The sequence below is a fragment of the Pedobacter sp. KBW01 genome (genome assembly GCF_003852395.1).
Taxonomy (GTDB): domain Bacteria; phylum Bacteroidota; class Bacteroidia; order Sphingobacteriales; family Sphingobacteriaceae; genus Pedobacter.
Map to the genome: position 1 here is coordinate 1 of NZ_QAJQ01000042.1, position 48,100 is coordinate 48,100.

At 38.5% G+C, this 48,100-nt stretch carries 39 protein-coding genes, 1 tRNA gene and 1 pseudogene; 27 read left to right on the top strand and 14 right to left on the bottom strand.

Annotated elements, in window-relative coordinates:
- Nucleotides 1-46 precede the first annotated feature (46 nt).
- The gene (locus DBR40_RS26100) at nucleotides 47-2,185 is read right to left on the bottom strand and encodes a S9 family peptidase (protein ID WP_124562675.1); all 2,139 of its coding nucleotides are present in this window, start codon (nucleotides 2,183-2,185) and stop codon (nucleotides 47-49) included.
- A gap of 225 nt (nucleotides 2,186-2,410) precedes the next feature.
- Between DBR40_RS26100 and DBR40_RS26105 the strand changes: the two genes are divergently transcribed.
- Nucleotides 2,411-2,917, top strand: a complete 507-nt coding sequence (locus tag DBR40_RS26105; protein WP_124562676.1) for a Crp/Fnr family transcriptional regulator — start codon at nucleotides 2,411-2,413, stop codon at nucleotides 2,915-2,917.
- Here DBR40_RS26105 and DBR40_RS27345 read toward each other — a convergent pair.
- The 7 genes and pseudogenes from DBR40_RS27345 to DBR40_RS26140 all read right to left on the bottom strand — a co-directional run.
- Nucleotides 2,909-2,956 (bottom strand): annotated as a pseudogene (locus DBR40_RS27345) (hypothetical protein); the annotation flags it as partial. The gene DBR40_RS26105 and the pseudogene DBR40_RS27345 overlap by 9 nt on opposite strands.
- Nucleotides 2,957-3,319: 363 nt before the next feature.
- Nucleotides 3,320-3,670 (bottom strand): hypothetical protein, encoded by a 351-nt coding sequence (locus tag DBR40_RS26115; RefSeq protein WP_124562677.1) that lies wholly within the window; start codon nucleotides 3,668-3,670, stop codon nucleotides 3,320-3,322.
- A gap of 3 nt (nucleotides 3,671-3,673) precedes the next feature.
- Nucleotides 3,674-7,258 (bottom strand): DUF6443 domain-containing protein, encoded by a 3,585-nt coding sequence (locus DBR40_RS26120; protein ID WP_158674145.1) that lies wholly within the window; start codon nucleotides 7,256-7,258, stop codon nucleotides 3,674-3,676.
- Nucleotides 7,259-7,283: 25 nt separating this feature from the next.
- Nucleotides 7,284-11,135, bottom strand: coding sequence for a PKD domain-containing protein (locus tag DBR40_RS26125; protein ID WP_124562679.1), 3,852 nt, complete (start codon nucleotides 11,133-11,135; stop codon nucleotides 7,284-7,286).
- A 1,055-nt stretch (nucleotides 11,136-12,190) separates the two neighbouring features.
- Nucleotides 12,191-12,275 (bottom strand) — tRNA-Ser (locus DBR40_RS26130).
- Nucleotides 12,276-12,360: 85 nt separating this feature from the next.
- Nucleotides 12,361-13,791 (bottom strand): pyruvate kinase, encoded by a 1,431-nt coding sequence (gene pyk, locus DBR40_RS26135; protein ID WP_124562680.1) that lies wholly within the window; start codon nucleotides 13,789-13,791, stop codon nucleotides 12,361-12,363.
- A 149-nt stretch (nucleotides 13,792-13,940) separates the two neighbouring features.
- Nucleotides 13,941-14,360, bottom strand: a complete 420-nt coding sequence (locus tag DBR40_RS26140) for an IPExxxVDY family protein (protein ID WP_090765092.1) — start codon at nucleotides 14,358-14,360, stop codon at nucleotides 13,941-13,943.
- Nucleotides 14,361-14,518: 158 nt separating this feature from the next.
- Here DBR40_RS26140 and DBR40_RS26145 point away from each other — a divergent pair, with 158 nt between their 5' ends.
- The 3 genes from DBR40_RS26145 (at nucleotide 14,519) to rnc (ending at nucleotide 16,853) form a co-directional block, all read left to right on the top strand.
- A complete protein-coding gene (locus DBR40_RS26145; RefSeq protein WP_008508386.1) occupies nucleotides 14,519-14,755 on the top strand; it encodes an acyl carrier protein in 237 nt (78 codons plus the stop codon).
- Nucleotides 14,756-14,776: 21 nt separating this feature from the next.
- Nucleotides 14,777-16,030, top strand: coding sequence for a beta-ketoacyl-ACP synthase II (fabF, locus tag DBR40_RS26150; RefSeq protein ID WP_124562681.1), 1,254 nt, complete (start codon nucleotides 14,777-14,779; stop codon nucleotides 16,028-16,030).
- A gap of 94 nt (nucleotides 16,031-16,124) precedes the next feature.
- Nucleotides 16,125-16,853 (top strand): ribonuclease III, encoded by a 729-nt coding sequence (gene rnc, locus DBR40_RS26155; RefSeq protein ID WP_124562682.1) that lies wholly within the window; start codon nucleotides 16,125-16,127, stop codon nucleotides 16,851-16,853.
- 204 nt (nucleotides 16,854-17,057) lie between these two features.
- Here rnc and DBR40_RS26160 read toward each other — a convergent pair whose 3' ends face one another.
- The 3 genes from DBR40_RS26160 to DBR40_RS26170 are packed head-to-tail and all read right to left on the bottom strand — an operon-like array spanning nucleotide 17,058 to nucleotide 19,213.
- Nucleotides 17,058-17,768: a hypothetical protein gene (locus tag DBR40_RS26160; RefSeq protein WP_124562683.1), complete on the bottom strand. Its 711-nt coding sequence runs from the start codon at nucleotides 17,766-17,768 to the stop codon at nucleotides 17,058-17,060.
- Nucleotides 17,769-17,775: 7 nt separating this feature from the next.
- On the bottom strand, nucleotides 17,776-18,492 hold the full coding sequence (locus tag DBR40_RS26165; RefSeq protein ID WP_124562684.1) for a hypothetical protein: 717 nt from the start codon (nucleotides 18,490-18,492) through the stop codon (nucleotides 17,776-17,778).
- 10 nt (nucleotides 18,493-18,502) lie between these two features.
- A complete protein-coding gene (locus tag DBR40_RS26170) occupies nucleotides 18,503-19,213 on the bottom strand; it encodes a hypothetical protein (protein ID WP_124562685.1) in 711 nt (236 codons plus the stop codon).
- Between the two features lie 70 nt (nucleotides 19,214-19,283).
- On the opposite strand from DBR40_RS26170, the gene DBR40_RS26175 reads away from it, so the two are divergent.
- The 6 genes from DBR40_RS26175 to DBR40_RS26200 all read left to right on the top strand — a co-directional run bounded on the left by DBR40_RS26175 (nucleotide 19,284) and on the right by DBR40_RS26200 (nucleotide 24,919).
- The gene (locus tag DBR40_RS26175; RefSeq protein ID WP_124562686.1) at nucleotides 19,284-20,012 is read left to right on the top strand and encodes a lysophospholipid acyltransferase family protein; all 729 of its coding nucleotides are present in this window, start codon (nucleotides 19,284-19,286) and stop codon (nucleotides 20,010-20,012) included.
- A 535-nt stretch (nucleotides 20,013-20,547) separates the two neighbouring features.
- Nucleotides 20,548-21,411 carry a YicC/YloC family endoribonuclease gene (locus DBR40_RS26180; RefSeq protein WP_124562687.1) on the top strand — a complete coding sequence of 288 codons (864 nt, stop codon included), beginning with the start codon at nucleotides 20,548-20,550 and terminating at the stop codon, nucleotides 21,409-21,411.
- 80 nt (nucleotides 21,412-21,491) lie between these two features.
- Complete coding sequence (gmk, locus tag DBR40_RS26185) at nucleotides 21,492-22,058, top strand: guanylate kinase (RefSeq protein WP_124562688.1); 567 nt, start codon at nucleotides 21,492-21,494, stop codon at nucleotides 22,056-22,058.
- Nucleotides 22,059-22,180: 122 nt separating this feature from the next.
- Nucleotides 22,181-22,756: a nicotinate (nicotinamide) nucleotide adenylyltransferase gene (nadD, locus tag DBR40_RS26190; RefSeq protein WP_124562689.1), complete on the top strand. Its 576-nt coding sequence runs from the start codon at nucleotides 22,181-22,183 to the stop codon at nucleotides 22,754-22,756.
- A gap of 189 nt (nucleotides 22,757-22,945) precedes the next feature.
- Nucleotides 22,946-24,565, top strand: coding sequence for a glycoside hydrolase family 3 protein (locus DBR40_RS26195; protein WP_410522648.1), 1,620 nt, complete (start codon nucleotides 22,946-22,948; stop codon nucleotides 24,563-24,565).
- A gap of 150 nt (nucleotides 24,566-24,715) precedes the next feature.
- Nucleotides 24,716-24,919 (top strand): hypothetical protein, encoded by a 204-nt coding sequence (locus DBR40_RS26200; protein ID WP_124562691.1) that lies wholly within the window; start codon nucleotides 24,716-24,718, stop codon nucleotides 24,917-24,919.
- A gap of 87 nt (nucleotides 24,920-25,006) precedes the next feature.
- On the opposite strand, the gene DBR40_RS26205 is transcribed toward DBR40_RS26200, so the two are convergent.
- Both DBR40_RS26205 and DBR40_RS26210 read right to left on the bottom strand, forming a co-directional pair.
- Entirely contained in the window at nucleotides 25,007-25,390 is a 384-nt protein-coding gene (locus DBR40_RS26205) for a hypothetical protein (RefSeq protein WP_124562692.1), read from the bottom strand.
- Nucleotides 25,391-25,433: 43 nt separating this feature from the next.
- Nucleotides 25,434-25,967, bottom strand: a complete 534-nt coding sequence (locus DBR40_RS26210; protein WP_124562693.1) for a thioredoxin family protein — start codon at nucleotides 25,965-25,967, stop codon at nucleotides 25,434-25,436.
- Between the two features lie 191 nt (nucleotides 25,968-26,158).
- On the opposite strand from DBR40_RS26210, the gene DBR40_RS26215 reads away from it, so the two are divergent.
- From DBR40_RS26215 to DBR40_RS26275, 13 genes are all read left to right on the top strand, one after another.
- Nucleotides 26,159-26,815: a TatD family hydrolase gene (locus DBR40_RS26215; protein ID WP_124562694.1), complete on the top strand. Its 657-nt coding sequence runs from the start codon at nucleotides 26,159-26,161 to the stop codon at nucleotides 26,813-26,815.
- A gap of 75 nt (nucleotides 26,816-26,890) precedes the next feature.
- Nucleotides 26,891-27,685, top strand: a complete 795-nt coding sequence (locus tag DBR40_RS26220; protein WP_124562695.1) for a ThiF family adenylyltransferase — start codon at nucleotides 26,891-26,893, stop codon at nucleotides 27,683-27,685.
- Between the two features lie 78 nt (nucleotides 27,686-27,763).
- Nucleotides 27,764-30,979, top strand: coding sequence for a UvrD-helicase domain-containing protein (locus DBR40_RS26225; RefSeq protein ID WP_124562696.1), 3,216 nt, complete (start codon nucleotides 27,764-27,766; stop codon nucleotides 30,977-30,979).
- Nucleotides 30,980-31,093: 114 nt separating this feature from the next.
- Nucleotides 31,094-33,898, top strand: coding sequence for an outer membrane beta-barrel protein (locus DBR40_RS26230; protein WP_124562697.1), 2,805 nt, complete (start codon nucleotides 31,094-31,096; stop codon nucleotides 33,896-33,898).
- A 24-nt stretch (nucleotides 33,899-33,922) separates the two neighbouring features.
- The gene (locus DBR40_RS26235; RefSeq protein WP_124562698.1) at nucleotides 33,923-36,778 is read left to right on the top strand and encodes a PD-(D/E)XK nuclease family protein; all 2,856 of its coding nucleotides are present in this window, start codon (nucleotides 33,923-33,925) and stop codon (nucleotides 36,776-36,778) included.
- Between the two features lie 102 nt (nucleotides 36,779-36,880).
- The gene (locus tag DBR40_RS26240; protein ID WP_124562699.1) at nucleotides 36,881-37,438 is read left to right on the top strand and encodes a GNAT family N-acetyltransferase; all 558 of its coding nucleotides are present in this window, start codon (nucleotides 36,881-36,883) and stop codon (nucleotides 37,436-37,438) included.
- Nucleotides 37,439-37,684: 246 nt separating this feature from the next.
- Entirely contained in the window at nucleotides 37,685-38,671 is a 987-nt protein-coding gene (locus tag DBR40_RS26245; RefSeq protein ID WP_124562700.1) for a pyruvate dehydrogenase complex E1 component subunit beta, read from the top strand.
- A gap of 156 nt (nucleotides 38,672-38,827) precedes the next feature.
- Nucleotides 38,828-39,304, top strand: coding sequence for a hypothetical protein (locus tag DBR40_RS26250; protein WP_124562701.1), 477 nt, complete (start codon nucleotides 38,828-38,830; stop codon nucleotides 39,302-39,304).
- 25 nt (nucleotides 39,305-39,329) lie between these two features.
- Nucleotides 39,330-39,902: a pentapeptide repeat-containing protein gene (locus DBR40_RS26255; RefSeq protein WP_233603995.1), complete on the top strand. Its 573-nt coding sequence runs from the start codon at nucleotides 39,330-39,332 to the stop codon at nucleotides 39,900-39,902.
- A gap of 42 nt (nucleotides 39,903-39,944) precedes the next feature.
- On the top strand, nucleotides 39,945-40,316 hold the full coding sequence (locus tag DBR40_RS26260) for an iron chaperone (protein WP_124562703.1): 372 nt from the start codon (nucleotides 39,945-39,947) through the stop codon (nucleotides 40,314-40,316).
- A 125-nt stretch (nucleotides 40,317-40,441) separates the two neighbouring features.
- Nucleotides 40,442-42,733, top strand: a complete 2,292-nt coding sequence (locus DBR40_RS26265) for a Tex family protein (protein ID WP_124562704.1) — start codon at nucleotides 40,442-40,444, stop codon at nucleotides 42,731-42,733.
- A 232-nt stretch (nucleotides 42,734-42,965) separates the two neighbouring features.
- Nucleotides 42,966-43,580 carry a nicotinamide riboside transporter PnuC gene (gene pnuC, locus DBR40_RS26270; RefSeq protein ID WP_233603996.1) on the top strand — a complete coding sequence of 205 codons (615 nt, stop codon included), beginning with the start codon at nucleotides 42,966-42,968 and terminating at the stop codon, nucleotides 43,578-43,580.
- Nucleotides 43,581-43,691: 111 nt separating this feature from the next.
- Complete coding sequence (locus DBR40_RS26275) at nucleotides 43,692-44,045, top strand: ORF6N domain-containing protein (protein ID WP_124562706.1); 354 nt, start codon at nucleotides 43,692-43,694, stop codon at nucleotides 44,043-44,045.
- 147 nt (nucleotides 44,046-44,192) lie between these two features.
- Here the strand turns inward: DBR40_RS26275 and DBR40_RS26280 are convergent, their stop codons facing one another.
- Complete coding sequence (locus DBR40_RS26280) at nucleotides 44,193-45,038, bottom strand: hypothetical protein (RefSeq protein ID WP_124562707.1); 846 nt, start codon at nucleotides 45,036-45,038, stop codon at nucleotides 44,193-44,195.
- Nucleotides 45,039-45,390: 352 nt separating this feature from the next.
- Here DBR40_RS26280 and rplM point away from each other — a divergent pair, with 352 nt between their 5' ends.
- From rplM to tsf, 4 genes are all read left to right on the top strand, one after another.
- Nucleotides 45,391-45,834 (top strand): 50S ribosomal protein L13, encoded by a 444-nt coding sequence (rplM, locus tag DBR40_RS26285; protein WP_039481184.1) that lies wholly within the window; start codon nucleotides 45,391-45,393, stop codon nucleotides 45,832-45,834.
- Nucleotides 45,835-45,837: 3 nt separating this feature from the next.
- The gene (gene rpsI, locus DBR40_RS26290; protein WP_124562708.1) at nucleotides 45,838-46,224 is read left to right on the top strand and encodes a 30S ribosomal protein S9; all 387 of its coding nucleotides are present in this window, start codon (nucleotides 45,838-45,840) and stop codon (nucleotides 46,222-46,224) included.
- Between the two features lie 18 nt (nucleotides 46,225-46,242).
- On the top strand, nucleotides 46,243-47,076 hold the full coding sequence (rpsB, locus tag DBR40_RS26295) for a 30S ribosomal protein S2 (protein WP_039481189.1): 834 nt from the start codon (nucleotides 46,243-46,245) through the stop codon (nucleotides 47,074-47,076).
- A gap of 129 nt (nucleotides 47,077-47,205) precedes the next feature.
- Nucleotides 47,206-48,051, top strand: a complete 846-nt coding sequence (tsf, locus tag DBR40_RS26300) for a translation elongation factor Ts (protein WP_124562709.1) — start codon at nucleotides 47,206-47,208, stop codon at nucleotides 48,049-48,051.
- Nucleotides 48,052-48,100 lie beyond the last annotated feature (49 nt).

Sequence of the window (48,100 nt, forward strand, 5' to 3'; positions counted from 1 at the left end):
CCTGGCACACAACAAAAAAGAGCAGCTAAATAGCTGCTCTTTAATATTATCTGCTTCCTGAACCTTGCATTTGGTAATCTTTTGGTGTTTCTGCACCTAAAAGATTTTGGACGAAGTAATCCCAGCGGCGGCGCATCATATAAGGCGAGTAAGCCCCGAAACCATGTGCACTGTTTGGAAAAATAACCAGATCGAAAGATTTATTGGCTTTTTCCAAAGCTTCTACTACCAATAGTGTATTGTAAGGTGGAACGTTATCATCCATCATACCATGTACCAGCATTAACTTACCTTTTAAGTTTTTTGCATAGTTTTGGTTGGCCTGTACTTCATAATCAGCGTTTTCTACCAAACCATTGTAACGTTCGCCCCAATCGTCCTCATAGTTTCTGTTATCGTGGTTTCCTGATTCGGCAATACCCACTTTAAAGAAATCGGGATAACGGAACATAGCCGCAGCAGTGGCAAAACCACCACCCGAGTGCCCCCAGATACCAACTTTAGTAGTATCCATAGGGTATTTCGCAGAAAGCTGACGGATTGCAGCAATCTGATCTGGTAAAGTATTTTCGGCCATGTTGCCATAGCTCATATCGTGAAAACTTTTAGAACGATCGGGATTGCTGGTACCTTCAATTACCACTACAATAAAGCCCAGTTCGGCCAAAGCCTGGTTGTCGCCACGTGAGGCTGAGAATGCCCAACTGCCCACGCTTCCACCCTGCGGACCTGGATAAATATAATCGATAACCGGATATTTTTTGGTCGCATCCATTTGCGTTGGCGTAAAAACTAATCCGTAAATATCTGTTTTACCATCTTTAGCCTTAACTGAAACCGGTGTTGGCGCTTTCCAGCCAGTAGCAGATAAACGCGAAACATCTGTTTTTTCTAAATTCTGAATCAGATTGCCTTTCATATTCCTCAATACGGTAACCGACGGAACATTTGGTTGCGAATAGCTATCTATAAAGTACTCGAATGACGGTGAAAAAGTAACCTGGTGGTTACCTTCTTCTGGTGTTAACGATACCAGGTTTTTACCATCAAAGCCAATTTTATATAAATGGCTGAAGTAAGGGTTGCCAGACTCACGGCCATTTGCAAAGAAATATAAGGTGCGGGTTTTCTCATCAACCTTAACTAAACGGCTAACCATCCAGTTTCCTTTGGTGATCTGGTTTTTCACTTTTCCGGTTGTTGCATCATACAAATACAAATGACCCCAGTTATCGCGTTCCGAATACCAGATAATTTCTTTAGATGCCGGAAGATAACGCCAGTTAATGGCTCCCTGACCTGATTCGTACTGTGTTTTTACAGTTTCTTCGAAAACTTCGCGAACGGCACCGGTTGTTGCATTGGCAATGCGGAATTTTTCCTGTTTGTGATCACGTGAGGTAGATACAAAAGCTACTTCCGAACCATCGGCTTTCCAGTCGATATCATCAAAAGTACCACTACTCGAAATGTCGTCGCTTAAAGTTGCACGGTGCGGATCGGCAGGGATACTCAAAGAAACTACTTTCGGGTTTTCTACATCAATCACCACACGTCTGATGGTTGCAATCTCTTTATCGCCAGGCAAAGGGTATTTCCAGGCTTTTAAAACCGGCGCACCAACATTGGTAGTTACCAGATACATATCTTTCGAATTTCTCTGATCTTGTTGAAAGGTTGCTATTTTTTTCGAATCAGGAGACCAGCGTAAAATCGGAGCATCGCTGTGTTTCCAGCCCGCATTATCGGTAGCATATCCATAATCTTTAATACCATCGGTAGTTAACTGGGTTAACTGGCCAGAGGCTACATCTTTCACAAAAAGATTATAGTCTTTTATCAGAATTGATTTTTTACCATCTGGCGATACCACTTCGTTGCGGCCGCCAAAACGACGTGATGGCGAAGATGGTGAGCCATTTTTATACTCAGTAGTTAAAGTTTTTGTTTTCTTTAGCGGATCCACCAAAAAAGTCTGTTCGGTATTTTCGCTTTTGGTGGTGTACCAAAATTTATCGCCTTCAAGCCAGTTCGGTTGTACACTTGCGTGATCGATGTACTTTGAGGTGTTATAGCTCATAAAGCTTTCTGCTCTTTCGTAATCTTTAACGGTTAAAGCTTTCTGCTGAGCATTTGCCGCAAAGGCTAAAGTACAAGCCGTTACGGTAAGCCAATTTTTATTCATAATATGTTGTTGGTTAATCTCGGCGATAAAAATAAGACTGTTTTGGCATATAAATGGTATTAAAGCTGATACAAATTTAGCCAGATCATTAGCTTGATTGATCGAACGGGCTCCTTCAAAAGTTTTGGCATTGCCATTTAACATTATCGCTTTAACAAAGATGACTTTGTTAAAGCAGCTTTATTTTTCTAATTTTATTGTCCGCATATTCCAAATTACAACCGCATGTCATCCAAAGAAATACTTCAAAATTACGTTGCCAAAACTATTTCTTTAACAGATGAGCAGTTCGACTATTTTTTTTCTCATTTCAAGCCGCAATCATTTAAAAAAGGTCAGGCCATTATTACTGCCGGCGATCGGGTAAATTGCGAGTACTTTGTAACTGCGGGCTGCTTAAAGGCTTTTTATATTAATGACGACCTGAAGATGTTTATTCTTCAGTTTGCGATGCCTACATGGTGGGCCTCTGATTTTGATGCCCTTTATAGTGGAAATATAGCAACCATCGGCTTGGATTGCATTACCGATGCTGAGGTATTATGCTTAACCAGTGCCGACCGCGAAAAGCTTTGCAAGGAAATACATGACATTGAACATTTCTTTAGGTGGCGAACCAATAAAGGTTATGTGGCTTCGCAAAAACGGTTACTTAGCTTCTGGTTTATTCCCCAATACAAAACCTGCCTTTTGGTCCCAATCTTTGGGCACACACTTTCTCTTTACCGATAAATCTTTCGAAAGTCCATTGACTGTAATTCTGAGATAGATGTATTTGGATCCTTCTACATCTTTTTTTTGAGCGCTTCAGATAAAAAAACAGCCCTAAACTCGTTTCTAGCATACTTTTGAATTTTTAATTTTAAAAATTCAAAATGCAATTACTTTCAACAGTTTACATAAGGTGTAACAATAAAATTCCTTTTAAGACTAATCATCTAAATGCTAGATGAGATAATGCATAATCTTAAATTTGACGGTGTTGTTTTTAGGAATTGGGAACGACTGGAAAAACCAGAAAGCATTGACTCCATCTCACTAAAAACAAACATTCAATAATGTGTCAGGGTACAATCAATTGCAGCATGTGTTAAAATTGGCTGAGCAGGGTCAATCAAATTGGTTTATGCCGTCCTAGTCTTTGCATCCAAAATAGATATTAAACGTCGATAATTTGCCATGACTATTAACAATTAAACTACTATCATTTTTAATTTTCCTGACAATATCACCTACATTAATTTTTTCGTAAAAATGAGATGTATCACTTACAAAATAGATATTTTTTCCATTATCCAGTATTACCGTTTCCGTTCTGTGATTTTTCTGATCAATAAATTTTTTTACGACTTCACCTGAATAGGACTCTCTTTTAAAATCATCAAACATAGCACAAGTCAGTGTACGATAAAATTTTTGACCATTTAAGTATAAAATTACTAAAATGACCATAGCAACCCCGATTAGTATTTTAATGTATTTCATATTCTATTTTCCTATAAATGTTGTATTTGTTCTGCTCCATGCTGCACCTATTTTGAAACCCTCTGCCACTGAATATCCAAATTGGCTATAATCACTACCGCCTAAATAAAGGTCTGTATTTCTATAAGTTTTATTTCTTCTGTTGCCAGAATATTCAGCGCCTAAAAAACCATATCCGAGTGTATATCCAGAACCAGGACCTTCATAGTCGTTAACACTAAATGTTTTTCCTTCTTCAGCTCGTATTTCTTTAACATTGACACTTGCGCTTATATTTAAGCCAAGGGCTGGGCCATGGCTAAAGAACCATCTCCTTCCCCCGTGTTTATCAGTTACGACACCTATTTCAACCGTCCAACCCCCACCAAGTACATAAGACAAATTTAGTGATTGAACTTCCCCATCAGGTCCTTTTGCAAAACCAGGGTGCCAACTTGATTTTTTTGCAGCACTAAAGGCTTCCTTTTGTCTCTCAATCAACCAATTTTGATTGCTGCTAGCCTCTCTAATGTCCACATCCCTCAATTGTTTCCAATCATCAAAAACTCTGCCACCTGTGCGACTATTATCATTGTTAAATTTAGCAGCAGCCTCATTATAACTTAATAAGCCATTTTTTCCAAAAGCATCGACCCCTAATATCCCTGCTGCGACATTAAAAGCGTCATCATCCGAAGTAAATCGAGTTGCAGTGCCAGAAGAGGCACTCCAGGTTCCGCCATATTTGGATTTCTTATCCCATAAATATTGAATGGCTTCTTGTACGTTCATCTGTTGCTTATCGCCTAGTGGGTCGTTATACCATAGTGGGTTGTTTAAGGCATATTGGTAAGGGCTTACCTCATGGCTTTCATCTGCGCGCGGGTCAGCATTTATAAAGCGACCCAAAGCTGCATCATACATACGGAAAAAGGTCTGGTAGAGATCGGGCATATCAGCGAAATCATTCTGCCATTCGCTGCCACCATTGTACAGGTTCTTGTTTGCATCAGTAGGGGTATAACTACCGCTCATTACCAGTCCAAAGGGGTAATAGCTGTTTTCCTGTCTTGCTACCAACTGTCCACTATTTTCTTCAAAACTTACCCGTGCATTGCCTTGTAAATCCGTAATCACGTACTCGGCTTTTAAACCGGTACCGGTATTACGTACCCGCCCTTCGGCCATAGCAAAATAGGACAGGCTACTGTTTTCATAAACAAAGCCATCAATATAGTCGGTAGTCTTAACCAGGGTGTTATTGTCAAAAGCCTGTTTACGCAGCAGGTTTCCTTCACCATCGTAACTATAAGTCAGATAGCGGCCAGTCGCTGTGGTTATGGTAATTTTATCGGTTTTACTAAACGCATTATAATCGAGTAACAACCCTTTTTTATCATCGCTTTTCATATTGCCATTATCATCGTAGCTATAACCGGTAGTGGAACCCGTTAGGTTCTTAACGCCCAAACCCGCATAGTTAGTACCGGTTGCATCGGTAACATTGGTCAGACGGTTTCCATCGTAGCTGTAATTCAGGTCATCTATAGCCGCAACACTACCACTCACGAGCGCATTCCTTTGTAGCGCAAGGATATTGCTGTTCTGGTCGTACAGTAGGTTCTTTTCATCAAAAGCCCCGCTGTTTACCCAACTGCCGCTACCAGACCGGTTGCTGTAAAGGGCATTTTTTAAGCGGTTCTGACTGTCGTAACTATACCTATAGGCCCGTTCATCTGTTGTAGTATTGGGTACTGCGGTTTTCCATTTGATGGCCGACACGAGGCCACCATAACCTGCAGTATTTCCCAGGGCATTATCGGTGTTGTTATATAAAACCTCCATCCCAAAAACGTCATTTGTATCCCCGTTTTTATCATCAACAGTAAGCGTGCTGTTATTGATACTGATCGCTGACCCCTTGATGTTGTACCTAAAGTCTACCGATTGCAGGTAACCTCCTCCAGAGAGTGCATTCAGGTTTTTTTTAACCAGTTGCCCAAGCTCATTGTATTCATAGTTGGCCACATGCACTGCAGCTGCACCATTATAACTTTCGTCAATGCTTTTAATCCGTTGTGAATGGTCGTAAGTATAACTGCTTAGAACGGTTGTGGTGCTACCCGTATTTTTTACGATCCTGATTTGTAGCGCCTTGCCCGTAAAATCAGTTACTAACGTCTTAACGTCGTTCACCGAACTGTTTAGCTGGTTATTGTTCCTGATTTGTATGGTGCGACCATTTTTGTCATAGAACATGTAGCTGGTTAGCCAGATATTGGACAGCCCCTGACCCACACTTCGTTTAGCCGTTGCCGTCAGCATGCCTCTTGTATATGCACTTGCTGGTTGTTCATTAGCCAACCCTTGCGTCTGGTAGCTATAATCAGCACTTCCATCCTGGTTAAGGTCATAATCATCGTAATAACTAAACGCCAAAGGACTGATATTGCTAACAGGAAAGACCTGGTTGGTATAATAGTTTGTTGCCGAATTAGAAGAGCGACCCTCAAAATATACAGTACCATAATTTTGGCTGTTTACAAAACCCTGCATAGCTGTCCTGGTGGTATAGGTATCGTCGGTGTAAATCCCCTGGCTTATGGCCCGTCCTTTGATATCGTATTTGATATAAGTCCACTGGTTAACATTCCGCATATTACCATCCTGAACCAGTACTGGTCTGTTAAGCGGATCATAAACCATATACAATACTGCAACACCGGGTATATTTTTTTCAATCAACCGGTTCCGCTCATCATACCTGTAGCTGAACATCAGTTTCTGCACTTCCGTCTGGCTAAGGTTCCAGTTACCCGCATTACGCATAAAAGAAACAGCTTTGGGTGGCAAGATGTATGCGAGGCTTCCAGCATCGTTGTAGATGTAGTAATTATCGAGGCTGGTTTCAGTAACGCCATTTATTACCTCGTCGATTAGTGATCGCTTCAGTCTCAGTTTTCCATTCTGATCGGTAAAGGTTAGGGTTTGATTGCCATGCTCGTCAGTAAAAACCGTACAGGATAGGGTATTCACTGCATACTGCCCCTGATTGGTACCATCTGGTCCCCAGCTGATAACTGCATCTCCACTCTGGTTCTGGCGATAGCTAACAGATTTATAATGCTCACCCGGCTGAAATCCGCTACCCACACCACCTGCCTGTAACAGGCGTTGTAGCGGGCTGTTTTCGAAGAGGCTTTTACTGAATGGGGCACTGTCATCAGCAACTTTATCAGTTAATCCATTACTGTAAAAAGAGGCTTGCGCGCTTAAACTGCCCGATTTAAAACTGCCAGTACCATCACCTGCAGTATAAGGCAAATATTGGTAGGCTTGTCTACCGCTATTATCGTAGCTGCTTATCTGGACCATATCATGCTGGCTAGGGCTGGCTTTGATTGAAACGGTCTGTATGGGTCTGCCCAAGCCATCAAAATAGAAGCGGGTGTCCTGTTTCTGGTCTATTGTTAAATTATACAATTGATCGTCGCTGGTAATACCGGCAACTTTAATGGTTTCCCGATGGAGATATTCGCCAATCTGGGCAAACAAGGTATTGGTGATGGCTAGTGATAAAAATACCATCAATGCAGTTCTACGGATCATGTTTTTAAAGCTTGGATGGTTCATATTACAATAGACAAACGGCGGTATCGACAATCAGGTTAAGGCTGGCACTTCCTTTCAGATCGGCATTAAAACTCAGCGGACTGGCGACTGTAGTGGAGAAGCAAAAGGCCTCGGCGAAGTCAGAAGGCTTAAATTTGATACTTTTAGTTGCAGGACCGCTTTTAGAATAATACACTTTCACGCTGTAATCGCCTTGCCAGATCGTCTGTCCGGCCATTAAATCACTTTCCGAGAAGTTGTATACCATAATCCCGCCCTGATAAAGCTGCAGGCTCGTAACGTGGCCTGTGGTTGTATTTTGGGTATAAATTATGGGCAGCGTAGCTTTCACCGTAACAGCTATAGTGGTATCCTTTGTACTGTAATAAGGAGAGGATGCAGTCAGTTTTACATTGTATGTTCCTGCCCTGGTAAAAGCATGATACTGGATGGCGTTAGTGGTAGTTACGGTAGTTGTTCCATCGCCAAAATCCCAGGTATATTTAATACCCTCAGTATTGATTTCAGACCTGTTCTGCGCCGTGAAATTAACGAAAGACGAACCATTAATATTGGATTGGTTGGCAGAGGTGAAGTTCGCTTTAAAAACAGAGCTGATTTTTACTGAATCAGCATTATAGGTCGCTGCGATATAGGTGTCTTTTAAAACGATCTGCTGATCCTGGTCTAAGACATATTTTATACGCCCCAAGCCATCGTAGGTATAATATTCAGAAACGCCATTGGTACTGGTTCGCGCGGTTTTCTGGAAGGTAACGGGGTCGTATGCAAAGGTGCTCACCTCCGCCTGTTCAGGATAGAACAGTACATCGTCTATAACCGCTGCAATGTTTGACTGGAACTTAGCCTGAAAGGTGGCCGACATATTGGTAACCGGTACCTTAAGTTCATAATATTTCCACTTTCCACTGCTATTGGTTATGCCTAAATTATATGAAGATACCTGACTGGCGGTATTGGTCAACTGCAAGGTAATATTTCCAGCAGAAGTGGTGTTTACCCAAATGGAGAAAATGTAGCTGCCGGCATTTGTATTTTTCTTCAGGTTCAATGACAGGCTTTCATTCGCAGGCAAAGTCAGGGCACTTTTTCCGGTGCGGCTATTGGTAGTATAGGTATAACTGCTATTGTCTTTTATAAACTTACAGTTTGCCGTCTCGCTGTTAAAGTCATTAAAGCCGATTTCACTTGTGCCGGAGTTGGCCATAGTTAAAACTGGCTGCATGCTAATATGGTCAGTTAACACGGTTGCCTGGTTCCTGTTATTGTCATCGTAATCCAGCAGAAATGCCGAGAAATCGTAGGCATTACTATTTCTGCTAGCAACGTACCGGGAATCTTTGGCCAAGCTACCCGAAGCTACCGACATGGGTGAAAAATCCGTTACGCCATCAATCGAAGTAAACTGGAGGGTCTGGGAAGGAAGAAACAGGTTTTTACTGCCCGTTGGATTGAAAATACCAAATTTAGCAAGGTCGGCCCCCACAGTTTTATTGATACTGTTCCTTTCCAGTTTGGTATAGGTTTCCACCGGTATATTTATATTCAGGTTTTTTAGGCTATCCAATGCAATCACGTTTGGATCAGAGGAAGCTACTGAGGCGATATCTTTTGAATAGGTGGTGTAGTTTCGGTTGATACTGCCATCGCTATTAACCTTTTCAACCAATGTCGGTAATTTATGAAGTGGGCTGTTGTAGTAAATATTGGTACTCATTTGCTGGCTGGTACCCAGGTTCGAAGAATCAAAGGTTTTACTGGTTTCCTGCGAGGTCAGCTCACTTACAGAAGTGTAAATGTTATATTTGGCATATGCTTTAACGCCCGCATTGTCCTCAGATTTAAATCCGGTTACCACTACTGGGGTTCCTGTTCTTATATAAGAATAAGCCACTTCGCTCACCTGGTTACCGCTGCTGTTAAAATTGGTTGCCTTCTTGATCAACCCCCTTTCAAAATCATAGTTTATGTTGGGAGGAAAAGGATAGGTATTCACCGCGTTTTCTACAAATCCATAATTGTTACAGTCTGGTCTTGCAATATTCACCACCGTAGGGTTCCAGTCTACTGCAGTTCCGATCTCCCAGTTCGTTGCCGGCGAAGTAAATTCGTATAAAGTACTTCCTTTGCCCGACTGGCTTTCTCTTACATAGCCGTACACCACTGTATTGTTTTCTTCGGCAAGGTTATATTCAGACCTTACTGTTGAATAATTCCACTGGTCCTGCGCAGATCCACCGCCCGTGTAAGGGGTGGCAAAAGCAAATGCCGGAAGTGAAATCGCTTTCCCACTGGATTGTCCGGTCGTTGGGTTAATGTAAGAGAAATCCTTTACAACATTGTTTCCGGTATTAATACCGTCATAATCCACAACCTGTTTTATCCTCACCCCGCTACCTTGTAGTACAGCACCAGCTGTATTGTCATAATAATCGTTAGGTTCAAATGTTAAGGTTGTGCTGCCTCCCTCAGGGTAACCAATTTCCTTCAAAGTTGCATTATTGATAGCTGATGCATTCGGAACCCGCTCTGCGCCAGGAAGTGTGTAACCATAATAAGCAGCAGCTGCGCCAGGGTTTATATTCCGGTACCGCTCGTATCCTGCGGTTGCAGCGTTGATATATACTTTGGGGTTTAAATCTGCTACGCTTGCCTTATTGTAATAGCCCCAATAATCCATTTGCCTGTTGGACGAATCAGGAACCAGATAGGTGGGATCGGGAGTTTTTTTATTGTATTTAAAATAGTAACCCCGTTTTGAATTCTCCCAAGAAATGGAAGATATAAGCTGGCCAAAAGTGTAATTAAACAGTAGTTTTTTCCCGTAACCTGTGATACTGTTGATTAAAGGAACCTTGTAGTCGTACGAGGTATGATCAAAGGTGATAGCCAAATTTACATTTAAGTCATGTCCATAAGAAATAGCAATCAGCCTTCTGGGCACAAACGTGGTCGTTTTGGTAAACTGGAAAAGTCTGGCAAAGGTATTGGAAGGAGCACCGACGTTGAAATTAACGCTATCAACCGAGGTTACCGTCCGTTTAAGGAGATCAACATTATCCAGTTGGTCGTAATCCAATAGGATAACGTTCCCATTCGGATCGGTCATTTTGGTAAGCTTCCAGCAACTGTTAAAATTTATACCGTATCTATACTGATCGTATTCATTTTTAAAGTACTTAATATTGGATAGTGTGCCCTTGGTTACCTTTTTGCTTTTTTCCAGGTCTCCAAAAGTATACCTTAGTCCTTTGTCGTTTATTATCGTAAAACTAGTTATAGCGCCGTTTATATCTGTTCCATAGGTTACCCTAAGGTCTTTGTAAGGAATGGTTTTAATCTGGTGATTGCCATCAAAGACCAGTTTACAGGAAAGCCCTGGTACATTGACATAAAAAATATCGGGTTCGGTATCGTTCAGGTCAGAAAAATTGCTACTGATGTAAGAAAGATCCGAAGCCTCATCCGTACAGGTTGAGCTGTTGTTATCATTGGCAATAGTAAAGCTATTGATCAATGCCCCTTTATTATTGTATAACCAACCTAAGCGGGTGTTGCCGTTCAAGTCAGCCTGGGCATCATCGGGCAATCCCCGCAAATCCCTTTTAATATCCCCACCCGCATTTAAAAACCAATCCCGGCCTGCCCCGGCCCCCAAATCCAGCGACTTTACCCCATTCGTACTATAAATCAGCTCAACGGGGAGCGCACATTGCCCACTCTGGACATTATATAACGGAACAGCAAAATTTGCCGTGCCTGTAAAGTGATTTACCGAAACAAAACTTTTTTGGGCAGATAAATTTAAGCCAGCAATAGATAATGCGGCAAAAAGGAGAAATCTTTTAAACATTGTAGAGAACTAATGAGGAAGAATTTATAGAAACGGAATATTAGATAAGGAAATTCCACAAGGATATATCACTTGGGCTTCAACGCTTGTTAAACCCAAGGTCTATCTGAAGGATTGAAACTATTGATAAACCTGCTAACAAGACAGGATTCTGGAGCGTATTTTTCATAAAGTCATTGATAGGCTAATTTTTGATTGTTGCGAAATTGTCCATTAAGTATCTTGACCAAAAAAAAATTACATGAACTACCTATTTTATATGACAAAGCTTCATTTTTAAATAGGCTTTTCTTTTAATAATAAATTACGAACTGTACACTTGAATAAAAAACCATAAGGCTTTGCTCCCCTTCTCGCTAAAAAAACAAGATACAATCACCTGATTTACAACTAATTTACTTACGAATCAAAATTAGCGAAAGGGGGGAAATCAAATTGATTTATCCAGTTATGTAACAAAAACCGATATACCGCAAAGAATGGGTCATTCACTTTATGAGCCAAACAACCCCTAAATTGGATAAACCAGAACATATTGACCCTAACTTACCAAAAACAAATAATCAGCAAGCCCCTGATTTATAGCCGTTTTCTCTATCTACTAAAATTGGTGGAACGGGGTCAATCAAATTGGTTTATGCAATTTATAGCTAATTTCGCTATACACTAAAATTGGTGGAAAGGGGCCAATCAAATTGGCAATTTGATGGAGTGTACACAGTCAATGGGAATGAGACACGAGCGGGAATTAAAATAGTAGGATATATTTAAACTCTGAACTGGCAAACATTTGTAGAAAAAGCGTCTTTTCAAACGAATAAAGTTCCACGATTTTGCCACAAAACATCGACTAATTTAGTGATATTTTTCAATACACTACTTTAACTAATGACAGATAAACAGCTGTAAATAAACGTTTTGTCGTTTTTAGGTTCGAATCCCTTGTCTCCGCAATTAGAAATCAGAGAAAAAATCTAAAAAAACACATAAAACACTGTATATAAACCAGTTGCAAAACAAAAAAAAAAGATCAAAAAATGATCTTTTTCGTTCAGCGGAGAGAGCGGGATTCGAACCCGCGGTACCTTACAGTACACACGCTTTCCAAGCGTGCTCGATCGACCACTCTGACACCTCTCCAGTAAGGCTGCAAAAATATATTTTTTATTGATAAAAAAAATGCTCCCGACATAAACGGGAGCATTTCTAAACAGATTAATCGCTATTAGTCTATAACAGTGATTTTTAACATATTGGTTTTACCTTTAGCCTCGATTGGAATAGCTGCAGTATTGATAATAATATCGCCTTGTTTAACCAGTTTTTTAGCTTTTAAGAACTCATTAACCTCAATGATGGTGTTATCGGTACTTTCCCACTTATCGTAGTAAAAACCTCTTACCCCCCATAACAAGCTCACTGCGTTTAATAATGCACGGTTGCTTGTAAAAATAAAGGTTAAAGCTTCAGGACGGTGGCTCGAAATTTCGAAAGCAGTATAACCGCTCAAAGTCATCGAAACAATACCTACAGCATTGGTTTGTTTAGCTAAGAAACAAGCTGAATCACAAATCGCATCGCTCAAGAAAGACTCCGATTTTGGTTTTAAGAACTTATCAGGATTGAAAGGATAATTGTTTTCTTCAATGTTCTGGATAATTTTTTGCATCGTTTCAATTACGATCAGCGGAAACTCACCAACTGATGTTTCGCCACTTAACATTACCGCATCGGCGCCATCCAATACAGAGTTAGCTACGTCATTCACTTCAGCACGCGTTGGGCGAGGCGTAGTAATCATACTCTCCAACATCTGGGTAGCCACAATTACAGGTTTAGAAGCCGCCCTACATTTGGCAACGATCATTTTCTGTAACAATGGTACTTCCTCCATCGGACATTCAACACCCAAATCGCCACGGGCAACCATAATACCATCAGTTACTGCAATAATCTCATCGATATTGGCAATCGCTTCAGGCTTTTCAATTTTGGCAATTACACGGGCAGATTTACCGCGTTCAGCAATTATTTTTTTCAGTTCGATAATATCTTCAGCTTTACGCACAAAAGATAAACCGATCCACTCTACGTCATTTTCTAATACAAATTCTAAGTTCTCACGATCTTCAGGCGTCAAAGAAGGAATAGAAACTTTAGTGTTTGGTAGGTTTACCCCTTTTCTGGAAGTTAAAATACCACCATGAACAATCTCGCAGGTAACTTCATCTTTCAAATTGGTAGATAAAACTTTCATTTGAAGTTTTCCATCATCCAAAAGGATAATCTCGCCAGCCTGAACATCCTGAGGGAAGTTTTGGTAAGTGATGTAAATCCGTTCTTCGTTACCGATACACTCGTTAGTGGTAATTACGGTTGTTTTACCGTTAATCAGGTTAATACCACCTTCTTTTACCAGGCCAATACGGATTTTAGGTCCTTGTAAATCGGCAAGAATACCCACATTATAATCGTATTTTTTGTTTAAATCGCGGATGGTATCCAAAACCGCCTGGTGATCGGCTTGCGACCCGTGCGAAAAGTTTAGACGGCAAACATCTAAACCTGCGTTAAACATACTATATAATACATCTGGTTTTGCTGATGCAGGCCCTAGTGTGGCTACGATTTTGGTTCTCGAATGAAAAGGTTTCATTTAATTAATTGATTTTAGGATGCGGTTTTAGAAAACGCAATTATTTATCTAAAATAGACAAACCGCATTAAATTTTATATATTTTGTTTCTTTGTTCTTTGTTTGTAACCGTCAAATATAGTGTATTTAATACACCAAGTATATAATTTTTATATTACCAAATTCTCCTTACTCTTTAACTTGGTCGGATCTATCTTCGCAGCCACCTGTATATCAGGCAGTTTATTTAATCCATTTAGCAGATAATCCAAATCTTCCTTATCTATAAATTCTTTAATAATAATAAAGAAATCTACCTTGTTCATCTCCGGAATCAGAAAACCATCACTACTTCTGTTGCTAATCAGGTAATATTCTACCTCGCCTTGCTCTACAAAAAAGTAATATTTAGAAAAACACCAGGCTGGTTCGTCAATATTAAAAAAAATTTCGTGGTCTTCTATTTTTTCAAATTGTGTGTTTAAACGGGTATTAATTTTGTGGCAAAGTACATAGTCTTTTAGGGGTGCAGTAATCGCAATTAGTATAAAATCAAGGTCTAAGGTAAGTTTTAGGTAAGTTCTATTCAAAGCGAAATAAATTATTTACAGAACGAAATTAAAAAACTAATTCTATATTCGCTGTGTTATTGAGATACCAAAATTACGTATCGAAATAAAAACATTTGAAAATTGTAAGAATTTATTTTTCTTTGCACAGAATTATTTAACCATTAAATTATAAAATTATGTCTGATATTGCTTCAAGAGTTAAGGCTATTATCGTAGAAAAACTAGGTGTTGACGAAAGCGAAGTTACGCCAGAGGCTTCATTCACCAACGATTTAGGTGCAGATTCTTTAGATACCGTAGAGTTGATTATGGAATTTGAAAAAGAATTCAATGTAGCTATTCCTGATGATCAGGCTGAAACCATCGGTACTGTTGGTCAAGCAATTGCTTATTTGGAAAAAAACGTTAAATAGAATTACGCTTTTTCAGTATAAATGGAATTAAAAAGAGTAGTAGTAACAGGGTTGGGTGCGCTCACTCCTATAGGCAATAATGTTCCCGATTTTTGGGAAGGATTGACTAACGGGGTGAGTGGCGCTGCTCCTATTAAGGGTTTTGACACTGAAAAGTTCAAGACTAAATTCGCATGCGAGGTTAAAAATTTCAATCCGGAAGATTTTTTGGAGAAAAAAGAGGCTCGCAAGCTAGATCCGTTTGTACAATATGCCCTTGTGGCAACAGATGAGGCTGTGAAGGATGGTGGTTTCGATTTTGAAAAATTAGATACCAACCGAATCGGTGTAATCTGGGGTGCGGGCATAGGTGGATTGAAAACATTTTTGGATGAAATTTCAAATTTTGCCAAAGGTGATGGTACGCCAAGATACAATCCATTTTTTATTCCTAAAATGATTATTGATATTGCTCCAGGGCATATCTCTATCAAATACGGTTTACGTGGACCAAATTTCGCAACTGTTTCGGCATGTGCTTCTTCTACCAACGCCATGATTGATGCATTTAACTATATCCGTTTGGGTATGGCCGATGTTATTATCAGTGGTGGTTCTGAAGCAATTATTAACGAAGCAGGAATGGGTGGTTTTAACGCCATGCATGCACTATCTACACGTAACGATGATCCGGCAACAGCATCTCGTCCTTTTGATAAAGATCGCGATGGCTTCGTAGCTGGTGAAGGTGCAGGAACCATTATTTTAGAAGAACTTGAACATGCAAAAGCAAGGGGTGCAAAAATTTATGCAGAACTTGTTGGCGGTGGAATGAGTGCAGATGCTAATCACATCACGGCACCGCATCCTGAAGGTTTAGGTGCCAGAATGGTAATGACAAATGCGCTAAAAGATGCCGGTTTAACAACTGCTGATATAGACTACATCAATGTTCATGGTACCTCTACACCACTTGGTGATATTAGCGAAACCAAAGCCATTGGTACATTATTTGGTGAAGATGCTTACCGTTTAAACATCAGCTCTACCAAATCAATGACGGGCCACCTCTTAGGAGCTGCCGGTGCTGTTGAAGCAATTGCCGCAATTCTTTCTGTTAAAAATGATATTGTTCCTCCAACAATCAATCACTTTACAGATGATCCTGCATTTGACCCTAAATTGAACTTTACTTTTAACAAAGCGCAAAAACGTACAGTTAGAGCTGCTTTAAGTAATACATTCGGTTTCGGTGGTCATAACGCTTCTGTGATTTTCAAGAAATACGAAGATTAATTTAGCCCAGCTGCCATATAATTTTGTATGCTAATTTAAAAATGGATAACTTAGTTAAATATGCTGATTAGCCGTTAATTGTGTTATTTATTTAATGCCGATATTAAAATTATATAAACTTTATCTTTCTCCCGAAAAGGAGTTTGTTAAAAAGCTGAGAAATATTTTAGGCTTTATTCCAGGGAATGTTACGCTATATAAAATGGCGTTCAGACACCGCTCTGTGGCAAAAGTTTTAAAAAACGGCAGCAGAAGCAGCAATGAGCGCCTCGAGTTTTTGGGCGATGCTGTTTTAGGATCGGTAATAGCAGAATTGCTTTTTAAACATTACCCCTACAAAGAGGAAGGTTTCTTAACAGAAATGCGCTCAAAAATTGTGAATCGGGCTAATCTGAACCAATTGGCAAAGAAAATTGGTTTCGATAAGCTGATCCAGTTTGATCAGCGTTCAGTAAGCATCCAAACCAAGCATAATTCAATGCTGGGTGATGCTTTTGAAGCCATTGTTGGGGCCATTTACATGGATAAGGGCTATAACTTTACTAAAGAGTTTTTGCTCCGTCGCATTGTAAAGCCCCATATCGATATCCATACCCTTGAACTTACCGAAACCAACTTTAAAAGTAAGCTGATTGAGTGGTGCCAGCGCCACGGCAAAGATGTAACGTTTGAACTGGTGCAAAATAGCGAAGGCGAAAGTGCTAAACTGTTTACCATCAGCGCTATTGTTGAAGGTGAAAAATATGGTACAGGCAGAGATTACAACAAGAAAAACGCAGAGAAACTAGCAGCAGAGAAGGCCTGCGAAGCACTTAGTATCTAGAGGTTCATTGATAACTATTCACTACAAACTGTATTGTGGTTAATTGTTTAAATCGGTACCTGATAGGTAAACTGACGCCATGCCGCATGTTAACTGCGCTATGCCACTTACTAGTTTAATTGGATAACTGTTTATCGGTTTATATATTAACTCACACCATGCTCTATGCACATGGCTCTTTGCTTCTTATTAGCCAACCCAAAACTACCTCCCCTTCCCCAGTGTATCAGTAAATTTTTTCGATGATTCTTTAATGTACTTAATGTAATCGTAGCTGTTCCAGTATTGAGCCTTATCAAATTCCGGGCGACAGTTTAGCATATATTTTTCCAAAGTATCGCCTCTTAATTCAGTATTGTTTTTTATGATGCTCTGATTAAAGTATACATCAATCTGTGACTGCTTTATCTCATTATCCGCATAACGACCAAACCTGCGTGCATTTTTAGGGTCGCTGCCAAATAAATTGTATAAGGCATTAAGTGGACTGAATATAGCCGATAAAAGTGTTGTTTTACCGCCATTGTAAACTCCTTTATTTTTAAATTCTTTTTTAATTTCAGCTAAATCCTGCTGTTTGGTATTGCCACGGATAGTCACATCATCAAGTGTAGTACTTCCCCGCACCAAATAAACTACAATATCTTCCTCATTTTTAACTACCACTCTTTGATCGATCAGGTTTCTTTTGATTACCAAAAGCGTATCGCCAATTTTTGCTTTAAGCTGAAACATTCCGATGTCGTTACTGCCCACACCAATCCCCGTACGCAGATTGGTGATTTCAGATAAGGCAATCCTGATGTTCGAACCTTTTTCAATAACCACTCCTTTAACAATAAAATCCTGGGCCTGGGCAAATAAGCCTAGGGTAGTTAAAAAAATGAATATAATGCTAAATTTAAAATTCTTCATGTTGTAATTAATTGTTGCGTTTCAAAGTATCGGTATAATATTTAGCCGATTCTTTGATGTATTTAACAGCATCGTAATTGCTCCAGTTGTTTGCCATGCTACTGCTGGGGTAATAATCGAGCAAAAATTTATCCAGTTCTTTCCCTCTTAAAGTGGTATAACTGATTACCAGGCTTTTATTAAAAAATTTATCTATTTCAATTAAGCTCAGCTCTTTTTTATAATAACGGTTAAAATTACGCGCTCTTGCCGGTGTTTTCCCAAATAACTCGTAAAAAAAAGTTAACGGACTACCACCAAAAGGATTTAATAAAATCAATGGCGGCTTACCAGCATAAAAAGAGCCATTATGTCTGAAATCGCGCTTAATATCTTCCATCTCCTGCTTTTTGGTTTGCCCTTTAACTGTTACTTCCTCTAACATGGTACTCCCCCTAACCAGGTAAATTACCAGATCATCATCCGTTTTAACCACTACCATTTGATCGGTTAAATTCCTTTTTTTAACCAATAAGGTATCGCCAGCCTTTGCATTTACCTCAAACAGGCCAATCTCATTGCTGGTCGCCCCAATTTTATTGTTCAGATTGGTAATTTCGGCCAGCGCAATGCGCACATTCGAACCTTTTTCAATTACCACGCCTTTAAGCACAAAGTTTTGAGCCATGCTGTTTAAGCCCTGCAGCACAACGATCAGTAAAAGAATAAGTCTCAAGTGCTTCATCAGGTATTTATTATGGCGTATTCAATGTATCTAAATATTGCCGGGCCGATTTTTTAATGTATCCGGCCGCATCATAAGTATTCCACTTTTTAATCTGTTTATGTTTAGGCCTGTAATTTACCATAAACACCTCCAGCTGTTTCCCTGTTAAACTGGTATTCCTTTTAACCAGGCTCAGATTAAAAAACTTGTCTATTTCCAGTTCCTTTAGCTCCTCGTCGTAATACCGGTCAAACCGCCTGGCTCTTTTTCGCTCTGCGCTAAACAGCTCCATTATCGCTGCAAGCGGGTAGCGGATATAGTGAAGCGGATTTTTGTTCTTCCCGTAAAAGTAAGTTTTCTTACGGTGTTCTAACCTAACAGCCAATAAGTTTTCTTGTTTGTTTTCTGCCTTAATTGTTACATCTTCCAAAATCATATCGGTCCGTATAAGGTTTACAATAAAATCGTTCTCGTTTTTAACAACCACATACTGATTATCGAACTTTCGCTTCTGGATCAATAAAGTATCGCCAATTTTTGCAGCGATTTGAAAGAAGCCCATATCATTTGTGCCAACCCCTTGATTGGTGCGAGTATTGGTTACAACAGCTAGGGCAATTCTGATGTCGGTACCTTTCTCAAAAACCACACCTTTTGAAGCAACAACCTGTGCCTTAATATTTTTAGGTACAACCAGAAAGCTTATTGAGAGAAAAAAGAGCGTAAAAAATGCTTTCATATCTGTAAGATATTTTTCGTAAAATTAACACTTGTTACACGTTCAAATTGTTAATAAAACGTTAATAAACATGAGAAAGCTATTGGGTGGATTTTATTTATTGTACGCAGCAATTGTATTTTTTATGCTCATGGTTTTCGTTTGCCCGTTTATCATCCTCAGCATGGGTATTTTTAAAGAAAAAACCGGCCGGAAGATTTCTTTCTATTTCCTAAAATTCTGGGCCTGGGGCTTCAGTTTACTTACCTGTTTATGGTTCTCGGCCAGCGGAGCCGAAATTGACACCTCGCGTGCTTATATTTATGTTGGCAACCACAGTTCATTTTTAGATGCGGTAGCCATCGTACTGGGTATCCCGCAGGCTTTTAGTCCGCTGGGGAAAATAGAAATGCTTAAAATACCAGTATTTGGCTGGATTTATAAACGTTTGGTCGTAATGATTGACCGCAGCAGTCGCGAAAGCCGCGACCATTCGGTAGCCGAATTGCGCAAAGACCTCGCCGATGGCCAATCGATCCTAATTTTTCCCGAAGGAACGATGAATAAATCAGACCAACCCTTAGCTCCTTTTTATGATGGCGCTTTTCGCCTGGCTATTGAGACCCAAACACCAATTTTACCTTTTGCAATTTTGAACAGCAGGGCGCATTTACCACGAACGAAACCGCTTTTGTTAAACCCAGGTACTATTAAAACAATATTTGGTGAAGCCATTGAGACGAAAGGTTTGGTAGCAGAAGATCTGGAAGAATTGAAGCAAAAAACGTTTAACGTGATTTTAAACTTGCTGAAAAAGTAGCTTAATATTCCTTTTGATCAGAAAATGAGGGTTCCGGTATTTTTGACCAAATCAGTCTTACTGACCGTTTTATTCTGATGAAAAATCGGGGATGTTGACTCCCATCAGTATCTATCTAATAAAGTAATCTTAGTTCAAGTGGTCTTTAGCAGCCACAATTGTTAAATTTAAATAAATAGAAACCACCAATTCACAGGATAGTAACCTGTTTTTTCCATAAAAAAAGAAAAAGCTTCCAAAGACACTTGAAAAAGGGTTTTATTCATAGGAGGTTTAGAAACGGTGATTTTGCACTTTGTAGGGAACAGGCTCATCCAAAGACGACAGGTCTTGAAAATTAAACGCGATTGCAGCGGGCACCGAGTGTAACCAAGTAAAGCGTAAAGGTACTGCTTCTGCGATGAAAAACTGAACGTTGGTTTTCAAAATATCGGCGATGTCATATTTTATTTGCAACTATACACAATTCTGAGTCACTGACCATTATTATTTCTCCTTTCGGCTTAAAACCCTATCTTTGCGCATGATAAAATCCATGACAGGATACGGCTTAGCAACAGCCGATTATGCAAATGCAAAGTATAGTGTCGAAATCAAATCGCTCAACAGTAAATTCCTGGAGCTCAATTTAAAATATCCTAAAGCTTTTTCTGATAAAGAATTGATTTTGCGCAATGTATGCAGCAAAGATATCGAAAGAGGAAAAGTAAGTTTAAGTATCAATGTAGAACGCAGCAATGGCGAAGTTACCGGTGCCAGCATTAATACCGCCTTATTAAGCCACTACTACCAACAACTTGTTGCGGTTAACAACGAATTAGGAGCCGATAGCAGCAATTTACTGCAAACTGCTTTAACTTTTCCGGATGTGATCAGCTATAAAGAAGAAAGTGTAAGCGAAGATGAGTGGAACCACCTATACCAGATTTTTACTACTGCTTTAGCCAACTTTAATAAATTTAGAGAAGACGAGGGTGCTGTTTTAAAGACAGATTTAGAACTGCGCATTAAAAACATTCTTTCTTACTTTAAGTCGGTTGAAGAACTGGAGCCCAAAAGAATTACAGCTATCCGCGATAAATTTAATCAGTTTTTAGAGGATGCGGTGGGTAAGGTAAATATAGACCAGAACCGTTTTGAGCAGGAATTGATCTACTATATTGACAAGATTGATATTACCGAAGAAAAAACACGTTTAAAAAGTCACTGCGATTACTTTTTGCAAACTTTAGCCAGTAAGGAAGCAAACGGAAAAAAAATGGGCTTTATCTCGCAGGAAATAGGACGGGAAATTAACACCATGGGTGCTAAGGCGAATGATGCCCAAATGCAACAATTTGTGGTGGGAATGAAAGAAGAATTAGAAAAGATAAAAGAACAATTACTGAATGTGTTGTAATGGTTGAATGTTGTTAAGTTGCAATGTTTACAAGCAACCTTCCAACCTTTAACTTTCCAACTTTCCAACAATATTAAAGCATGCAAGGCAAATTAATCATATTTTCGGCACCATCAGGAGCAGGTAAAACCACCATCGTACATCATTTATTACAGAAATTTCCTGAGCTGAGCTTTTCTATTTCTGCAACTACCCGTGAGTTAAGAGGAACAGAAAAACACGAAAACGATTACTATTTCATCACTAAAGAAGAGTTTTTACATAAAGTGGCTCATCAGGAGTTTGTTGAGTTTGAAGAGGTTTATAACGGAACTTTTTATGGCACCCTACGTTCAGAAATAGAACGCATCTGGAATGAAGGCAAACACGTTATTTTTGATATTGACGTAGAAGGTGGTATCCGCCTGAAAAGAAAATACGAAGAAGATGCACTGGCCATTTTTGTTCAGCCGCCATCGTTAGAGGTATTAAAAGAGCGTTTAAGCGGTCGCGGAACAGATAGCCCTGAAAAATTACAGGAGCGTTTCATCAAGGCCGAGAAAGAATTGCTTTATGCTGATAAGTTTGATGTAATTTTAAAAAACTTTGACCTAGCAACCGCCTGTGCGGAAGCGGAGCAGTTGGTTGGTGATTTTTTGAAGAAATAAATACATCATTGCATACATAAGCAATAGACTTTGCAGCGCGCGAAGCAATCTTTTATTTCGGATGAGATTGCTTCGGCTCGCTCAACCCAGCCTCGCAATGATGGGTACAAACAATGAAAAACATGAAAACTGGACTCTTCTTCGGTTCTTATAACCCCATTCATACCGGCCATTTAATTATTGCCAACTATATAGCCAATCATACTGAGCTGGATGAGGTATGGCTGGTGGTTTCTCCACATAATCCGTTAAAAGATAAAAATGGTTTAACCAACATGTACGACAGGTTGGAGATGGCCAAACTTGCCACCGAAAATGCCGAGCATATTCGGGTGAGTGATATTGAATTTGCCCTGCCACAACCTTCTTACACCATCGATACCTTGACATATTTGCACGAAAAATATCCGGAAAAGGAATTTGTGCTGATTATGGGCGCCGATAACCTGGTTTCGTTTAAAAAGTGGAAAAACTACGAGGTACTTTTAAAAAACTACCAGATATACGTGTATCCAAGGCCAGGAGCTAACATTGAAGAATGGGAAAACCATCCGGCAATTACTTTTACTCAAACACCTTTAATGGAAATTTCTTCAACCTTTATCCGCAAGGCCATTAAAGCGCAAAAGAATGTCCAGTTTTTCTTACCCGATAAAGTAATTGATTTTATTGAGGGTAAAGGGATGTACAAATCTTAACCCATACAGTTTTCTTAAAACCTACTGTATTAAATCGATTACTTGGACGAGTTTTTGTTTAATACGGCTTTGGTTTATTAATTTAGCTGAACTGATACAACAAAACAAGTGAAAAAAAATCTTTTTATACTCATTGCACTCTGTGGAACTGCATTTTCGGGCAGTGCACAACAAAAAACCTATTTAGAAATGTTAGCGAATCAACCTAAATGGGTCGATTCGGTTTTTAATAAGCTAAACCGCAGGGAGCGCATTGCACAGATGTTCTTTGTACGTGCGCATACCAACCTGGGCCAAAAATACACCGATTCGGTTAGTCAGGTAATTAAGCGGGAGCAACTGGGTGGGGTTATATTTTTTCAGGGCGGTCCGGGCAGGCAAGCCATTGCCACTAATGCTTACCAGAAATTAAGCCGGGTACCTTTAATTGTTGCCAACGATGGCGAATGGGGATTGGGAATGCGTTTAGACAGCACTATATCTTACCCTTATCAAATGGCATTGGGTGCAATCCAGAACAAGGAACTTTTGTACAAAATGGGTTTAGAAGTTGCCAAAGATTATAAGCGCATGGGCATGCAGATGAATTTAGCTCCCGATGCCGACATCAACAACAACCCGAAAAACCCGGTGATTAATTACCGTTCTTTTGGCGAAAATAAATATAACGTAGCCACTAAAGTTGCGGCTTACATGAAAGGCATGCAGGATGGCGGCCTTTTAACTACGCTGAAACATTTTCCCGGTCACGGCGATACGGATGTAGATTCGCACTACGATTTACCTCAGCTTACCTTTTCGGCCACGCGGTTAGATACTTTAGAAATGTATCCTTTCAAAGAGCTGATTAAGCAGGGCGCGTCGGGCGTGATGATTGCACACATGAATATTCCCTCTCTTGATAATACCCCAAATTTACCTTCTACACTTTCTAAACCTATCGTTACCGGTATTTTAAAGCAAAAACTAGGTTTTAAAGGTCTGATTATTTCTGATGCAATGGATATGAAAGGTGTAGTTAAATATTTCAAAAACGGTGAAGCTGATTTAATGGGCATTATTGCAGGAAACGATATACTCGAGCTTTCTGAAAATAGCGATAGAGCGATTAAACTGGTGCGTAAAGCCGTTAGGCAAGATCGCATAAATATGGCAGAAATAGACCAGAGTGTACGCAAAATATTGACGGCAAAATACTGGGCAGGTTTAGCCAGAAAAGATACAGTGGTAACACAAGGCATAGTTGCCGCCGTTAACCGTAATGCCAGCAATGCATTGGTGCAGGAACTGGCCAATGCTTCGGTTACTTTATTAAAAGGTAAAGATTATATTAAAAGGTTAATTCCGATCAGAAGGACTGCTATTATCAGTATCGGTGTACCTGCTGTTACTACTTTCCAGAAAGAAATTGCAAAAGGTTATTACAACTCGGTTTATTATGTTTTGGATAAAGATGCAAATCCTACACAAATCTCGAACATTGCCCGCGAGGTAGCTGCTTTTGATCAGGTTATTGTAGGTATTCACGATAGCCGTTCCCGTCCGGCCAATAACATGCCGCTAAATGCCGGAGTAAAGAATTTCATTAAAGAACTATCAGCCAAAAATGCTGTTTTTGCCTTATTTGCCAATCCATATAACCTGGCAGGCTTACCTGGTTTAGAAAACAGTAAAGGGCTTGTTGTGGCTTACCAAAAAGAAGATTATATGCAGATTTCGGCCGCAGCAGTAATTAACAACAGACTGGTACCAACAGGTAAATTGCCTGTAAGTGTGGCTCCCTTTTATAAATTTGGTGAAGGATTTTAATTTTAACCGCAAAGACACGAAGCGCACAAAAGATAGCATTTTGAATGAGTGAATGTTTTGGATATCCGCCATTCACTCATTCAAAATTCATTCATTTTTTCAAAACAATTTCTAGCTTAAAGCGATTATCTAATTATAAATCTTAATGTTATGATAGATCCAGAAAATGACAATTATTCCAGCGATCCTAATGATGCATTGCGCAGAGAGGATGAGGTAGAAAATATCAATGAAATTACCGGCGATGATACCAGCATTGAACACGATAAAGATTTGCTGGAGCAGGCAGATGAAGCATCAAGAGGTTCTTATGAGCTAAATCTTGATGACGAAACCGATGATTTAGACGATTAAAAAAATAGCAGCAGATCAGATTTAACAATATGACCTGCCGTTTTTTAAGGGAAAGTTTTTGATTAAAGAAGGAATTATTTAGCGCGATTATTGCATATTATTTAACTTAATAGAAATTTCATCCTCAATTCGAGCTATTTCAAACTCGCCGACAGTTATTTCATATTTTTTCAACCTTAAGTATTCAACAAAGTCATGGTCTAAATGCATGCCTGGGTACTTCGATAAATAATAGGGAAGATATGCAGGCCAAACCCATAAACCATCTGTAAAATAGCTATCAGGTGCAATAAGCGCTTTAGTTTCAATATCAACAAAGTACCCCATCCAGGCGAAAGCTAGAATGCCATCTTTTAGGTAATTTATAATATCAAGATAATCTGGTTTCTCATCATGATATTTTACTACATCCTGTAGCGGCTTAGCACTATCAATGATATTATATTCTTTAATAAAGCCGACATATTTCATTTTTTAAATTTCTTATTAAAATAAATATCGACCAACTTTAAAACTACTTTGCTTTTGGCTTATACGTTTCCGGATTAACCGCAGTTGTGGTCCATCCCTTTAAAAAAGAGGTAATTTTCTTTACATCGTGGCCAACTTTCCTTTTGCCATTAGCGCCTACTTCTTCAGTTTCCAGGTACGACGAATTTTCGATGTGCAATACCTTTCCTTTTCCGTCCAAAACTAAAAACACCGGAAAACCGAAACGTTGCGGATAACCTAAATTAGCCAAAACACTTTCATTTTTATTTTCAGGGCTGTAGTTAACCAATACGGTTTCGAAGTTATCGTTGATATATTTTTTCAAAGTAGCTGTACTATCAACCAAATTGTGGAAAGCAATACACCAGGTGCACCAGTTACCCCCAACCTGTAATAAAACATGTTTATTTTCTTTAGCTGCCTTTGCAACAGCTGTTGCAATATCTGCTTTGGCATCGGCCTGAGGGTTATAAATGTGAACCCCTTCCTTTTTCACCTGACTAAAAGCTGCAGTAGAAATCAATACAGCAGTTAATAAAATCACTATTTTTTTCATCTTTTTTTGAATAATATTCAAAAGTAGTAAAGTCTAGTATTATAGTAGATTATTCGCAAATTCTTTACAGAGCGGAAACATTCATTAGTCATTAACAGATTTGTTTTTACCAAAAGTTTAATCGATCCCACATTTTCCATCATCCATCTTGCATTTCCCATCTTCCATTTCTATATTATCTTTGTAGTTCAATGGATTTTTTAGACATACATAGCCATAAAACCGCTGAACAGCCAGGGGCTATCAGTATTCAAAGCTTATCGTTAACCAGCGATATCTTTCTAGCCATGCCCAAAAAAAAGCCAATTTCAGTGGGTTTACATCCCTGGTATGCGCAGCTTGATGCTTTAGAAATGCAAATGCGTTATTTAGATGTGTTGGCGAGGCAACCCAATGTAAAGCTCATTGGCGAATGTGGTTTAGATAAACTCAGGGGCGAAAATGTAAACAACCAGCTGGTTATTTTAACCGAACAAATCAAACTGGCAGAAAAGCTTAACAAGCCATTAATATTGCACTGTGTAAAATGCTTTTCCGAGCTGATTGCGCTTAAAGACAGGCTTAAGGTTAAAGTTCCGATGATTATTCATGGTTTCAATAAAAAAGAATTGCTGGGCAAACAGCTGTTGGATAAAGGCTTCCTCCTTTCGTTTGGAACGGCAATATTAAAAGCCGGCACAGGCGCAGCAAAACTGCTAACGGAAATAGATAACTTCTTTCTCGAAACCGATGATGCGAATATTCCGATCTCTGAAATTTACCAGGCCGCAGCCAATTTAAAAAAATGTACGGTTGATGAGCTTAAAGCTCGTATTTTTGCCAACTGGAAAAATTTGAATTTATTGTAAAATAACCAGGGAGGCCACAGAAAAATATCAATTCTGTATTAATGAGTGTCTCTTTGGTATAATAGAAAAATTATAATGTCTGATGTAACCTGGCTTTCGCGCTCTGCCCTGCTTGTAGGAAATGATGGGATAGAAAAACTTCAAGCCAAACATGTTTTAGTAATTGGTTTAGGTGGTGTTGGCTCCTTCGCTGCAGAATTTATCTGCCGGTCGGGAGTTGGCGAAATGACTATTGTGGATGGTGATGTGGTAGATCCTACCAACAGGAACAGACAGCTGCCAGCTTTAGCCACCAACCATGGTGTAGGTAAGGCCGAAATTATGCGCGAGCGTTTACAGGCCATTAACCCTGAATTAAAACTGCATGTCGTTGATACTTTTCTTACCCCCGAGAAGTGCCGGGAAATTTTAGAAGGTAAATTCGATTACATTATGGATTGCATCGATAGTGTAATGCCCAAAATTACCTTACTATCTACGGCATTAGAGAAAAATATCCCGATTGTAAGTTCAATGGGTGCCGGCGGTAAAATGGATCCTACCAAATTAAGGATTACCATGCTTCCGGATACCTATCAATGTGTTTTTGCAAGCTATGTACGCAAAAGATTAAATAAGCTGGCAAATGCAGAGAAAATCAAAACAGTTTTTTCAACGGAGCAGATGGATAAAAATTCGATGATCATGACCGATGGGAGCAACTTTAAACGTTCGGCCTATGGAACAGTTTCCTATCTGCCAGCTGCATTTGGCGGAGCCTGCGCTTCGGTAGTAATCCGCGACTTACTGGGCTTAAAAATCGAAATGGCCGAAAGACCAGCCAGAATCAGTCATAAAACACTTAACAAAAGGAAGAAAAAAAAAGCTTAACGGAATAGAATTGTTGATATCATGATTTCGCGAAGATTTTAAATTGTTGTAAGTTTAAAATCCGAGAGCAATCATATTATGCCCAAACCACTTAAAATTCTTCAGGCTTCTGCCGGTTCTGGTAAAACATTCAGTTTAACAGCGCATTACCTTACACTACTATTTTCCGGTGAGAATAAATACCGCGAAATTTTAGCCGTTACTTTTACCAATAAGGCTACAGAGGAAATGAAAACCCGGATACTGGAAGTCTTGCTGGGATTAGCAAAGGGCAATCCCGCAAAGAAAATAGACGATTACCGGCAGCTCATTTTACAGGCTTATCCCGAAATGAGCAGTCAGGAGCTGCAATTTAAAGCGGATAAAATCTACCGTAAAATCCTGCACGATTATAGCCGCTTTTCGGTTAGTACCATTGATGGCTTCGTGCAAAAAGTAATCCGTGGTTTCGCTTTCGAACTAGGCCTTAATGCGGATTATAATTTAGAGATGAATTATGATAAAGTTAAAGATGACCTAGTTGCCAAACTGGATGAAGCTTTAGACCATAATAAACAACTTCTACAATGGATTATCGATCTGGCTATCGAACGCATTAGCGATAACAAAAGCTGGAATTATAAATTCGAACTATACAACCTGATCGGGGAAATTTTTTCAGAGCGTTTCCAGATTTTTGAAGATGCAGTAAGCGCTTTGGGCTTAGAGAATATCGACGAGCTTTTCAAAAAATATATCAGCATAACTAAAGCCGAGATTAAAAATTTCGAAGATGAAATTATCCGTATTGCGACCGATGCACACGAAGCTATGGGCGTTACAGGCGTCGAAAATGAACACTTCAAAGGAAAATCCCGCAGTGCACTAGCCAAAATAATACTCGTTGCCCGTGGCGATTTTTCTAAAATAGAACCACTTTTCAACCTGATTGATGAACCGGATGAGTGGTTTCAAAAAAATGCAAATTTTCCTGAGGCCTACGAAATTGTAAATCCCCTTCTAAAACAACTTAAAACTCATTATTTAGCACATTTACCTAATTATAGCCTGGCTATAGCTTTTAACAAAAACCTATATTATTTAAGGTTAATGCAGGAAATTGCAGTGCTTTTGAAAGAATACCGTGCAGAAAACGATAACCTGCTTATTAGTGATGCACAGAAATTAATTTCTGGCATTACCGAAGATGCAGGCGATAACCCTTCGTTTATCTGGGAAAAAGTGGGCAACAGGTATCGCAATTTCCTGTTCGATGAATTTCAGGATACTTCAACCAGTCAGTGGGGAAGTTTTAAATCACTCCTCACCAACGCCATGGCCACGCCAAGCGAAACGCTGATCGACCACCTGATTGTAGGCGATACCAAACAATCTATTTATCGCTGGCGCAATGGCGATTGGAATATCCTGCACCAACACGCTAGACGCGATGTAGGTCCAGAAAATGTAATGGAAGACAGTCTGGCTGAAAATTACAGGAGCGCTGAAAACATCATCACTTTCAACAATTTTCTTTACAAGTCTATTCCCCTTGTGCTTCAAAATGAATTAAATCAAAACCTGCTTACCAAACCCAAGAGCATTTCTTCGTGGTGGGAAGCAGAACACTATACCCAGATTATAACCGATATTTACAGTACTTCAACCCAAAACTTTGCAACAAACACCCCGAAAGGTGGCACTATTAAAATTAAAAAATTTGGGAAAGAACATGCCCCCAACGAGGCTCGTTTCACCGAAACTACTTTCAGGGATATTGCCCTGGGTGATATTATCAGCGAAATCAAAGTACTCCAGGAGCATAACTATGCCTTAAAAGATATCGCCATTTTGGTCCGTTCCAATAGCGAAGCCATGCTCACCGTTAGAAAATTAATGGAGCATAAATTACCCGTATTATCTGGTGATGCATTATTAATATCGAACAATTCGGCCATACAACTTATTATTAATACGCTAAAGGTGCTTATTGGCCTCGAATCTCAAACAGCCCTGTACAAAGCCAATTGCATTGCCCTTTATCGCTCTTTACAAGAAAAAGAAGTAAACGCCAACGATTACCTTAACCTTACTAACCGGCCGTTAAATAGCCTTAACGAAGTTTTGCCTTCTGCCCTTTGCGAAAACTGGCAGAGTTGGTTACAGCTACCATTGCCAGAACTCGTTGAAATATTAATTGAAAGCTATGGTTTAAAAAACCTAACAGCAAACTTACCCTATTTACTCGCCTTTAGAGATTTAACCGCATCGGCAGGCAAACTGGGCGAAAAAGGAATTATTGCCTTTTTAACCTGGTGGGAAGAAGATGGCATTAAAAAGTCTTTACCATCTCCAGAAGGTGCAGATGCGATCCAAATCATTACCATCCACAAATCGAAAGGGCTTGCATTTAGGGCTGTCTTTGTTCCTTTTTGCAACTGGGAAATCAAAGGTAAGGCAAATGGGACTTTCTGGGTTTCATCAGATGACACTGTTTATAAAGAGTTGCGTGGCATTCCGCTAAAATACAATGAAGCCCTGGCCGATTCGGCAATTGCTAAAGCTTACTACGAAGAACTGCTCTACAATAACATGGATGCGCTGAATATGCTTTATGTGGCAACCACACGCTCAAAAGATTACCTTTATATCGCTACCATGGCTAAAAAGGAACTTAAACTATCAAACATGGGCGACGTAATAAACCTTACTTTCGAAAATGAATTTGATGAAAACGGGGTGTACGAAATTGTAGATTTTGTTTCAGCAGAAAGTAAAAATGAAGAAGCAAACTTTATTGACCTGAAAAGCTATCCAACCACTACACGCTTATCAGAATTATATATCCCATCCGAAGACAAACACCTCCGGCACCTGGTTAATATTGAAAAATCGGGAAGAAAAGGATCCCTGCTCCACGATATTTTAGCCAATGCCAGTACCCCAAAAGAGGTTGAGGCTTATATTACCAATTTGATTTTAGATGGGATTGTACAGGAAGATGAAAAGCCAAACCTGATTTCGAGAGCTTTAGAAGTGCTGGAAAACGTTGATTTAAAAGTGGTTTTAAGCAAAGCTACCGGTAGCATTACCGAAAAAAACATTATCGATGCAAAAGGTAAACTTCACCGCCCCGACCGTATTTTGTTCAACAATGATGAGGTAATTATCCTCGACTATAAGTTTACATTGGAAGAAAGCGACAAACACATCGAGCAGGTAAACAATTACAGTACTTTACTTGCAGAGATGGGGTATGAAAATATTAAAACTTATTTATTTTATGCCGTAAAGGGTAAGTTGAAACTGGTATAATCTGGGTTTTTAAAAATTAAGGCTTATGGAAAATTGGTAAAACATTCATCTTAAAATCAAAAAACTACTTTAATAATTAACCTCTCATTGAAAACTTTTCTACTCTCGCTCTCCATGACATTACTGATTTATGGTATGCAAGCTCGCGCGCAAACAAACTGCAACATCCATGGTATTATTGCTGATTCTTTGAAAAAAGTGCTTAGTAACACTACAATTAAACTCTATTTTGGCAAAGACTCATTAAATACCACTACAAATGATAAAGGATACTTTTCTTTTTCAAATATCAAAGCAAAGGAAGTGACCTTAAAAGTTAGTAGTATAGGATTTAAAACGTATTTGGCAAAATATAGCATCAAGTCTGACATGCAGGAAATAGACCTGGGGACAATTGTTTTGAAAGCTGGAGAAATTTCATTGGCCGATGTTACCATTAAAGCAAAACCTGTTGCCATAAGGTACAAACAAGATACAGTTGAATACGACGCGAATGCTTTTCACGTGCAAGACGAAGATAGGGTGACCGATCTATTAAAGCAGTTACCGGGCGTAGAAGTAGATGAAAACGAAAACGTTACTGCGATGGGAAAAAGCATGACAAAACTCCGGGTTAACGGAAAGGATTTTTTCACAAATAATGTTAAAGATTTTATATCCAAACTGCCTGCAGGCATTGTTGCAAAAATACAGGTAATAGACGATTTCGGTGATCAGGCAAACTTTACCGGCATCAAAATTGGGGAATCGCAGAAAATGTTAAACATTGTTACCAAGCCCAGTATGGATAACGGACAGTTTGGAGGTCTATCCATTAATGGCGGTACAAATAAACAAATTGGCGGCAATGGGAACGTTAACTTATGGAATGGCGAAAAGCAATCGAGTGGAGGCCTGGGTTACAACATAGCAGATAATGGAGCCGGGCTTTATCAAAATAGAACTTTCGGAATAAACCACAACAATAAAATCGGTAAAAATGCAAGCTTTGGCCTTAACTATAATTACAACGGAGGGATCAACAATTCTAAAACCCTTCAAGCAGTAGAAACAGTTAATACTTTAGGAAAATTGAATAGCCAGCTCGAAAATGACAATTATTCGGCAAATAACGGCCATGGTTTGGGGGGAAGTTTTAATCAAACTACCAAGAAAATATATTTATCAAGTTCTTTTAATTTCAATTATAATAACACCAACTCTCGTAACCGTTCATTAAATCATCAAACAGGTTTTAGCAAACAAGATTTTAAAAACTACACCAATAACAGCAACAAAACTCCGTCATTACGCGCCAGTTTAAATTTTTCTAAAAAGCTAAAAAAAAATACTTTATCAGGAAGTTTTTCATTTTCAACTTCATCAACCGGATCTGATCAGGATATCATAACCAATACTTTATATTATGATGCAAATGGTAAGTTAGAGAAAGACTCCTTACTTAACAGAAGTGTTTATAACAACAATAACCATAAACAATTTGGTGTTGGATTGAGTTACGGATTCATACTTAAAAGAGATTCATTAACTACAAAAAGTATTTCCTTAAATTATAATGGATCAGTAAATATAAACCAGAGCAATCTTCAAACTTATGTACTAAATCAAACAACTTTTACTTCATCAAAGGTCGATTCATTAAGTGTATTTACACAGAATTCGACTATCAACCAGTCATTAAATCTTTCCTATTACCAATCAGGGAAAAAAAGCAGAATAACCGGAGGATTAAATATCAGGCCTAACCTGGTTCGGAATAATTATCCGGAATTAAATAGTACCTATAGCAACACCTACATTAATTTTTCACCAACGTTTAACTACTCCAGAAACATAACGCAATCCAAAACAATATCGGTTAATTACAGTGGCCAGAATAGCAACCCGTCTATTTTGCAGATGCAACCAGTTCGAAATACACAAAACCTACAAAATATTGTAATTGGAAACCCTAATCTAAAATCAACTTTCAACCATTCCGTTTCATCTAATTTTAATTACTTTGGAAAAAAATCAAATATTTCCTTTCAAAGTGGCTTCAGTATTAGTACCAGCAATAACGAAATTGTAAATAATATCATCATCATTCCGGATACACTTGGGGCATTTAAGCAAGAAACTCGTTTTGAAAATGTAAATGGTAATTATAACGCAAACTTTAACTACAATTTAAACATTCCTTTTAAATCCCGTAAGTACACCATCAGTTTAAACGGAACAGCTGGCAATTCCAGAAAAACGGCCATAATTAACAACGATAAAACTTTTAATAAGGGCTTTAATTTTTCACAAAACATTTCGGGCGCTTTTACAATTAAAAAGTTCACCGTAAATATGAGCATGGGATATTCAATGAGCACTAATAATGATAATATGTTTGGGCAATTTTCGTCCTATGGCCAAACACCTTATAATCTTTTGCTCAATACCGGCCAATCTTTCTTTAGAACCAAGAGTTTCAGCAGTAATTTTTCTACATCACTTAGATTAAGTGGTTTAAGGCTAAGTTTTAACGGAAATTATAACAGGAGTAAGAATGACAATAACAATACGCCACTAAATGTAAATACCAAAGTACAATCGCTTAATTTAGGGGCTTCGGGAAATGTAACGATATTTAAATCATACAATTTCAATATCAATGCAAATAAACGAATTACCAAAGGATATAGTTTAACTAATATTAATCCATTAATGATTAATATTGAGGCTGGAAAATCCTTCTTAAAAAACAGAGCGCTAAACTGCAGCATAAGTGTTAATGATTTGCTCAATGAAGGAAATAATGTATCGCAAAGAGTTATGGGGAATTCCATTATAGAGAGTAGAAGCAATCAGGTTATGCGGGTTGTTACTTTTGGAATGAGTTATAATATATCCACTTTTGGCGGCAAATCGTTTAGATTAAGGAAAGAATAAGTAACTATCAAAAATAATTTAAAGATGATCTCATTTCTACAGGAAGTTGCCGAAGATCTAATTGAAAAATTTGGAGCCAACCTCCAGCATTGCGCCATTGTTTTTAACAATAAGCGCCCAGCTACTTATATGCAGAAATACCTGTCCGATATAATTAAAAAGCCTTTTTTTAGCCCTTATTTTTATACCATACAAGAGTTTTTTGCAGCAGCCACCAATTATAAAATTGCCGATTTTTACCTGCAGTTTTTCACCCTGCATAAAATTTACAACCAGCTTTTAGCTGAAGAAAAACTCGAACCAATTTCGAGCCATAAGTTTTTTCCACTGGCTAAGATTATCTTGAGCGATTTTACCCAAATAGACAACGACTTAGTTGATGCTGAAAAACTATACCGTGACCTGGAAGATATTTCAGTAATCAATAAAGATTTCGATTATTTAAGCCCCGAACAATACGAGTTTTTAGCACAATTCTGGACCTCTTACTCAGAAGGGAAACATAAAAAGCAGCAGGAGCTCTTCATTAAAATGTGGCGCAGAATGCCAAAACTTTACCATAAGTTTCACGCCGCCCTTAAAGTACAGGATTATTTAACCAATGGCTATGTATACCGCCATCTAGCAGAGGAAATGAGTCTGCAAGAGAATTTACCAGTAGATTTCGAAAAAGGAAAGATCATTTTGGTAGGCTTTAACGCGTTAACCAGGGCCGAAGCCAAAATATTTATGCAGCTGCAAGAAGCAGATAAGGCGCTTTTCTATTTTGATGCAGACGAATATTACCTAAACGATCCATTGCAGGAAGCAGGCCTGTTTTTACGTAAAAACCTCAATCAGCTGGGTTTAAAAAATGTGTTTGAGTACAGTACCAGCCTGATGAAAACCGAATCTCATCAGGTTAACGTTTTTAAGGTTCAGGGGCAATCTGCGCAGGCAAAAATATTAAACAACATTCTGGCCGACGATTATTCTGACCCCAATGAGGTTGGCTCAACTGTTGTAGTACTAGCCGATGAAAGCCTGCTGATGCCTGCTCTGCAAACCATCCCGACCAGTTACAACAAAAAAACCATCGACTTAAATGTAACCATGGGTTTTGCCCTGGCCACCTCGAGCATATTCGGATTGGCCGACTTGTGGTTTTCCAGTCAGCTGGAAATTATACAAAATGGCAAAGTGAGTTATAAAAATGTGGAAGCCTTTTTAACGCATCCGCTAACAGCTTTAAGTCAGAAAATGCGCGATAAAATCCTGACGGCACTATTAACTGAAAATGAGGTTGAAATCCAGCATGAACGTTTATTGCGTCAAAGCGGTTTGTTCGAAGTTTTTTATAAAAAAATCGACAGTCCAAAAAGTGTGGTGCCGTATTTGCTGGCTGTGTTCGATTTTATTTTAACCCGCTTATCGAACGCCAAAACACTAAAGAAAATAGATGCCGAACTGTTTGTTAAAACCATACAGGAGCTTAACCGCCTGCACGACACCTTTGGGAAGCATATTGGCGAAGAAGATGTAACCTTTGTAATCTACCTGGTGCAAAAATCGCTGCAGGCTATAGCCGTTCCTCTTTCCGGCGATCCTTTGAATGGCATCCAGCTGATGGGTTTACTGGAAACCCGCAACCTGAATTTCGATAAGGTGGTGATTTTAGGTTTTAACGAAGGGATTATCCCTAAATCATCAATTGGTAACAGTTTTATTCCCGATAGCATCCGCCGGGTATATGGCCTGCCCGTACTCGAAAACCTTGATGCAATTTCATCCTATATGGTTTATCGGCTAATGCAGCGTGCAAAGAATATCAACTTTGTGTATAACAGCCTCACCGACGAATCTACATCAGGCGAAGCCAGCAGGATTTTAAAGCAGCTGGAATACGAAAGCGGTTTCAGTTTTGCTTATCATGAGCTTAATTTAGAGGTAAAAACCAAAGCCTTTAAAGAAGTAAAAATCGAAAAAACCAATAATGTTTTTATCCAGCAAACGCTGCAAAAATACCTCAATAAACAAAAAGTACTTTCGCCATCTGCACTAACGCAATACATTTCGAACCCGATAGATTTCTTTTTCAATTACATTGCAGGCATTAAAGAGCCCAAAGAAGTTAGTGCAGTGGTTGAAGCAAACGAAATTGGTTCGATATTGCACAAGGTGATGGAATATTTCTACGAAGACTTAAGAAAAGCAGAAATCTCAGCAGAAAAGATTAAGGAAAAAAGGAAGCAGCTCCCCGCTTTAACCCAAAAAGCTTTTAATGCGGTTATGTTCAACCATCCCGACAAGGTAATGGAGTACAAAGGCATGCAAAAGGTAATTTTATCTATTGTTGAAGCCTATGTACACATCATTTTAAATCAGGATGAAAATCAGGCTCCCTTTAACATAATCAGTTTGGAGCAAAAGGTTGAGGCCGAAATTAGCTTTCCTTTAAAAAATCAAGAAGCCAGTATTAAAATTTTTGGTTTTATAGACCGTGTTGATGTAAAGGATGGCATAACCAGAATTGTAGATTATAAAACCGGAAGCGATAAACTTACTTTTAAAGATGTTGCTGAACTCTTCAATTCAGATGGAAAAAACATCAATAAGGCGCTGGTGCAAACCTTGCTTTACACTTACGCCTACGAACAATTTTCGGGTAAAACCGGTGTAGAGCCGAATCTTTATGTGGTTAAAACCATGGCGGTAGATGGGGTTTGGTTTAAATCGGGCAGACAAAGCCTTTCTGGTGAATACCTCGATGAAATAAAACCGGAATTCCTTGCAGAGCTCAGAAAAAAACTGACCGAACTTTTTGAGGCACCTTATTTTGTAGCCAGCGCCGTTGAGGATAATTACAAATACTCTATTTATAAAACTTTGTTTGGAAAATAGTTTTTAACCACAAAGCAGAAAATGAAAAATCGCAAAGAACACTAAGTCTTGTACTTTGCGAAAAAACTTTGCGCACTTTGCGGTTAATCCTTAAATTTAAAAATGCTAACCTTAAACTTCACCAAATTCCCAATATTAGAAACCGAAAGATTAATCCTTCGTGAGCATCAGTTATCGGATGCAGATAACTTATTTGCCATGCGCACCAATGAAACAGTGATGAAATACATTGATAGGGAAAGGCCTAAAGATTTGTTAGAGATTAAAACCTTTATTACCACATTTAATGAAGGTTTTGAAAACGGCGACAATTTAGCCTGGGTGATTGCATTGAAAGAAAATCCAGATCAAATGATAGGCTCCATTGGGTATTGGCGTACCGATTTTGCCAACCACAGAGCAGAAATTGGCTATATGCTTCATCCCGACTATTGGCGCCAGGGCATCATTTCTGAAGCTTTAAACAGAACAATACATTTTGGTTTTGAGGATATGAATTTGCATAGCATCAAAGCAAACATTAATGTTGAAAACAATGCTTCAAGGCAAATACTGCTCAAACACAGTTTCGTAAAAGAAGCGCTTTTTAAAGAAGATTATTATTTCAGAGGTCAATTTCTTGATAGTGAAATTTATGGTTTGTTGAATCCAAATCATTAAAAATCAATATTTCTCATTTTTCGATACAATATTTCAAAAAAAATATTTCGGAAAACAAGCAAACCAGAATGCAATCGCTGCTTTTATCTGCACAAAAGCACAATAATATTTCCCTTATTCCCTATAAGTAAAAATCGCTGGCAAAAAACCTCGTAATCAACCACAATTATTACAAAACACACAGATTATTGCCTTTGGTTTCAACGCGATTAATAATTATATTTGCCACCGTTATTAAAATTTACAATGAGAGAAATCCAATTTAGAGAAGCACTACGCGAAGCCATGAGCGAAGAAATGCGTAAAGATGACCGCGTTTTTTTATTAGGTGAAGAAGTAGCAGAATATAACGGTGCATACAAAGTAAGTCAGGGTATGCTTGATGAGTTTGGTGCTAAACGTATTATCGATACACCTATTGCCGAATTAGGTTTCGCTGGTATTGCAACTGGTGCAGCAACTGCTGGCCTTATTCCAATTGTAGAGTTCATGACATTTAACTTCTCTTTAGTTGCAATCGATCAGATTATCAACGGAGCAGCTAAAATCTTATCAATGAGCGGTGGTCAATTCTCTTGCCCAATGGTTTTCCGTGGCCCAACAGGTAATGCCGGTCAACTAGGTGCACAACACTCACAAAACTTCGAAAACTGGTTTGCCAACACTCCAGGCTTAAAAGTTGTTGTTCCATCAACTCCTTACGATGCTAAAGGTTTATTAAAACAAGCTATCATTGATCCAGATCCGGTAATTTTTATGGAATCGGAAGTAATGTACGGCGATAAAGGCGATGTTCCTGCAGAAGAATATTACATAGAGTTTGGTAAAGCCAACGTAACCAAACAAGGTACTGATGTAACCATCGTAACTTTCGGTAAAATGTTAACCCGCGTGGTAAACCCTGCTGTAGAAGAATTAACCAAAGAAGGAATCAATGTTGAGGTAATCGATTTACGTACTGTTCGTCCTATCGATTATGCAACGATCATCGAATCGGTTAAGAAAACAAACCGCTTAGTGGTAGTGGAAGAAGCATGGCCATTGGCTTCAATTTCTTCTGAAATTGCTTTCAACGTACAAAGAAATGCATTTGATTATTTAGATGCACCAGTTTTACGTATCACTTGTGCCGATGTTCCACTTCCATATTCACCAACTTTAATCGCAGCAAGCTTACCAAATGCTGAGCGCGTAATTAAAGCAGTAAAAGAAGTAATGTACGCAACAAAATAAATTGTCATTCTGAGCATAGCGAAGAATCACATTAAATATATAGAATCCTCTAAAGCAATTTGGGGGATTTTTTTTTGCTATTTCTAAGCCTTTCAGGTATTGAAAACCATATTTAAAATTGCATTTAATGATAATTTTGAATAATATAGTAGTCAAATGCGTGAAAAAATTAATGATTTTCTAACAATTGTAATTATCATTCCAATTGTTATGCTTTTCCTTTTGTTTTTCCTGCCCTTTATTGTGATTCATAAAATCAATTACTATTTCGAAAAAAAGAAAACTAATAAATTATATATTGATTACCTTCTAAAAATTGATGGACATAAATTCTTTTGTTACAATAACAGAAAAGATGTACAGGAATTTATCGAAAAACAGATTATACCAACCTTGCCAAAGGATGTAAAATTGATTTTTCTTGACGGAAGGACTCCAAAATCAGAATACACGGAAAGCTTTGCATCTACAATTTTATATCGTATCCAAAATCAGGTAGGTTTTCCCTATCTATTAAGAATCCAGGAAGGTAGTGTCCTCGAAAAATCGATCAATAATGAACTTTACAACAGCTTAAACCAAGGCCACAACAATGAGCCATTGTATGACGCAATAAATAAATTTTATCAATAACTTCGTTCAATATCAAAACATCATCATGCCTGAATACATTGCCGACCAAACATTCGAAAAAGCCGATTTTACCTTACGCGCATTGCCAAAAGCAGAATATGAAAACTGTAAATTCATCAACTGCGATTTTTCCAATTCAGATTTAAGTGGTGTTAAATTTCTGGATTGTCAGTTTACCCACTGTAACCTGAGCTTAGTCAATATTACCAAAACAACATTCAACGATGTAAATTTCAGCGATTGCAAAATGTTGGGATTGAGGTTCGAAAACTGTAACGATTTTGGGCTGGCGTTTGGCTTTAACAATGCAAAACTAGATCATTGCTCCTTCTATAAACTCAAATTAAAAAAAACAGCTTTTAAAAATTCACAACTGCACGAAGTCGACTTTTCAGAAAGTGATCTTGCAGGCGCTACTTTCGAAAACTGCGATTTATTGAGTGCTACATTCGATAAAACCATGTTGGAAAAAGCAGATTTTAGAACTGCTTATAATTATTCTATAGATCCGGACAACAACAGGATCAAAAAAGCTAAATTCTCACAATCTGGCTTAGCTGGCTTGTTACACAAATATGATATCGTAATCAGTCAATAATTTTACCAGAGATTCTTTGTAATTTCATAACAAGATAAAGTTATGGAACAGCCGAAACCAGAAAACATCGATCAGTATATCGCCAATTTCCCCGCAGCAACCCAGAAACTGCTACAACAAGTGCGAGAAACCATTCAACTTGCAGCACCTGAAGCTAAAGAAGTAATCAGTTATGGTATGCCAGCCTTTAAGCAAAAAGGGATTTTAGTGTACTTTGCCGGTTATACCAAACACATTGGCTTTTACCCTACTGGCTCTGGCATCAACGCCTTTAAAAATGAATTTGGCGATTATAAATGGAGCAAGGGAGCTGTTCAGTTCCCGATAGATCAATCCATGCCTTTAGAGCTGATTACAAGAATTACCAAATTTAAAGCAGAACGTGATCTGGAGAAAGCCCTAAAAAAGAAATAAATACCCAATGCATCGCTAAACTCAGTTTTCTAAAGAATTTACTCACACATTTCGGTGGAAAACTTGATTTTAAAAAGCCTTAATTTCTAAAAATCCTAATTAGCTTTGATCTTTTAATTTTAGATATGTTAACCCACCATAAAATAATTGCAGCCGAATTAAAGGTTGCAGAAAAGCAGGTAACTGCTACTATAAATTTGTTAGATGAAGGCGCCACTGTACCTTTTATTTCACGTTACCGTAAAGAATTAACAGGCAGTTTGGATGAAGTTGAAGTTGCCGCAATCCGCGACCGCGTTTTGCAGTTACGCGATCTCGATAAGCGTCGCGAAGCCATCCTAAAATCAATGACCGATTTAGGAAAACTTACCCCTGAGCTCGAAAAACAGATTAACGAAGCAGAAACCATTTCGCTTTTAGAAGATATTTATTTGCCATACAAACCTAAACGTAAAACGCGTGCGTCGGTGGCTAAAGAAAAAGGACTCGAGCCATTGGCTTTACAGATTTTTGATCAAAGCAGTTTCGACCTGGGTGCTGAAGCAGATAAATTTATAGATACCGAAAAAGGTGTAAATTCTTTGGAAGAGGCTTTAGCCGGAGCAAGGGATATTATTGCTGAAATGATTTCGGAAAATGCCGAAGCCCGTACCAAAATGCGCACCTATTTTCAGGAAAAGGCCGATTTTAAATCAGAAGTAATTAAAGGAAAAGAAGAAGAAGGCATTAAATATAAAGATTACTTTGAGTGGAATGAGCCAGTTAAAACCGCAGCCTCGCACCGCGTACTTGCGATGCGTCGTGGCGAAAAAGAACTTATTTTGCGCCTAGATGCCCTCCCACCTGCAGAAGATGCCATTGCATTATTGGAAAATCAGTTTGTTTTAGGTAACAATGCAGCTTCAAAACAAGTACAGCAAGCTTTAGAAGATGGTTACAAACGCTTACTTGAACCAGCAATGGAAACCGAGCTGCGTGTTTTCACCAAACAAAAAGCTGATGAGGAAGCTATCCGCGTTTTTGCCGAAAATGCACGTCAGTTGTTACTTGCAGCACCGATGGGCCAAAAAAATGTCTTGGCTATCGATCCGGGCTTCCGTACCGGTTGTAAAGTGGTTTGTTTAGATAAGCAAGGTCAATTATTAGAAAATACTGCCATTTACCCACACACAGGACAAGGAAATGTTAAAAATGCCGAATTCAGTATTCAGCAGCTTTGCGAAAAACATGATATTGAAGCCATTGCAATTGGTAATGGAACAGCTGGGCGGGAGACAGAGACTTTTGTTAGAGGTTTAAATTTACCGCATATCACCATTGTTATGGTAAATGAAAGTGGTGCTTCAATTTATTCGGCCTCAGAAGTTGCCCGCGAAGAATTCCCAACCCATGATATTACCGTTCGTGGTGCTGTATCTATCGGCCGCAGGCTAATGGACCCACTGGCAGAGCTGGTAAAAATCGATCCAAAATCTATCGGTGTTGGCCAGTACCAGCACGATGTGGATCAAAATAAATTACAGGCAAGTTTGGATGATACCGTAATCAGCGCGGTAAATGCCGTTGGGGTAGAACTAAATACCGCTTCGAAACAAATCTTAGCATACGTGTCAGGTTTAGGACCAGCTTTGGCCCAAAATATTGTAGATTATAGGAACACCCATGGCGCGTTTAAAAACCGCGAAAGCCTGAAAAAAGTTCCGCGTTTAGGCGATAAGGCCTACGAGCAGGCTGCGGGCTTCCTGCGCATCCGTAATGCCGAAAATGTATTGGATACCAGTGGTGTACACCCTGAACGCTACGCGGTAGTAGATAAAATGGCTAAAGACCTGGGCACAACTGTTTCTGCATTGATGAAAGATACGCAACTACAAAAACAGATTAAGCCACAACAATATGTAACTGACGAAATTGGTCTGCCGACCCTTAACGATATCTTAAAAGAATTGGCAAAACCTGGCCGCGATCCACGTGAGCAGTTTGAGGCATTTAGCTTCACCGATGGCGTTAACGAAATTGCCGATTTAAGAACAGGTATGAAATTGCCAGGTATTGTAACGAATATTACCAATTTTGGTGCTTTTGTTGATATCGGCGTTCACCAGGATGGATTGGTGCATACCAGCCAATTGGCAAACCGCTTCGTAGCCAACCCGAACGATGTGGTAAAAGTGCATCAAAAAGTAGAAGTTACTGTTATGGAAGTTGATGTAGCCCGTAAAAGGATTTCGCTATCGATGAAAACTGAAGCTAGTCCGAAGTCAGAAGTCCGTAGTCAGAAGCCAAGGGATCAAAAAACAAAGCAAGATTACAAGCCGAACAATAATAAACAAAACTTCAAGCCACGCAATGAGCCAAAAGATGCCGACGGTGATCTGCAGGAAAAACTTGCAAAATTGAAAGGTATGTTTAAATAAATTTCAATCTGTCATTTCGACCGTAGTGGAGAAATCTTTTTAGATACTTTTCTAAAGGATTTCTCCATTCCGCGATGCTTTAGTCGAAATGATGATAACTGTTATTTATTTTCCGTATTCCTAAACACTAACCTTTTCATTATATACTTTAGGGTTTTATATTCCATAAATAGATCAGCGCATGGTTTTTTTTAATGCCCAAAGCATATTTTTTACCGTTCTGGATTACAAAATGAGTTACCTAGAGTTCTTTGCGGTAATAACCGGAATTATCGCTGTAATCCTCTCTGCTAAAGCCAGTATCTGGAGCTGGCCTGCGGGTATTGTAAATGTTTTCCTTTCAGCATTTTTATATTATCAAACCCAGCTCTACCCCGATATGTTTCTGATGATTTTCTTTTTTATTACCAATATCATGGGCTGGTGGCGATGGAAAAACCCAAAACCTGAAGAAGAAGAAGATAAAAATAAAGAACTCAAAATTAGCTTTATGCCGCTGAGACAGTTTTTAATTTTACTTGTTGCAGGCATTGTTGGCACAATATTAATAGGCACGCTGGCCAGTCAACTCCACAATTGGCTCCCATTGTTGTTTAACCTGCCGAGTGCCTATCCATTTGTCGATTCATTTATTTTTGTAATGAGTGTAATTACCACTTTTTTAATGATAGAGAAAAGGGTTGAGTGCTGGATTATCTGGCTCATAATCGATATCGTGGCTACTTACCTTTATTTTCTCAAAGGAATCAAATTTATGGGAGTCGAATATTTCGTTTTCACCATTATTGCCGGCTTTGCATTGTGGAACTGGGTAAAAGAATATAAAAGCTACAGTAAAGCAAACTAATTGGAGCGCTACTTCAGGAGCCTTAAAGTGATTCAACCTTATATTTTTTTGAAAAGAATGATTTGATTTGTATCTTCAGGTAAAATCCAAAATGATATGACAGCTAAACAAATGCTTCCTATCATCCCTGACAATATTCTGGTTAATAAAATTCACGAACTGAGAGTCTACAAAGTAATGCTCGATAGTGACCTGGCGGAGTTGTATAATGTGGGAACTAAACGGCTAAACGAGCAGGTAAGTAGAAACCCGGATAGATTCCCTGAAGATTTCATGTTCCAGCTCACAGATGAAGAGTGGCTAAACTTGAAGTCGCAAATTGCAACTTCAAGTTGGGGCGGTAGACGAAAACTTCCATATGCTTTTACTGAACATGGTATATTAATGCTTTCGAATGTATTGAGTAGTAATACAAATTGTAAGGATCTTTACCCGTATCCCCAATTTGCTTTCAGAAAATACTAGCCTCAAGCTGGAAATAGAAGAAATAAAAAAGAACCTAAGCAACCACGATAAAAATGTTGAATTGATTTTTGGCTATCTCGATCAGCTTATTGAAAAGAAAAGTAAACCGAGGAGACGGATTGGTTACATGCCCGATGATCTTTAATGTTAATCACATTTATATTTAAAATTATAAACAGCATCCCAAACTACCCTAACGTAGTTGGGTACCCCAGGATTAATTTCTGAATGTGTATTAATTAGTTTCATAGAAATGATTTTTCCATCCGAATCTTTTGTATATAGAAATGAATATGAAACCGAATATCCACTACCATAATTTGTTTGTAAACTGGTTTGTTTTACCCCACTTAACTGATTTTTACTTGTTTTACCAAAGAAACCCGGTATAACTTCAACAATATCAAGATAATAAAGTGGATTTGCATTACTTGTTAAATCAACGGCAATATCATTATTATAAGTATATTCCAAAGTTTCAGTATGTCCTCCCAAAGAACTAACACTAGCTATCTTTACCAAATTCTCATTGTTATAGTTGAAAATATATACAGTTTGACTGTTTGAGTAAGTATCAATTTTGGTCAGACTTGAAATATATCCTTCAGCATTATAACTTAAATTAGCTCTAATGCTTCCATTATAAAATTCTACATAAATAGCCCGCCCCTGCCCATCAAGCTTATAAATCCAGTCACCATTATATTTTGTTCTTAGCGTTAGTTGGCCAGGCGTAGTTATAACGGAAAAACTTCTGAAAGCACTATCCTGTGTGCTTACAATACCCTTAACATTATATTTTTCGTCATAATTTACAACTGCTGACCCTGCATAATAGGCAGCATTTATTTTTTTATCGGGATTAAAAACCATATCCGCAGAAATTATCCGGCATTTCTTCGCATTATCAGTGTCCTTTTCAGGAACAGAATCTTTGTTACATGCAGTAAATAAAATAATTGCGAAAAACAGGCTAAAAAATTGTGATTTCATTATTGAGCGTTCATATTAAAATTAAGGCACTAAAATATTGTTTTTATTTAACAATCATTAGAATTCTATTCATAGCACATATCAAATTTGTTTTCTAACACTCCCTGAATAATAGGTGAGTTCAAAAGCAACTAAAAATACCAGGCACGAGTTTTTCGCAGAAACTAACCTTGTTATCTAAAGCCGCAAAGTCGTCATTCCTGAATCTCTAAATTAGAGGGAGGTGAGTAGCTGATTCTAAATCATTAAACTTTTTTCAATCAACTATTTGATAATAAAAGTATTCTATCTATCTTTGCAGTCCCAATTTTAATGGGAATAATAAATTGTTTAATAAATTAAATACAAGCAAGTGAATACGTTAAGTTACAAAACTGTCTCGGCCAATGCTAAAACTGTAAACAAACAGTGGATTGTTGTTGATGCGGAAGGCGAGATTTTGGGGCGCTTGTCATCGAAGATCGCTATGATCATCCGTGGTAAAAACAAGCCTGAGTACACCCCACACGTAGATTGCGGAGATAACGTAATTGTTATCAATGCAGACAAGGTTAAATTGACAGGAAACAAATTCAGCGAAAAGCAATATGTTTCTTATACTGGTTATCCAGGTGGTCAACGTTTTATCTCTCCAAAAGAGTTAATGGCGAAACACCCTCAACGTGTAATCGAGAAAGCGGTACGTGGTATGTTACCGAAAACTAAATTGGGTAAAAAATTATACACCAATCTTTTTGTGTATGCTGGTGCAAATCACCCTCATGCAGCTCAATCTCCAAAAACCATTAAACTTTAAGAAATGTCAGTTACTAACACTTCAGGAAGAAGAAAAACAGCTGTTGCACGTATCTACTTAAAAGATGGTGCTGGCACAATTACCGTTAACGGTAAAGACCACAAAGAATATTTCCCTACCTTACCTTTGCAATATATCGTAAACCAAAGTTTAGAAGTTTCTGAGCTTACTGGCCGTTATGATATCACTGTAAACGTACAAGGTGGTGGAGTAAAAGGACAAGCAGAAGCTGTTCGTTTAGCTATTGCTAAAGCGATTGTTGAACTAGATGCGGAGAAAAAACCTGCATTACGTGCTAAAGGCCTAATGACGCGTGATATGCGTATGGTTGAGCGTAAGAAACCAGGACGTGCTAAAGCTCGTAAGAAATTCCAATTCAGTAAACGTTAATCACAGGAGGCAAAGACAATGGCAAGAACAACTTATCAAGACTTATTGGATGCAGGTGTACACTTTGGTCACCTTACCCGTAAATGGAATCCAAAAATGGCTCCTTACATTTTCATGGAGCGTAATGGAATTCACATTATAGATTTAAATAAAACTTTAACTAAAACTGAAGAAGCTGCGGCAGCGATTAAACAAATCGTAAAATCAGGACGTAAAGTTTTATTTGTATCAACAAAAAAACAAGCTAAAGGAATCGTAGCTGAACAAGCTAAAAAAGTAAACATGCCTTTCGTAACTGAACGTTGGTTAGGTGGTATGTTAACTAACTTTGCTACTGTTCGTAAGTCAATCAAAAAGATGTCTAACATCGATAAAATGACTAAAGACGGTACTTATGCTATCCTTTCGAAAAAAGAGCGTTTAATGATCCAACGTGAGCGTATTAAATTAGAATCACTTTTAGGTGGTATTGCTGATTTAAACCGTTTACCTGCAGCTTTATTCTTAATTGATGTTAAGAAAGAGCACATCGCGGTAACTGAAGCGTTAAAATTAAACATCCCTACTTTTGCGATGGTTGATACTAACTCTGATCCTTCTAACATCGATTTCCCAATCCCTGCGAATGATGATGCTACAAAATCTATCTCTTTAATTACTGATGTAATTATCAAAGCGATTGAAGAAGGTTTAGAAGAGCGTAAACGCGAAAAAGATGATGAAGCAGAAAAAGAAGCAGTAGCTGCTAAAGCTGCAGCTGATGCGCCTGAAGCTAAAGAGCCAAGACGTAAAAAAGCTGCTGAAGCTGAGGTTGAAGCCTCTTCATCAGAAGAAACTAAAACAGAAGAATAGTAATATTTTTTAATTGCAGGTTACTGGTTTCAGGTTTTAAGTTGGCTTAACACGAGTTTAACTTAGCGCTTGTAACTTGTAACCTGTAATTGTTATAACAAGATTGTAAATTTTAAAAAAGGAAATAAAATGTCTACAGTACAAATTTCTGCAGCAGATGTAAACAAATTGCGTCAACAAACTGGCGCTGGTATGATGGATTGCAAAAAAGCTTTAGTTGAAGCTAACGGCGATTTCGAAGCAGCTGTTGATTTATTGCGCAAAAAAGGTCAAAAAGTATCTGCCGCACGTTCTGGCAATGCTACTTCTGAAGGTCTGGTATCAATCGCTCTTTCAGCAGACGGTACAAATGGTAAATTAGTTGCTTTAGCTTGCGAAACTGAGCCAGTTTCTAAAGTTGAAGATTTCCGCAACCTGGCTCAGGCTGTTTTAGCTGCAGCAGTTGCCAACAATCCTGCTACTGCTGAAGAATTATCAGCAATTACTTTGGAAGACGGACGTACAGTTGCTGAAACCATCACTGAACTAACCGGCAAAATCGGTGAGAAAATCGTTATTCAGGAGTATGCAAATATCTCTGGCGAAAAAATCGTTTCTTATATCCACTCTAATGGTAAAATGGGTGTTTTAGTAGTATTTGAAGGTGCTAATGGCGTAGATATTACTGAAGCTGGTAAAGATGTTGCAATGCAAATTGCTGCAATGAACCCAGTTGCTGTTGATAAAGACGGTGTTGATCCAGCTACTATTGAGCGTGAAATCGAGATTGCTAAAGACGTTATCCGTCAAGAAGGCAAACCAGAAGAAATGGTTGAAAAAATCGCTGCTGGTAAATTAAACAAATTCTACAAAGACAGCACTTTATTAAACCAGGAGTTTGTTAAAGACAGTTCAGTAGATGTTCGTAAATTCTTAGACAACACTGTTAAAGGATTAACTGTATCTGCTTTCAAACGCGTACAATTAGGTGCATAAGTACTAATAAAACATATTTAAAAAGCCGGTTATAGACTGACCCCAAAAA

What these genes read in the sequence shown, in the direction of transcription:
- DBR40_RS26100 (WP_124562675.1), bottom strand. Translation starts at nt 2,185, where the DNA reads ATGAATAAAAATTGGCTTACCGTAACGGCTTGTACTTTAGCCTTTGCG.
- DBR40_RS26105 (WP_124562676.1), top strand. Translation starts at nt 2,411, where the DNA reads ATGTCATCCAAAGAAATACTTCAAAATTACGTTGCCAAAACTATTTCT.
- DBR40_RS26115 (WP_124562677.1), bottom strand. Translation starts at nt 3,670, where the DNA reads ATGAAATACATTAAAATACTAATCGGGGTTGCTATGGTCATTTTAGTA.
- DBR40_RS26120 (WP_158674145.1), bottom strand. Translation starts at nt 7,258, where the DNA reads ATGATCCGTAGAACTGCATTGATGGTATTTTTATCACTAGCCATCACC.
- DBR40_RS26125 (WP_124562679.1), bottom strand. Translation starts at nt 11,135, where the DNA reads ATGTTTAAAAGATTTCTCCTTTTTGCCGCATTATCTATTGCTGGCTTA.
- pyk (WP_124562680.1), bottom strand. Translation starts at nt 13,791, where the DNA reads ATGAAACCTTTTCATTCGAGAACCAAAATCGTAGCCACACTAGGGCCT.
- DBR40_RS26145 (WP_008508386.1), top strand. Translation starts at nt 14,519, where the DNA reads ATGTCTGATATTGCTTCAAGAGTTAAGGCTATTATCGTAGAAAAACTA.
- fabF (WP_124562681.1), top strand. Translation starts at nt 14,777, where the DNA reads ATGGAATTAAAAAGAGTAGTAGTAACAGGGTTGGGTGCGCTCACTCCT.
- rnc (WP_124562682.1), top strand. Translation starts at nt 16,125, where the DNA reads ATGCCGATATTAAAATTATATAAACTTTATCTTTCTCCCGAAAAGGAG.
- DBR40_RS26160 (WP_124562683.1), bottom strand. Translation starts at nt 17,768, where the DNA reads ATGAAGAATTTTAAATTTAGCATTATATTCATTTTTTTAACTACCCTA.
- DBR40_RS26165 (WP_124562684.1), bottom strand. Translation starts at nt 18,492, where the DNA reads ATGAAGCACTTGAGACTTATTCTTTTACTGATCGTTGTGCTGCAGGGC.
- DBR40_RS26170 (WP_124562685.1), bottom strand. Translation starts at nt 19,213, where the DNA reads ATGAAAGCATTTTTTACGCTCTTTTTTCTCTCAATAAGCTTTCTGGTT.
- DBR40_RS26175 (WP_124562686.1), top strand. Translation starts at nt 19,284, where the DNA reads ATGAGAAAGCTATTGGGTGGATTTTATTTATTGTACGCAGCAATTGTA.
- DBR40_RS26180 (WP_124562687.1), top strand. Translation starts at nt 20,548, where the DNA reads ATGACAGGATACGGCTTAGCAACAGCCGATTATGCAAATGCAAAGTAT.
- gmk (WP_124562688.1), top strand. Translation starts at nt 21,492, where the DNA reads ATGCAAGGCAAATTAATCATATTTTCGGCACCATCAGGAGCAGGTAAA.
- nadD (WP_124562689.1), top strand. Translation starts at nt 22,181, where the DNA reads ATGAAAACTGGACTCTTCTTCGGTTCTTATAACCCCATTCATACCGGC.
- DBR40_RS26195 (WP_410522648.1), top strand. Translation starts at nt 22,946, where the DNA reads ATGTTAGCGAATCAACCTAAATGGGTCGATTCGGTTTTTAATAAGCTA.
- DBR40_RS26200 (WP_124562691.1), top strand. Translation starts at nt 24,716, where the DNA reads ATGATAGATCCAGAAAATGACAATTATTCCAGCGATCCTAATGATGCA.
- DBR40_RS26205 (WP_124562692.1), bottom strand. Translation starts at nt 25,390, where the DNA reads ATGAAATATGTCGGCTTTATTAAAGAATATAATATCATTGATAGTGCT.
- DBR40_RS26210 (WP_124562693.1), bottom strand. Translation starts at nt 25,967, where the DNA reads ATGAAAAAAATAGTGATTTTATTAACTGCTGTATTGATTTCTACTGCA.
- DBR40_RS26215 (WP_124562694.1), top strand. Translation starts at nt 26,159, where the DNA reads ATGGATTTTTTAGACATACATAGCCATAAAACCGCTGAACAGCCAGGG.
- DBR40_RS26220 (WP_124562695.1), top strand. Translation starts at nt 26,891, where the DNA reads ATGTCTGATGTAACCTGGCTTTCGCGCTCTGCCCTGCTTGTAGGAAAT.
- DBR40_RS26225 (WP_124562696.1), top strand. Translation starts at nt 27,764, where the DNA reads ATGCCCAAACCACTTAAAATTCTTCAGGCTTCTGCCGGTTCTGGTAAA.
- DBR40_RS26230 (WP_124562697.1), top strand. Translation starts at nt 31,094, where the DNA reads ATGACATTACTGATTTATGGTATGCAAGCTCGCGCGCAAACAAACTGC.
- DBR40_RS26235 (WP_124562698.1), top strand. Translation starts at nt 33,923, where the DNA reads ATGATCTCATTTCTACAGGAAGTTGCCGAAGATCTAATTGAAAAATTT.
- DBR40_RS26240 (WP_124562699.1), top strand. Translation starts at nt 36,881, where the DNA reads ATGCTAACCTTAAACTTCACCAAATTCCCAATATTAGAAACCGAAAGA.
- DBR40_RS26245 (WP_124562700.1), top strand. Translation starts at nt 37,685, where the DNA reads ATGAGAGAAATCCAATTTAGAGAAGCACTACGCGAAGCCATGAGCGAA.
- DBR40_RS26250 (WP_124562701.1), top strand. Translation starts at nt 38,828, where the DNA reads ATGCGTGAAAAAATTAATGATTTTCTAACAATTGTAATTATCATTCCA.
- DBR40_RS26255 (WP_233603995.1), top strand. Translation starts at nt 39,330, where the DNA reads ATGCCTGAATACATTGCCGACCAAACATTCGAAAAAGCCGATTTTACC.
- DBR40_RS26260 (WP_124562703.1), top strand. Translation starts at nt 39,945, where the DNA reads ATGGAACAGCCGAAACCAGAAAACATCGATCAGTATATCGCCAATTTC.
- DBR40_RS26265 (WP_124562704.1), top strand. Translation starts at nt 40,442, where the DNA reads ATGTTAACCCACCATAAAATAATTGCAGCCGAATTAAAGGTTGCAGAA.
- pnuC (WP_233603996.1), top strand. Translation starts at nt 42,966, where the DNA reads ATGAGTTACCTAGAGTTCTTTGCGGTAATAACCGGAATTATCGCTGTA.
- DBR40_RS26275 (WP_124562706.1), top strand. Translation starts at nt 43,692, where the DNA reads ATGCTTCCTATCATCCCTGACAATATTCTGGTTAATAAAATTCACGAA.
- DBR40_RS26280 (WP_124562707.1), bottom strand. Translation starts at nt 45,038, where the DNA reads ATGAAATCACAATTTTTTAGCCTGTTTTTCGCAATTATTTTATTTACT.
- rpsI (WP_124562708.1), top strand. Translation starts at nt 45,838, where the DNA reads ATGTCAGTTACTAACACTTCAGGAAGAAGAAAAACAGCTGTTGCACGT.
- rpsB (WP_039481189.1), top strand. Translation starts at nt 46,243, where the DNA reads ATGGCAAGAACAACTTATCAAGACTTATTGGATGCAGGTGTACACTTT.
- tsf (WP_124562709.1), top strand. Translation starts at nt 47,206, where the DNA reads ATGTCTACAGTACAAATTTCTGCAGCAGATGTAAACAAATTGCGTCAA.